48 protein-coding genes (2 of these 48 running past the window's edge) are annotated in these 57,671 nt (G+C 62.2%); 14 read left to right on the top strand and 34 right to left on the bottom strand.

Annotated features, from left to right (window positions below; genetic code table 11):
- From mdtD to BN1120_RS05810, 4 genes are all read right to left on the bottom strand, one after another.
- Positions 1-955, bottom strand: partial view of a multidrug transporter subunit MdtD gene (gene mdtD, locus BN1120_RS05825; RefSeq protein ID WP_042015123.1) — the 5' portion only. It extends 434 nt beyond the left edge of the window; only the first 955 of its 1,389 coding nucleotides appear in the window; its start codon is at positions 953-955; its stop codon lies off the left edge, out of view.
- Positions 956-1,016: 61 nt separating this feature from the next.
- Positions 1,017-2,144: a CobW family GTP-binding protein gene (locus tag BN1120_RS05820; RefSeq protein ID WP_029314837.1), complete on the bottom strand. Its 1,128-nt coding sequence runs from the start codon at positions 2,142-2,144 to the stop codon at positions 1,017-1,019.
- A gap of 71 nt (positions 2,145-2,215) precedes the next feature.
- Positions 2,216-3,622: a D-arabinono-1,4-lactone oxidase gene (locus BN1120_RS05815; RefSeq protein ID WP_042015122.1), complete on the bottom strand. Its 1,407-nt coding sequence runs from the start codon at positions 3,620-3,622 to the stop codon at positions 2,216-2,218.
- Positions 3,623-3,737: 115 nt separating this feature from the next.
- Positions 3,738-4,355, bottom strand: coding sequence for a LysE family transporter (locus BN1120_RS05810; protein ID WP_042015120.1), 618 nt, complete (start codon positions 4,353-4,355; stop codon positions 3,738-3,740).
- Positions 4,356-4,431: 76 nt separating this feature from the next.
- On the opposite strand from BN1120_RS05810, the gene BN1120_RS05805 reads away from it, so the two are divergent.
- Positions 4,432-5,349 (top strand): LysR family transcriptional regulator, encoded by a 918-nt coding sequence (locus BN1120_RS05805; protein ID WP_042015118.1) that lies wholly within the window; start codon positions 4,432-4,434, stop codon positions 5,347-5,349.
- Here BN1120_RS05805 and BN1120_RS05800 read toward each other — a convergent pair.
- From BN1120_RS05800 to BN1120_RS05790, 3 genes are all read right to left on the bottom strand, one after another.
- A complete protein-coding gene (locus tag BN1120_RS05800) occupies positions 5,346-6,917 on the bottom strand; it encodes an EAL domain-containing protein (protein ID WP_042015117.1) in 1,572 nt (523 codons plus the stop codon). The two genes, BN1120_RS05805 and BN1120_RS05800, sit on opposite strands and share 4 nt — an antisense overlap.
- A 231-nt stretch (positions 6,918-7,148) precedes the next feature.
- Entirely contained in the window at positions 7,149-9,746 is a 2,598-nt protein-coding gene (acnB, locus tag BN1120_RS05795; RefSeq protein WP_042015115.1) for a bifunctional aconitate hydratase 2/2-methylisocitrate dehydratase, read from the bottom strand.
- Between the two features lie 229 nt (positions 9,747-9,975).
- Positions 9,976-12,279, bottom strand: a complete 2,304-nt coding sequence (locus tag BN1120_RS05790) for a patatin-like phospholipase family protein (protein WP_042015113.1) — start codon at positions 12,277-12,279, stop codon at positions 9,976-9,978.
- 273 nt (positions 12,280-12,552) lie between these two features.
- Here BN1120_RS05790 and BN1120_RS05785 point away from each other — a divergent pair, with 273 nt between their 5' ends.
- The 3 genes from BN1120_RS05785 to BN1120_RS05775 all read left to right on the top strand — a co-directional run bounded on the left by BN1120_RS05785 (position 12,553) and on the right by BN1120_RS05775 (position 16,560).
- Positions 12,553-14,463, top strand: a complete 1,911-nt coding sequence (locus BN1120_RS05785; RefSeq protein ID WP_042015111.1) for a methyl-accepting chemotaxis protein — start codon at positions 12,553-12,555, stop codon at positions 14,461-14,463.
- Positions 14,464-14,587: 124 nt separating this feature from the next.
- Complete coding sequence (locus BN1120_RS05780) at positions 14,588-16,234, top strand: methyl-accepting chemotaxis protein (RefSeq protein WP_042015110.1); 1,647 nt, start codon at positions 14,588-14,590, stop codon at positions 16,232-16,234.
- Between the two features lie 143 nt (positions 16,235-16,377).
- Positions 16,378-16,560: a hypothetical protein gene (locus tag BN1120_RS05775; RefSeq protein WP_042015109.1), complete on the top strand. Its 183-nt coding sequence runs from the start codon at positions 16,378-16,380 to the stop codon at positions 16,558-16,560.
- Positions 16,561-16,633: 73 nt separating this feature from the next.
- Here the strand turns inward: BN1120_RS05775 and lpdA are convergent, their stop codons facing one another.
- The 5 genes from lpdA to ampD all read right to left on the bottom strand — a co-directional run bounded on the left by lpdA (position 16,634) and on the right by ampD (position 24,583).
- Positions 16,634-18,061, bottom strand: coding sequence for a dihydrolipoyl dehydrogenase (lpdA, locus tag BN1120_RS05770; protein WP_010675812.1), 1,428 nt, complete (start codon positions 18,059-18,061; stop codon positions 16,634-16,636).
- A 148-nt stretch (positions 18,062-18,209) separates the two neighbouring features.
- On the bottom strand, positions 18,210-20,105 hold the full coding sequence (gene aceF, locus BN1120_RS05765) for a pyruvate dehydrogenase complex dihydrolipoyllysine-residue acetyltransferase (RefSeq protein ID WP_042015108.1): 1,896 nt from the start codon (positions 20,103-20,105) through the stop codon (positions 18,210-18,212).
- A 120-nt stretch (positions 20,106-20,225) separates the two neighbouring features.
- Positions 20,226-22,886, bottom strand: a complete 2,661-nt coding sequence (gene aceE / locus BN1120_RS05760) for a pyruvate dehydrogenase (acetyl-transferring), homodimeric type (RefSeq protein WP_039040509.1) — start codon at positions 22,884-22,886, stop codon at positions 20,226-20,228.
- Positions 22,887-22,969: 83 nt separating this feature from the next.
- Positions 22,970-23,734 carry a pyruvate dehydrogenase complex transcriptional repressor PdhR gene (gene pdhR / locus BN1120_RS05755; protein ID WP_010675815.1) on the bottom strand — a complete coding sequence of 255 codons (765 nt, stop codon included), beginning with the start codon at positions 23,732-23,734 and terminating at the stop codon, positions 22,970-22,972.
- A gap of 276 nt (positions 23,735-24,010) precedes the next feature.
- The gene (gene ampD / locus BN1120_RS05745) at positions 24,011-24,583 is read right to left on the bottom strand and encodes a 1,6-anhydro-N-acetylmuramyl-L-alanine amidase AmpD (RefSeq protein WP_042015103.1); all 573 of its coding nucleotides are present in this window, start codon (positions 24,581-24,583) and stop codon (positions 24,011-24,013) included.
- A gap of 128 nt (positions 24,584-24,711) precedes the next feature.
- On the opposite strand from ampD, the gene BN1120_RS05740 reads away from it, so the two are divergent.
- The 9 genes from BN1120_RS05740 to yacG all read left to right on the top strand — a co-directional run bounded on the left by BN1120_RS05740 (position 24,712) and on the right by yacG (position 32,424).
- Positions 24,712-25,182, top strand: a complete 471-nt coding sequence (locus BN1120_RS05740) for a retropepsin-like aspartic protease family protein (RefSeq protein ID WP_042015101.1) — start codon at positions 24,712-24,714, stop codon at positions 25,180-25,182.
- A 3-nt stretch (positions 25,183-25,185) separates the two neighbouring features.
- A complete protein-coding gene (gene nadC / locus BN1120_RS05735; RefSeq protein ID WP_041213995.1) occupies positions 25,186-26,049 on the top strand; it encodes a carboxylating nicotinate-nucleotide diphosphorylase in 864 nt (287 codons plus the stop codon).
- Between the two features lie 310 nt (positions 26,050-26,359).
- The gene (locus tag BN1120_RS05730; protein WP_042015100.1) at positions 26,360-26,794 is read left to right on the top strand and encodes a pilin; all 435 of its coding nucleotides are present in this window, start codon (positions 26,360-26,362) and stop codon (positions 26,792-26,794) included.
- A 3-nt stretch (positions 26,795-26,797) separates the two neighbouring features.
- Positions 26,798-28,504 (top strand): PilB family type IVa pilus assembly ATPase TapB, encoded by a 1,707-nt coding sequence (tapB, locus tag BN1120_RS05725; RefSeq protein WP_041213997.1) that lies wholly within the window; start codon positions 26,798-26,800, stop codon positions 28,502-28,504.
- A gap of 127 nt (positions 28,505-28,631) precedes the next feature.
- On the top strand, positions 28,632-29,873 hold the full coding sequence (locus BN1120_RS05720; RefSeq protein ID WP_010675822.1) for a type II secretion system F family protein: 1,242 nt from the start codon (positions 28,632-28,634) through the stop codon (positions 29,871-29,873).
- A 77-nt stretch (positions 29,874-29,950) separates the two neighbouring features.
- Entirely contained in the window at positions 29,951-30,826 is an 876-nt protein-coding gene (locus tag BN1120_RS05715; protein WP_042015098.1) for a prepilin peptidase, read from the top strand.
- Positions 30,827-30,844: 18 nt separating this feature from the next.
- Positions 30,845-31,459 (top strand): dephospho-CoA kinase, encoded by a 615-nt coding sequence (coaE, locus tag BN1120_RS05710; protein ID WP_042015097.1) that lies wholly within the window; start codon positions 30,845-30,847, stop codon positions 31,457-31,459.
- A gap of 37 nt (positions 31,460-31,496) precedes the next feature.
- Positions 31,497-32,219, top strand: coding sequence for a cell division protein ZapD (zapD, locus tag BN1120_RS05705; RefSeq protein ID WP_010675825.1), 723 nt, complete (start codon positions 31,497-31,499; stop codon positions 32,217-32,219).
- Positions 32,220-32,229: 10 nt separating this feature from the next.
- The gene (gene yacG / locus BN1120_RS05700; RefSeq protein WP_039040499.1) at positions 32,230-32,424 is read left to right on the top strand and encodes a DNA gyrase inhibitor YacG; all 195 of its coding nucleotides are present in this window, start codon (positions 32,230-32,232) and stop codon (positions 32,422-32,424) included.
- Between the two features lie 57 nt (positions 32,425-32,481).
- On the opposite strand, the gene mutT is transcribed toward yacG, so the two are convergent.
- The 20 genes from mutT to BN1120_RS05600 form a co-directional block, all read right to left on the bottom strand.
- Positions 32,482-32,886, bottom strand: a complete 405-nt coding sequence (gene mutT, locus BN1120_RS05695) for an 8-oxo-dGTP diphosphatase MutT (protein ID WP_171864957.1) — start codon at positions 32,884-32,886, stop codon at positions 32,482-32,484.
- A gap of 8 nt (positions 32,887-32,894) precedes the next feature.
- The gene (locus BN1120_RS05690; protein WP_042015096.1) at positions 32,895-34,079 is read right to left on the bottom strand and encodes a tetratricopeptide repeat protein; all 1,185 of its coding nucleotides are present in this window, start codon (positions 34,077-34,079) and stop codon (positions 32,895-32,897) included.
- A gap of 65 nt (positions 34,080-34,144) precedes the next feature.
- The gene (gene secA, locus BN1120_RS05685) at positions 34,145-36,865 is read right to left on the bottom strand and encodes a preprotein translocase subunit SecA (protein ID WP_041211791.1); all 2,721 of its coding nucleotides are present in this window, start codon (positions 36,863-36,865) and stop codon (positions 34,145-34,147) included.
- A 57-nt stretch (positions 36,866-36,922) separates the two neighbouring features.
- On the bottom strand, positions 36,923-37,828 hold the full coding sequence (locus BN1120_RS05680; protein WP_039040495.1) for a M23 family metallopeptidase: 906 nt from the start codon (positions 37,826-37,828) through the stop codon (positions 36,923-36,925).
- A 140-nt stretch (positions 37,829-37,968) separates the two neighbouring features.
- Positions 37,969-38,892 carry a UDP-3-O-acyl-N-acetylglucosamine deacetylase gene (gene lpxC / locus BN1120_RS05675; protein WP_010675831.1) on the bottom strand — a complete coding sequence of 308 codons (924 nt, stop codon included), beginning with the start codon at positions 38,890-38,892 and terminating at the stop codon, positions 37,969-37,971.
- Positions 38,893-38,994: 102 nt separating this feature from the next.
- Entirely contained in the window at positions 38,995-40,146 is a 1,152-nt protein-coding gene (gene ftsZ, locus BN1120_RS05670; RefSeq protein WP_005305686.1) for a cell division protein FtsZ, read from the bottom strand.
- 39 nt (positions 40,147-40,185) lie between these two features.
- Positions 40,186-41,445 carry a cell division protein FtsA gene (gene ftsA, locus BN1120_RS05665; protein ID WP_010675832.1) on the bottom strand — a complete coding sequence of 420 codons (1,260 nt, stop codon included), beginning with the start codon at positions 41,443-41,445 and terminating at the stop codon, positions 40,186-40,188.
- A complete protein-coding gene (locus BN1120_RS05660; protein ID WP_042015185.1) occupies positions 41,426-42,178 on the bottom strand; it encodes a cell division protein FtsQ/DivIB in 753 nt (250 codons plus the stop codon). The genes ftsA and BN1120_RS05660 overlap by 20 nt, the downstream gene beginning before the upstream one ends.
- Positions 42,179-42,275: 97 nt before the next feature.
- The gene (murC, locus tag BN1120_RS05655) at positions 42,276-43,730 is read right to left on the bottom strand and encodes a UDP-N-acetylmuramate--L-alanine ligase (RefSeq protein ID WP_042015095.1); all 1,455 of its coding nucleotides are present in this window, start codon (positions 43,728-43,730) and stop codon (positions 42,276-42,278) included.
- Between the two features lie 110 nt (positions 43,731-43,840).
- Positions 43,841-44,908 carry an undecaprenyldiphospho-muramoylpentapeptide beta-N-acetylglucosaminyltransferase gene (gene murG / locus BN1120_RS05650; protein WP_010675835.1) on the bottom strand — a complete coding sequence of 356 codons (1,068 nt, stop codon included), beginning with the start codon at positions 44,906-44,908 and terminating at the stop codon, positions 43,841-43,843.
- Positions 44,905-46,089 (bottom strand): cell division protein FtsW, encoded by a 1,185-nt coding sequence (gene ftsW / locus BN1120_RS05645; RefSeq protein WP_042015093.1) that lies wholly within the window; start codon positions 46,087-46,089, stop codon positions 44,905-44,907. Before ftsW ends, murG begins: the two co-directional genes overlap by 4 nt.
- A complete protein-coding gene (gene murD / locus BN1120_RS05640; protein WP_042015091.1) occupies positions 46,086-47,369 on the bottom strand; it encodes a UDP-N-acetylmuramoyl-L-alanine--D-glutamate ligase in 1,284 nt (427 codons plus the stop codon). Before murD ends, ftsW begins: the two co-directional genes overlap by 4 nt.
- A 3-nt stretch (positions 47,370-47,372) precedes the next feature.
- Positions 47,373-48,455, bottom strand: a complete 1,083-nt coding sequence (gene mraY, locus BN1120_RS05635; RefSeq protein WP_010675838.1) for a phospho-N-acetylmuramoyl-pentapeptide-transferase — start codon at positions 48,453-48,455, stop codon at positions 47,373-47,375.
- Positions 48,449-49,804, bottom strand: a complete 1,356-nt coding sequence (locus BN1120_RS05630) for a UDP-N-acetylmuramoyl-tripeptide--D-alanyl-D-alanine ligase (protein WP_042015090.1) — start codon at positions 49,802-49,804, stop codon at positions 48,449-48,451. Before BN1120_RS05630 ends, mraY begins: the two co-directional genes overlap by 7 nt.
- Positions 49,801-51,285, bottom strand: coding sequence for a UDP-N-acetylmuramoyl-L-alanyl-D-glutamate--2,6-diaminopimelate ligase (gene murE / locus BN1120_RS05625; protein ID WP_039040490.1), 1,485 nt, complete (start codon positions 51,283-51,285; stop codon positions 49,801-49,803). The genes BN1120_RS05630 and murE overlap by 4 nt, the downstream gene beginning before the upstream one ends.
- A 95-nt stretch (positions 51,286-51,380) precedes the next feature.
- Positions 51,381-53,147, bottom strand: a complete 1,767-nt coding sequence (locus tag BN1120_RS05620) for a peptidoglycan glycosyltransferase FtsI (RefSeq protein ID WP_010675841.1) — start codon at positions 53,145-53,147, stop codon at positions 51,381-51,383.
- Complete coding sequence (ftsL, locus tag BN1120_RS05615) at positions 53,144-53,458, bottom strand: cell division protein FtsL (protein WP_010675842.1); 315 nt, start codon at positions 53,456-53,458, stop codon at positions 53,144-53,146. The genes BN1120_RS05620 and ftsL overlap by 4 nt, the downstream gene beginning before the upstream one ends.
- Positions 53,459-53,461: 3 nt before the next feature.
- Positions 53,462-54,400 (bottom strand): 16S rRNA (cytosine(1402)-N(4))-methyltransferase RsmH, encoded by a 939-nt coding sequence (rsmH, locus tag BN1120_RS05610; RefSeq protein WP_042015088.1) that lies wholly within the window; start codon positions 54,398-54,400, stop codon positions 53,462-53,464.
- The gene (mraZ, locus tag BN1120_RS05605; RefSeq protein ID WP_039040489.1) at positions 54,401-54,859 is read right to left on the bottom strand and encodes a division/cell wall cluster transcriptional repressor MraZ; all 459 of its coding nucleotides are present in this window, start codon (positions 54,857-54,859) and stop codon (positions 54,401-54,403) included. It lies immediately after the preceding gene.
- 238 nt (positions 54,860-55,097) lie between these two features.
- A complete protein-coding gene (locus tag BN1120_RS05600; protein ID WP_041211797.1) occupies positions 55,098-55,394 on the bottom strand; it encodes a hypothetical protein in 297 nt (98 codons plus the stop codon).
- 255 nt (positions 55,395-55,649) lie between these two features.
- Here BN1120_RS05600 and BN1120_RS05595 point away from each other — a divergent pair, with 255 nt between their 5' ends.
- Positions 55,650-56,507 (top strand): lytic transglycosylase domain-containing protein, encoded by an 858-nt coding sequence (locus tag BN1120_RS05595; RefSeq protein WP_042015182.1) that lies wholly within the window; start codon positions 55,650-55,652, stop codon positions 56,505-56,507.
- Here BN1120_RS05595 and BN1120_RS05590 read toward each other — a convergent pair.
- A complete protein-coding gene (locus tag BN1120_RS05590) occupies positions 56,443-56,901 on the bottom strand; it encodes a PilZ domain-containing protein (RefSeq protein WP_042015087.1) in 459 nt (152 codons plus the stop codon). The two genes, BN1120_RS05595 and BN1120_RS05590, sit on opposite strands and share 65 nt — an antisense overlap.
- A protein-coding gene (gene lafU, locus BN1120_RS05585; RefSeq protein ID WP_041211798.1) for a lateral flagellar motor protein LafU crosses the window boundary here: on the bottom strand, positions 56,888-57,671 show its 3' portion. Its footprint extends 164 nt past the window's final position; only the last 784 of its 948 coding nucleotides appear in the window; its start codon lies off the right edge, out of view; it ends in the stop codon at positions 56,888-56,890. The genes BN1120_RS05590 and lafU overlap by 14 nt, the downstream gene beginning before the upstream one ends.

Raw genomic sequence — 57,671 nt, 5'->3', positions numbered from 1 at the left:
TGGTCAGCATGGCGCCGATCACCGTGGGGATCATGGTCATCCCCGCCTTGCTCGGGGAGAAGCCGAGCCCCAGTTGCAGGAAGAGCGGGGTGAGAAACGGCATGGCGCCGCTGCCGAGGCGGGCAAACAGATTGCCCCAGATACCGATGGCGAAGGTGGACGTCTTGAACAGCGCCAGACTGAACAGGGGCTGCTCCGCCGTGGCGGCATAGAGCCAGTAGCTCGCCATGGCGGCCAGACCGAACAATACCGCAAACAGGGCCCAGCCGGTTGAGATGCTGTGCTCCCCCAGGCCTTGCAGACCGACGGATACCAGCACCATGCCGGCACTGAACAGCACAAACCCCTGCCAGTCAAACCTGGCGGTGTGCTGGCGCAGGTCGGGCATGAAGTGCCAGCTCGCCACGAAGCCGAGCAAGCCCACCGGCAGGTTGATGAGGAAGACCCAGTGCCAGCTCGCCACCTCCACCAGCCAGCCCCCCAGGGCCGGGCCGATGAGGGGGCCGAGCAGACCGGGGATGGTGACGAACGACATCACCCTCAGCAGCTCATGCTTGCTGTAGACCCGCAGCACCGCCAGACGCCCGATAGGCATCAGCAAGGCCCCCCCGACCCCTTGCAACACCCGGGCTATCACCAGCATGGGCAGGGTGTTGGCGATGGCACAGGCCAGGGAACCCAGGGTAAACAGCAGGATGGCGACCAGATAGACCCGGCGGGTGCCGAATCTGTCCGCCAGCCAGCCGGAGGCGGGAATGAGCAGGGCCACCGTCAGCATGTAGGCGATGATGACGGACTGCATCTGCAGCGGACTCTCGCCCAGGGCCTCGGCCATGCTGGGCAGGGCGGTGTTGAGGATGGTGCCATCCAGGGTCTGCATGAAAAAACCGACCGCCGTCAGCCAGGGCAGCCATTTGCGCTGGGCGGGCGTCACCATCGGGGAGCTGTCAGGCATGATTCTGTCTCTCCTCATCACATAAGAAAAGACCCGCACGAGCGCGGGTCATATCAGCATATCAGGCATCCGGCTGGCCGAGCATGGCCTTGAGGTGCTCTTCCAGGCTGGGTTCGGGGGCCTTGAGGGTCGAGAGGAACAACTGCTCTATACCTACCCTGTCCTGGCTCTTCACGATGAACACCAGCCGGGACTGGGCCTTGCCTTCGGGCCACTCCCCCAGCGCCTGCAACGGATAGAGCTGGCCGTGCACGCCGTGGATCACCACTGGCTGGCTCTCCCCTTCCAGTTGCAATATCCCCTTGAGGCGCAGCAGGGCATCGCCGTATTGTGCCTGCACCGCGTCGATGGCGGCCAGCAGGCGGGAAGGCTTGAGCGGCTCGCCGATGCGCAGGGAGAAACTTTCGATATTGCCGTGCTCGAAGCGGGTGGGCGCTGCCGTCCCCACCTTGGCGGCAAACGGCGTCATCTTCGGCTGCATGGGCGAAGCCAGCCCCTGTTTCGGGGATTCGGTACGCAGCCAGGCCAGCAACTGGCGCACGTCGCGCCCCGCCGCCTCGTTGTAGGCGCCGAGCTTCTCCAGCACCGCGGGCGAGAGCACCCCATTGCTGACCCGCTGGATGGGGGCTGCCGGATTGAGGGCCGCCAGTTGGGCTTCCACCCGCGCAAGGGTCTCTTCATCCACCAGATCGCCCTTGCTCACCACCAGCAGATCCGCCAGCGCCACCTGTTTGACCGCCTCATATTGAGCCGCAAGCTGCTGCTCGATATGGCCGGCATCCACCACGGTGACGGTGCCATCGAAGCGGTAGCGCTGGGCGATAAAGCCCTCTTCCCTCAACGTGAACAGCACAGGGGCCGGATCGGCCAGACCCGTGGTCTCGATGATCAGCCGTTTGAAGGGTTTGATTTTGCGCTGGATGGCCTTCATGAAGAGCCCCTGCAGCGCCTCCACCAGGGAGCCCTGCACCGAGCAGCAGATGCAGCCGGAATCGAGCAGCACCACCTGCTCGTCCACCTGCTGTACCAGATGGTGATCCAGCCCCACGGAGCCGAACTCGTTGATGAGCACGGCGCACTCCCCGAGCTCGGGCTGCTTGACCCAGTGGTTGAGCAAGGTGGTCTTGCCGCTGCCGAGAAAACCGGTCAGCAGGGTCACGGGGATGCGGGTGTCTTGCATGTCTGTCATCGGGTTGCCCCCCCTCTGATCGGCAGGAGGATGAGTAAGCGAGTGTCTTGCATATCGGTCATGTCAGATCCTTACCGGTTGGCGAACAGGTCGCCGAGCCAGCGGTTTTCGAAACGGCCATGGGGGTCAAGCTCCCGCTTCAGTGCCAGGAAGTCGTGCCAGCGCGGCAACAGGGCCGGGAAGTCATAGAGGTCCATCGCCAGGTGCTTGCCGAAATGGGGAATGCCGCCAAGCGGCACCAGCAGTTGCTGCAACTCGCGCATCTGCTCCATGGAGCCCCCGACAAAGGTCCCGTCCGCCGCCAGATAGACCAGAAAACCTATCCAGCACACCGACTTGTCATGGGCGGCACTGAGCCAGGCCACGGAGGGACCGGTGCAGCGCAGGATGAAGGGGTAGTGCAGCACGCCGGGGTTCGCCTCCTGCCATGCCTGCAGGATTTCAAGGGCCTCCCCCATGCGTTCGAGGGGCACGGCCACCTCGCAGTTGATCTGGGGTGCAGGGATCCCCTTGCAGAGGATCTGGTAGACGTTGCCCACCAGATCCGAGGCGTCCTTGAAGCGGCGTACCGTCTCGAAGTGCTCGCCTGCCCTGGCCTCGTCCTTGGTGTCTCTGGCCATCTTCTGCAGGGTTGCGTCTATGGTGGCATTGAGCGCCAGGTTCATGCGCTCGTCCATGTCTCCCTCCAGCACCAGCGGCTCGCTGCCCCCGGCCCGGTAGCGGGCCACCTCGTCATCGGAGGCGGGATCCACCAGCCAGATGTGGCTCTCGCCGGTCCAGGCGAACCACCAGCTCTTCACGAAGGCGTGCTCCCGGTTGAGGCGCTCGTTGTGTTCCAGCAGGAAGGGGTAGTCGGTGGTGAACTTGGTGCAGCGCATGATGCGGTTGGGCACGGTGTTGAGGGTCACATCCAGCAGGATGCCGAGCATCCCCATGCCCATCACGAAGGCGCCGAAGCGCGGGTCGGATCGATCAACCCGGATGATCTCGCCATTGGCCAGCATCACCGTCATCGCCTCTACCGCATCGCACAGGGCGGACTGGTGCAATCCCTGCCCATGGGTGCCGGTGCTGAGCGCACCGCCCAGGGTCTGGATGCCGATGACGCCGGGGGATGCCGGCAGCATGCGATCCATGGCGATGAGATCGGCATAGACGGTATCAAGCGGCGTCCCCGCCAGGTAGGTCACCGTATCGGCAGTCTTGTCCAGCTGGCCGCGCAGGTGGTGCAGGTCCACCAGCAGCGCCTGGCTGCCTTCGGCGTAGACGCTGTGGATGGGTTCGAAAGAGAGGCCGGAGCCGATGAGCCGCAGCTTGCGCTCGGGATATTCCCGCAGCAGTTGCTGCAGCTCGTCACGGGTCGTCGGGCGCCACACCTGATCAAGGGCGCCGAGGGGGTTGGTTCTGGACCAGTTGAACAGCACCTCCCGATTGCCAATCGCCTTGATGCTGTGAAATGCCTGGAACCTGACCGTCATACCGCGCCTCATCTGACTTCAAAATGAGCGCCAATTCTACCGAAAAGTGGCTGCCAAGGCATGAAAAACAAGACCCTACAGTCGGGGGTGGATAGGGGGAGCGCCCCTCCCCGCCTCAGCGCGTTTGCTGGGTCAATGCCAGCAACATGCCGAATCCCACCAGCAGGCCCCCGAACACCCGATCGAGCCAGTGGCGTACCGCCAGCAGTCGGTCCCGCACCGCAGGGGTGGAGAAGAAGAGCGCCACCGCACCAAACCAGAGGGCGTGCGCCAGCGCGATGAAGGCGCCATAGCCGATCTGGACCGCCAGCGGCGTCTGCGGCTGCACCACCTGCATGAAGAGGCTGACGATGAAGATGGTCGTCTTGGGATTGAGCACATTGGTCAGAAATCCGGTGCGCAGCGCCCCCAGGCTGGAGAGGGCAGGCTGACAGATGCTCTCTTCATCGGCAGCCGGTTTGGCCCGCAGCATCTTGATGCCGAGGAAGATGAGATAGGCGGCCCCTGCCAGCTTGATGAGGTTGAACAGCCAGAGGGATTGCTGGATCAGCAAGCCCACCCCCAGCAGGGTGTAGGTCACGTGCACGCAGACCCCGGCCGCGATGCCGATCGCCGTCAGCACGCCGGTGCGGCGCGAGAGCAGCAGGCTGTTGCGCGACACCATGGCAAAGTCGGGCCCGGGGCTGATGACGGCAAAGAGAGTAATGGCGACAACGGCTAACAGTTCGGTCATGAAAAGAGTCCTGATTAGAGGGGGTATCGGCTATTTTATTTGCCAATAACACCAATAACTAACGATGATTTCTGACATGAATGGTGAAAAAAACTCACAAAAAACCCTCTCGCTTCCCTCCCTCACCGCCCTGCGCTGTTTCGAGGTGGCGGCCCGCACCGAGCATTTCGGCCGCGCCGCCGACGAACTGCATCTCACCCATGGCGCCATCAGCCGGGCGGTACGACTGCTCGAGGAGGATCTGGGGGTCATGCTGTTCGAGCGGCGCCAGCGCCGGGTCTTTCTGACCGACGCGGGTGAACGGTTCTATCAGGCGGTCAGAGAGGGGCTGGGCAGCATCCGCCAGACGGCGCAAGCCCTGCGCCAGCAGAGCCGTCCCCAGTCGCTGGTGCTCTCCTGCGAACCCACCCTGCTGATGCGCTGGCTGATCCCGCGCTGGCCCGCCTTTCAGGCCCTGCACCCCGAGCTGGACGTTCACCTGATGGCGGGGGGCGGCGCCCTCAGCTTTGGCAGCGGCATCGATCTCGCCATCCGGCGCAACGACTTCGACTGGCCCGAGGATCTGCACAGCCAGCTGCTGTTCGAGGAGCTGACCGGACCTGTCTGTCAGCCGGGCAAGGTGGCGCAGTTTTTTGAACCCAGGGGGGATGTGCAGGCCCTCAGACCAACGGCCCCCCGCCTGCACACCAAGACCCGTCCGGGCGCCTGGTTGGAGTGGCAGCAGCACGCAGGCATGCCCGCCGACGAGGAGGTGCCGGGTCAGACCTTCGAGCACTTCTATTTCAGCCTGCAGGCGGCAGTCGCCGGGCTGGGAGTCGCCATCGGCCCTTACCGGCAGGTGTGCGACGATATCGAGGCCGGTCTGCTGGTGGCACCGCTCGGCTTCGTCCCCGACGGCACCGGCTATCACCTGCTCGCCCCCGCCCCTCCCGAACCCGGCAGCCCCCACGACATCCTGGTGAACTGGCTGCACAGCCTGGTGGGCGCGGCCTAGCCCTGGGCGGTGCGCCCGGCGGCGACCTGTATCTCTCCCGCCGTCAGCTCCCGGCAGAACTGGCGTATCGGCATGGGGCGGGCAAACAGGTATCCCTGCAGATACTGGACCCCCTTGCCTCTCAGATAGGCGGCCTGCTGCTCCGTCTCCACCCCTTCGGCCACCAGGGACAACCCCAGCCGTCCCCCGAGGTCGATGACGTTGTCCACGATGTGCTCGGAGAGGGACTCCGTCCCGATACGGCCGATGAAGGAGCGGTCGATCTTGAGATAGTCCACGTGGAATTGCTGCAGATAGATGAGGCTGGAGTGGCCGGTGCCAAAGTCATCGATGGCGAGCTGCACCCCCATCTCGTCGAGCTGGCGAAACAGGGAGAGGGTCTGCGGGCTGGTCACCAGCAGCTCCCGCTCCGTGAGCTCCAGCACCAGCACCACCCGTCCCGGCACGAAGTGGCCGAGGAAGTCGCGGCACTCCGCCACCAGGGAGAGGTCCCGGCAGTGGATGGCACTGATGTTGAAGCTGATGTGAAATGCCTCGGGCAGCTGCTCCTGTACCGGGTGGAGTGTCTTGGCCACCGTCTTCATCAGGTTGACCGTCATGGGCACGATCAGGCCAGACTCTTCCGCCTGGGGGATGAAGAGATCGGGGCGGATCAGCCCCTCGGTGGCATGTTGCCAGCGCATCAGTACCTCGGCCCCCACCATCTTGCCGCCCTTGCTGGCGATCAGCGGTTGCAGATAGGGGACAAATTCCCTGGCTCGCAGCCCGCGCCTCAGCTCGTCCGCCAGGGCCCCAGGCCGCCCAAGCAGCCACCACACCAGCAGTGAGAGCACCAGCGAACTGGCTCCCAGCCAGATCAGTTGCAGATGGCGAGCCTCCCACAGGGCACGCCAGTAGATCGGCATGGCATAACCGGCGTGGATGGTGAAGGGGTAACGCTGGGAGGCGAGTATCAGGGCAAACTTGCTGTGCAGTTTCGGCGGATCGCTTTGGAAGTGGCCGGACTCATCGAGCCAGGCGGACCCCACCTGCAAGAACAGCTCGCTGGGATCGCTGCTCAGGGTGAGCATGAAACTGAGCTGGCTGCTGTCAATGGCGCTCAGTGCCGCATCACGCCCCCGCTCCTGACGCACCACCAGCAAGGGGTGATTCTTGCGCACCAGGTTGCCGCTCATCAGCAGCAACTTGCGATCCGTGTAGCGGGAGCCGTCATCCACTTCCCTGGCAGGCCCGAACAGCGAGGTGCAGTTGATGATCCCCTGTCGCACCAGATTGATGGAGCGCAGGAACGGCTCCAGCGCCACCCGCTTGCGCAGCAGCAACAGGTTGTCGCTGCAAGGTCGACCGGCCAGCGGCAATACCTCGAGGTTGGCCCGCTCGGCCTGATCCAGCATGCGCTCCAGCAAGGTTCTGGCCTTGCTGGCTGACGCACTGGCATCGTTCTTCAGCTCCTGCTCGTAGCTGTCGTGCACCATCCACCCTCCCACCACCAGGGGCAGGGCCAACACCAGCAGGGCACAACCAAGGCGCCACTTCATGCGGGCCAGATCAATCCGGAACAGAAACATAGCAACCACGCCGCAATGCGCGGGCCCGCTTCGCAGGTACCGCGGTATAAAAGTGCCCACCAGGAAACGGTGGGGCCATCATGGCCAGACAACGAAAGCGCAACGCGCATACCAGGCAAATCGACGACGCCGTTGCTGGGCATGGCGGGTCATTATCGCGCAGCCCCCTGAAATGGAAAATGCCGCGTCGAGACGCGGCATTGTTATTTTCAGTGGTCAGACCGGCGAGTCTCAGACCGCTTGCTGCAGGATCACCGCATCGGCCTTCTTGGTGTAGGAGGCGATCTCGTTGAAGTTCAGGTAGCGGTAGGTGTCGGCCGCAGTGGCGTCCAGCGCCTTGGCATACTGCAGATACTCTTCCACGGTCGGGATCTTGCCGATGATGGCGGCAACCGCGGCCAGCTCGGCAGAAGCCAGATAGACGTTGGCACCCTTGCCCAGACGGTTCGGGAAGTTGCGGGTGGAGGTGGAGACCACGGAGGCCCCTTCCGCTACCCGCGCCTGGTTGCCCATGCAGAGGGAACAACCGGGTATTTCGATGCGAGCACCGACGCGACCAAAGATGCCGTAGTAGCCCTCTTCGGTCAGCTGATCCTTGTCCATCTTGGTGGGCGGGGCGATCCACATGCGGGTCGGCAGCTCGCCCTGATACTTCTCGAGCAGTTTGCCGGCGGCGCGGAAGTGGCCGATGTTGGTCATGCAAGAACCGATGAACACCTCGTCAATCTTGTCACCTGCCACGTCGCTCAGCAGACGGGCATCGTCCGGATCGTTCGGCGCGCACAGGATCGGCTCCTTGATGGTGGCCAGATCGATCTCGATGATTTCGGCGTACTCGGCATCCTTGTCCGCTTCCATCAGTACCGGGTTGGCCAGCCACTCTTCCATCCCCTTGATGCGGCGGGTGATGGTGCGCACGTCGCCGTAGCCTTCGGAGAGCATCCACTTCAGCATCACGATGTTGGACTTCAGATACTCGATGATCGGCTCTTTATCCAGCTTGATGGTGCAACCGGCGGCGGAGCGCTCGGCGCTGGCGTCCGCCAGCTCGAATGCCTGCTCCACTTTGAGGGTCGGCAGACCTTCGATCTCGAGGATGCGGCCGGAGAAGATGTTCTTCTTGCCCGCTTTCTCGACGGTCAGCAGCCCTTTCTGGATGGCGGCATACGGGATGGCATGGACCAGGTCACGCAGGGTGATACCCGGTTGCAGCTTGCCCTTGAAGCGCACCAGCACGGATTCCGGCATGTCCAGCGGCATCACGCCGGTGGCGGCGGCGAAGGCCACGAGGCCGGAGCCCGCCGGGAAGGAGATGCCGATGGGGAAACGGGTGTGGGAGTCACCACCGGTACCCACGGTATCCGGCAGCAGCATGCGGTTCAGCCAGGAGTGGATGACGCCGTCGCCTGGACGCAAGCTCACACCGCCGCGGTTCATGATGAAGTCCGGCAGGGTGTGGTGGGTCTGCACGTCGATGGGCTTGGGATAAGCGGCGGTGTGGCAGAAGGACTGCATGGTCAGATCGGCGGAGAAGCCGAGGCAGGCCAGGTCTTTCAGCTCGTCGCGTGTCATGGGGCCCGTGGTGTCCTGGGAGCCGACCGTGGTCATCTTGGGTTCGCAGTAGGTGCCCGGGCGAATGCCCTTCACGCCGCACGCCTTGCCCACCATCTTCTGGGCCAGGGTGAAGCCTTTGCCGGTGTCGGCGACAGGCTGCGGACGGCGGAACACGGTGGAGAACGGCAGGCCCAGCGCTTCGCGGGCCTTGTCGGTCAGACCGCGGCCGATGATCAGCGGAATGCGGCCACCGGCGCGCACTTCGTCGATCAGCACCTCGGTCTTCAGTTCGAACCGGGCCAGCACCTCGTCGGTGCCGTGGCGGGTGATCTTGCCCTCATAGGGGAAGATGTCGATGACATCGCCCATCTCCAGTTTGGAGACGTCCACTTCGATGGGCAGGGCGCCGGCATCTTCCATGGTGTTGAAGAAGATCGGGGCAATCTTGCCACCGAGGCAGACGCCGCCGGCACGCTTGTTCGGCACGAACGGAATGTCGTCGCCCATGAACCAGAGCACGGAGTTGGTGGCGGATTTACGGGAAGAGCCGGTACCAACCACGTCACCCACGTAAGCCAGCGGGAAACCTTTCTCTTTCAGGGCATCGATGGTCTTGATGGGGCCGATGACGCCATCCTTGTCCGGGGTGATGCCGGGGCGGGCGTTCTTCAGCATCGCCAGGGCGTGCAGCGGAATGTCCGGGCGGGACCAGGCGTCCGGCGCCGGCGACAGATCGTCGGTATTGGTTTCGCCGGTCACCTTGAAGACGGTGACGGTGATCTTCTCGGCCAGGGCCGGGCGGTTCAGGAACCACTCGGCGTCGGCCCAGGATTGCAGCACCTGCTTGGCGTGAGCATTGCCCGCCTTGGCCTTCTCTTCCACGTCGTGGAAGGAGTCGAACATCAGCAGGGTGTGGGAGAGGCCCTTGGCGGCAAGAGGAGCCAGGGTCGCATCGTCCAGCAGGTCGATCAGCGGCTGGATGTTGTAACCACCCTGCATGGTACCGAGCAGCTCGACGGCTTCGGCGGCAGTCAGGATGGGGGAATGGGCCTCGCCCTTGGCGACGGCGGTGAGGAAGCCGGCTTTCACATAGGCCGCTTCATCAACACCCGGGGGAATGCGGGAGGACAACAGTTCTTTCAGAAAGTCCTGTTCGCCGGCGGGCGGATTCTTGATCAGCTCAACCAGGGCGGCGACCTGCTCTGCGTCCAGAGGTTTGGCAACCACGCCTTCGGCGGCACGTTCTGCGACGTGTTTACGGTATGTTTCAAGCACGACTAATTCCTCTTTGGTCTTTTTTTTGGGGTTCGCCCAAGCTCGCGGCGATCGTCCTTGCGGGACACCCGTAGGGTGCCCCCCACTATATAAGTTTTAACGACTAATTAAAATCCAAACCCTGTGCAGTTATTCATCAAACCAGCATAACCATATAAACCCATTAGGTTTTTTTAGAGTGACAAGCCGCCCACCCAAGGTGAGTTAACAAAAAGGCAGCATTTCGCCCTTATTGGAACGTAGTGCCCAATTGCAGATAGAACATGTCGTGTCCCCCCTCCGCCACGCCATAGCCGAGGAAGATGGGACCGAGGAAACTCTCCACCCCCATATAGAGGGAACCCGAGGTATAGGAGGATTCGATGCTGATGTCCTCTCCCTTGTCCCAGACCCCCCCTTGCTCGAGGGAGCCCCCGAGGAACAGGGGGGCCTTGAAGGCACCGAAGTCGTTGTCCGCCACCCGGTAGATGTAGCGCAATCCGCCGAACAGGCTGTAGCGACCGCTCAACTGGTAATGCTGGAAGCCGGACATGCGGAACAGCCCCCCCAGATCCTGCACGAACAGCGGTACCGTCTCCTGGGAACTTGAGCCGCCCCCTTCCAGCATCAGGTTGAGGCTGTGCCTGTCCCAGGACCAGGGCTTGATCATCACCAGCCGGTAATTCACCCCCTCGGCCTGCTCGGAGGGGCCGTCCGAGGGGTCGAGATCGACGTAGGAGTAGCCCCCCTTGATGTCCCAGTAGACCCCCTGATAGGGGAAGTAGCGGCTGTCGAGGGTATCGTGCTCGAAGCGGATGTAGGGTCCCCAGGCGGAGGCATCGGCATCCGCATTGGTGAGGTTCTGGATCTCCACGCTGCCGATCTTGCCCTCCAGTCCAAGGGAGAAGCGACTCCAGGGCTGGCGATTCCAGCCGACGGCAAGATCCACGCTGGTGAAGCTGTATTCGGAGTCCAGATAGCTGACCCCGGACGACGACCTGCTCTCTTCCGGGAAGAAGACCCGTCGCTGGGTCTTGTCGTAGGCCAGGCTCGTCTCGCCGAAGTAGGTCTGGGAGGGCTCCAGCGGGGTGTAGAAGTCGGTCTTGAGGTGCTTGGCGGTCCCGAGGGACGCCTCGGTCAGCCACTCGCCTCCCCAGTCGTTGACGTTGGTCAGGGTGTAGGACATGCCGACGTTGTAGTTGGAGCTGCTCTCGAAGTCATCGGAGAAACCGAGCTGGAAGTTGAGATAACCCGGCCCCCAGTTCTTCTCGCTGGCGTCCACCACCAGCACGTTCTCCCCGTCCCGCTCCTCCACCTCGTAGGTGATGCGATCGAACGACTCCAGAGCGTAGAGGCGACGGATCCCCGCCTCCAGGCTCTCGTAGGTCTGCACCTTGTCCGGACGCACGTTCAGCATGGCCCGCACCGTGTCGTCGGAGAGGCGCGACTTGTTGATGATCTCCACCTTGTCGATGTAGTAGGCGGGCTGGCCGCTGCGCTCGGCGCGCCGGCTCAGCTTGCCGTTGCGATAGTCGGCGTAGGCGGCGGGCGAGAGAGAGAGCGCATCGAGCCGGGTCGCTGCACTGTTGGCGACCGCCTCCCCGATCTTGATCCCCTCCGGCATCAGGGCGAAGTCGGCGATCCCCATGTTGCCGAACTCGGGGGTCAGCAGGATGTCCCTGGGGCCGAGCAGCGCCTTCTGCTTTTCGGTCCCCACCTGGGTCATGTAGGTGGTGAGCTGATCGATCATGGCCAATCCCGACTTGAGGGACTCCCGGGTACGCAGCTTGGCGCTGATGTCCACCGCGATCACCACGTCGGCCCCCATGGCCTTGGCCACGTCCACCGGCATGTTGTTGACCGTGCCACCGTCGGCCAGGATGCGGCCGTCCCAGTCCACCGGCTTGAGGGCACCGGGAATGGACATGGAGGCCTGCATCGCCTTGGCGAGGCTGCCGTGATCCAGCACGAAGGGGGTCACCGTCTCCATGTCGGTCGCCACCGCGCGATAGGGGATAGGCAGGTTGTCGAAGCTCTTTTGCGCCGGCAGGTTGGAGGTGGCGTGGCGCAGCAGGCTGGCCATGGACTGCCCCTGGAAGAAGCCGTCCGGCAACTGGGTCTGGTCACCGTTGACCCCGATGTCGGTGCGCAGCTGGTACTTCTCGGTCTGCTGCTTCTTGCGCAAGGAGAGCTCGTCGCGCCCCACCTTGTCCTGATAGCCCTTGTTCCAGTCGATGGCCAGCGTCGTGCGCTCCACCTCCTCGGCGCTGAGCCCCATGGCATACATGCCCGCCACATAGGAGCCCATGCTGGTCCCGACGATGATGTCCACCGGGATGTGCTTTGCCTCCAGCACCTTGAGCACCCCGATATGGGCCGACCCCTTGGCCCCGCCGCCGCTCAGTACCAGGGCGATCTTCGGACGATCCATCTTGGTTGCCCCCGGGTTTCTGGCCGAAGGCGCGGGATCATTGGCTCCGGCCGCCGCCATGAACGGCAGGGTCGCCAGCAGGAGCACGAGCAGGTGGGTCCATCCCCGATGAAAGATGCGCATATGAGAGTCCATAAATCCGGTGCGGGTCGAGCGGGCAGGCCGCCAGTCAGGTGCAGCCTACTATAAGTGCAAGCACTTTAACCGCAAGCCGGGGTGCTGGCGAGGGGTCGCCCCGCTTGCGACGATGTCTTGGCAAAATCGGGCGCCAATCCAGTCCAATCCGGGTGTGAGCGCAAACGTTAATCGACAATAAACGCCCCCGCCGCCTCAAGAGCGCGCCAAATCAGCCGCTATTATGAGTTCAACCCTGGTTCACACTTCCGAGTCACCCTTATGTTCGCAAGCCTGACACTGAAACAGAAAATTCTGGCCACCGTCATCCTCGCTGTGGCCCTCTCCTGCCTGCTGGTGGGCTATTTCAGCCAGCGTTCTGCCCAGCAACTGATCGAGAACCGCATGTTCGAGCAGGAGCTGCCCAACCTGACCCAGCGCATCGGCAAGGAGATCGAAAAGGATCTCACCTCGGTCGCCAATGCCGCCAGACAGCTTGCCAACGACCGCTTCGTGCTGGACTGGGTCGAGCGCGGCATGCCAAAAGAGCAGGAGTCCATCCTCATCAACCAGCTCAAGGACATGACGAGCCAGTATGGTCTGGTCACCGCCTCCTTCGCCGATCGCCAGAGTGCCGCCTACTACAACCAGGACGGTTTTCTGCGCATCCTGAACCACGAGCAGGACAACTGGTTCTATGACTACACCAAGAGCCGCCAGGATCTGATGCTCAGCATCTTTCGGGAGAGCAATGGCGAGGTAAAACTGTTCGTCAACTTCCAGCAGCTCGACGGACGCGGCCTCGCCGGCCTCGCCAAATCCCTCGACAGCATGGTCAGCATGCTCGCCAACTTCCGTATCGGCGACAGCGGCTTCGTCTTCATGACAGATGGCAGCGGCAAGGTGAAGCTGCACCCCGACGCCGCCCGCATCGATCGGGACAACCTGACCCAGCTGGCCAGCGGCAGCAGCACCAACCTGCTCAACAAGCAGCCCTTTGCCGCCACCCGTGCCGAGGTCGACGGCCAGCCCGTGATCCTGGCCAGCAGCTACATCCCCCTGCTCGACTGGTATCTGGTGGCCCAGGTGCCGGAGGCCGAAATTTATGCCGAACTGGACAGAGCGCGCCTGCACATAGTGCTGGTCAGCCTGGCCATCGCCGTCGGCATGGGGCTGCTCGGCGTTCTCCTGGCGGGCTCCGTGAGCCGCCCCCTCAACGAACTGGCCCGCCTGTTCCGCGAACTCGGCAGCGGTGATGGCGACCTCACCCATCGCCTCAAGGTCGATGGCCGTGACGAACTGGCCCAGGTGGCGACCGGCTTCAACAACTTTGTCGCCAAGATCCACGGCTCCATCGAACAGGTGGCGAGCAACTCCCGCCAGCTCGCCGCCACCGCCAACGAGGTGGCCGCCAAGGCCCAGCTCACCCAGCACAACTGCACCGCCCAGCGGGATCGCACCGTCCAGGTCGCTACCGCCATCCACGAGATGGGAGCCACCGTCAGCGAGATCGCCGGCAATGCATCCCTGGCAGCCGACGTCGCCAAGCAGGCCAACGAGCAGGCCGATGCTGGGGCCCAGGTCGTCGCCCAGGCCCGTCATGGCATCGTCGGCCTCTCCGGTGAAATCGAACAGGTGGCCGGGGTCATCGAGTCTCTGGCGAGCCAGACCGACTCCATCGGCAGCATCCTCGACACCATCCGCAGCATCTCGGAGCAGACCAACCTGCTGGCTCTCAACGCCGCCATCGAGGCCGCCCGCGCCGGCGAGCAGGGCCGTGGCTTCGCCGTGGTGGCCGACGAGGTGCGCAACCTCGCCAGCCGCTCCGCCGCCTCCACCGCCGAGATCCAGGGCATGATCAACAGCCTCCAGGAGCAGAGCGCCCGCGCCGTCAGCGCCATGGCCCAGGGGCGCAACCAGAGCCTGCGGGTGGTGACCCAGGCCGACGAGGCCAACGGCGCCCTCGACCAGATCACCGGGCACATCACTCAGATCAGCGACATGAACATCCAGGTCGCCACCGCCACCGAAGAGCAGTCCAGCGTGGTCGGGGAGATCAACCGCAACGTGGAGGACATCAACCAGCTCACCATGGAGACCGCCGACATCGCCCACCAGTTGACCGAGTCCAGCCGCAGCCTGCAACAGCTCTCCGGCGAGCTCGACAAGCTGGTCGGCAACTTCCGGTTATAAGATGAAAGGGCGCTGCGGCGCCCTTTTTTCACCGGGTCGACAGGGAATATACCGACCCCCATGACGGCGAACCGTCATGACAAGCCGCTACAGTAGCGACACAGCAACACACCAAGGAGTCAACATGCTGGCAGGCAACCTCACCCTCAAAACCCAACTGATCCTGGCCGTCACCGTGCCCTGTCTCGCCCTGCTGCTGGTTGGCGCCGCCAGTCTGCGCAGCATGGACAACATCAGGCAGCAGGCCGAAGAGCTGTTCCAGAATACCGCCACCCCCATGCGGGCCATGGCGGAAGTGGCCTCCCGCATCCCGCGCATGCGAGTCGGCATCGACATGATGCTGCTGCAGGACACCTCCCTGCGCGACGAAAAGGGGGTGCTGACCCGGGTCAAGGAGACCCGCGAGGAAGACATTCCCGAGATGCGCCAGGCCATGGAGCAGGCCGTCAAGGCCCAGGTCGATCCGGACGCCCGGGCCAGGGCCCAGACCCTGCTCGATCAATTCACCCGGGTGGAGCGGGAGGAGCTGACCCCCATGTTGCAGGCGCTCTCTGACAACAAGATGGACGAGGCACGCGCCATCTACCGGGATCGCTACAGCCAGAGCTACGGGGTCATGCGCAAGGGCGCCAATGAGCTGCTCGACGGGTTGATAGGTCAGGCCCAGCATCGCAACGACCTGAGCGAAAACAGCTATGACAGCGGTCGTACCCAGATGATCGCCATCATCGTCATCGCCATCGCCATCTCGCTGCTCGTCTCGACCCTCATCCTCATCGGGCTGCGCCGCCGGGTATCCTTCCTGCAATCCCATATTGGCGAAGTGGCCCGCCACCTCGCCCTCGACAGCCGCGCCAGTCTCAAAGGCAAGGACGAGCTGGCCGAGATTGCCCACAGCTTCAACCAGTTCGTGACCCGGATCCACGGGGCCATCGTGCAGGTGGCGAGCAACTCGCGCCAGGTGGCCGCCACCGCCAGCGAAGTGGCCGCCAAGGCCCAGCTCACCCAGCACAACTGCACCGCCCAGCGGGATCGCACCGTCCAGGTCGCCACCGCCATCCACGAGATGGGGGCCACCGTCACCGAGATCGCCGGCAATGCGTCTCTCGCCGCCGACGTCGCCAAGCAGGCCAACGAGCAGGCCGATGCGGGGGCCCAGGTCGTCGCCCAGGCTCGTCACGGCATCGTCGGCCTCTCCGGTGAAATCGAACAGGTGGCCGGGGTCATCGAGTCCCTGGCGAGCCAGACCGACTCCATCGGCAGCATCCTCGACACCATCCGCAGCATCTCGGAGCAGACCAACCTGCTGGCCCTCAACGCCGCCATCGAGGCCGCCCGCGCCGGCGAGCAGGGCCGTGGCTTCGCCGTGGTGGCCGACGAGGTGCGCAACCTCGCCAGCCGCTCCGCCGCCTCCACCGCCGAGATCCAGGGCATGATCAACAGCCTCCAGGAGCAGAGCGCCCGCGCCGTCAGCGCCATGGCCCAGGGCCGCAACCAGAGCCTGCGGGTGGTGACCCAGGCCGACGAGGCCAACGGCGCCCTCGACCAGATCACCGGACACATCACCCAGATCAGCGACATGAACATCCAGGTCGCCACCGCCACCGAAGAGCAGTCGAGCGTGGTGGGCGAACTCAACCGCAACGTGGAGGACATCAACCAGCTCACCATGGAGACCGCCGATATCGCCCATCACCTGACCGAGTCAAGCCGCAACCTGCAGCACCTCTCCGGTGAGCTCGACAAGCTGGTCGGCAACTTCCGCCTCTGAGCGTCCGGCACCTCTTCCTGACCCGCACCAGGGCGCTTCGGCGCCCTTCTTCATGACCACGGCAAGCCGTGACGCACGGGGGATACACCGCCTCCCACCGCCCTGCCACATGCCTCATAATCAGGAAAACGCGAGGAGGTATGATGGGCAAGCTGGTCGTGATGATAGTGCTGGGGGGGCTGCTCAGTGCCTGCAGCAGCGGGCCCGTGCGGGTGCACGGGGCCGATGTGAGCGTGGACGATACCCGGATCCGGGTCAGCGACGGGGATCGCGGAGGCGACGGTACCTTCTGCCCACCGGGACAGGCCAAGAAGGGGCGCTGCTGACCGCTGGGTGCCGAAAGACAGACAACAAAAAGCCGCTCCATGGAGCGGCTTTTCTTATGAAACGGGCAGAAGATTATTTTTTCTTCTTGGCCTTGGCGTTCGGCAGGTCGGTGATGGAGCCTTCGAACACTTCGGCAGCCAGACCCACGGACTCGTGCAGAGTCGGGTGAGCATGGATGGTCAGCGCGATATCCTCGGCGTCGGCACCCATCTCGATGGCCAGACCGATTTCACCCAGCAGTTCACCGCCGTTGGTGCCCACGATGGCACCACCGATGACGCGGCCGCTCTCCTTGTCGAAGATCAGTTTGGTCATGCCGTCGGAGCAGTCGGACGCGATGGCGCGACCGGAAGCAGCCCACGGGAAGGTGGCGACTTCGAAGTTCAGCCCTTGTTGCTTGGCTTCCTTCTCGGTCAGACCCACCCAGGCCATCTCAGGCTCGGTATAGGCGATGGACGGGATCACTTTCGGGTCGAAGTAGTGCTTCTTGCCGGCGATGACTTCGGCCGCCACGTGGCCTTCGTGTACACCCTTGTGGGCCAGCATGGGCTGACCGACGATGTCGCCGATGGCGTGGATGTGGGCCACGTTGGTACGCAGCTGCTTGTCGACTTCGATGAAACCGCGCTCGTTGACGGCAACACCGGCCTTCTCGGCATCCAGCATCTTGCCGTTCGGCACACGACCTACGGCAACCAGCACGTTGTCGTAGCGAACCGGCTCGGCCGGGGCGTGCTTGCCTTCGTAGGAGACGTACAGACCGTCTTCACGGGCTTCAACGGCGGTGACCTTGGTCTCCAGCATGATGTTGAATTTCTTGGCGACGCGCTTGGTGTAGATCTTGACGATGTCTTTGTCGGCAGCCGGTACCAGCTGGTCGGCAAATTCCACCACGTCGATCTCGGAACCCAGGGAGGAGTACACGGTACCCATCTCCAGGCCGATGATGCCGCCACCGATGACCAGCAGCTTGCCAGGAACGGTCGTCAGCTCCAGCGCATCGGTAGAGTCCCATACGCGGGGGTCGTCATGGGGGATGAACGGCAGCTTCACCGGACGGGAACCGGCGGCGATGATGGCGTTGTCGAAGGTGACGGTGGTCTTGCCGTCGGCGCCTTCCACTTCCAGGGTGTTCGGGCCGGTGAACTTGCCGAAACCGTTAACAACCTGGACTTTACGCATCTTGGCCATGCCAGCCAGACCGCCGGTCAGCTGGTTGATGACCTTCTCTTTCCACAGGCGCACCTTGTCGATGTCGGTCTGCGGGGCACCGAAGACGATGCCGTGCTCGGCCAGCGCCTTGGCTTCTTCAATGACTTTGGCGACGTGCAGCAGTGCCTTGGACGGGATGCAACCCACGTTCAGGCAGACGCCACCCAGGGTGGAGTAACGCTCGACGATAATGGTATCCAGACCCAAGTCAGCCGCACGGAAGGCAGCGGAATAACCGGCAGGGCCAGCACCCAGTACTACGACCTGGGTTTTGATTTCTTTACTCATCATGACCTCTTTGTCGTTCTTATATCCCCGGACAGCACAGTCTTATGCCAAACAAGGCCGCTGCAGCCGTGAAAAAAACGGGGCAAGTTTACAATCCTGTTAACGAAATGAGAAGCAAAAAGGGCGGGCTCTGGGCCCGCCCTCTCACTTACAGGACCAGTCGACGAATGTCGGACAACACACCACTCAGGGTGGTGATGAAGCGGGCACCGTCGGCGCCATCGATGACGCGGTGGTCGTAGCTCAGAGCCAGCGGCAGCATCAGGCGCGGCACGAACTCTTTACCGTTCCACTTCGGCTTCATCTCGGACTTGGAGACGCCCAGGATGGCCACTTCCGGCGCGTTGACGATCGGGGTAAAGCTGGTACCGCCGATGCCACCCAGGCTGGAGATGGTGAAGCAACCGCCCTGCATGTCGGCAGCGGTCAGCTTGCCGGCACGGGCCTTCTTGGAGATCTCGGCCAGATCGCGGGACAACTCGTGGATGCCCTTCTTGTTGACGTCGCGAACCACCGGAACCACCAGGCCGTTGGGGGTATCCACCGCCACACCGATGTGGATGTACTTCTTCATGATCAGCTTGCTGCCGTCTTCGGACAGGGCGCTGCAGAAGCGCGGATGGGCTTCCAGGGCCTTGGCGGCCGCCTTCAGGATGAACACCAGCGGGGTGATCTTCACGTCCAGCTTCTGCTTCTCGGCCAGGATGTTCTGCTCTTTGCGGAACGCTTCCAGATCCGTGGTATCGGCTTCGTCGAACTGGGTGACGTGGGGGATCATGGCCCAGTTGCGGTGCAGGGCAGGACCGGAGATCTTCTGGATACGGGTCAGTTCCAGCTCTTCGACCGGGCCGAACTTGCTGAAATCAACCTTCGGCCAGGCCACGACGCTCATGCCGTTGCCAGTACCGGTGCCGGCAGCCGGAGCGGACTCGGCGCGCTTGACCGCATCCTTCACGTAAGCCTGCACGTCTTCTTTGACGATGCGACCCTTGCGACCGGAGGCTTTCACCTTGGCCAGGTTGACACCGAACTCGCGCGCCAGACGGCGTACTGCCGGGGAGGCGTGGACGTAGGCGTCGTTGGCGACGAAATCGGAAGCGGCAGCAGCCTGGGCAACCGGTGCAGGAGCGGCGGCAGCCGGCGCGGCAGCAACGGGCGCTGCGGCAGGAGCCGGAGCAGCCACGGCAGCCGGAGCGGCACCCGCCACTTCGAATACCATGATCAGGGAACCGGTGGAGACCTTGTCACCCGCCTTCACCTTGATCTCCTTGACCACACCGGCGAACGGCGCAGGCACTTCCATGGAGGCCTTGTCGCCTTCCACGGTGATCAGGGACTGGTCGGCTTCAACCTTGTCACCCACGGCGACCATGATTTCGGTCACTTCCACTTCGTCACCGCCGATGTCCGGCACGTTGACGTCCTTGGCACCGGCGGCAACCGGAGCAGCGGCAGCCACGGGGGCAGCAGCAGGAGCCGGCGCGGCAACAGCGGCCGGGGCAGCGCCCGCCACTTCGAAGACCATCACCAGGGAGCCGGTGGAAACCTTGGCGCCGGCGGCGACCTTGATCTCGACCACGCGGCCGGCGAACGGTGCCGGTACTTCCATGGAGGCCTTGTCACCTTCCACGGCGATGATGGACTGGTCGGCTTCAACCATGTCGCCCACGGCAACCATGATCTCAGTCACTTCGACTTCGTCACCACCGATGTCCGGCACGTTGACGTCCTGGCGAGCGGCAGCAGCAGGAGCGGCGGCCGGCGCGGCAGCAACCGGGGCAGCAGCCTGGACCGGAGCCGGTGCGGCAGCGCCCTCGGCTTCGAAGACCATGATCTGGGAACCGGTGGCAACCTTGTCGCCCACCTTGATCAGGATCTCTTTGACGATACCGGCGGCCGGAGCCGGGACTTCCATGGAGGCCTTGTCACCTTCCACGGCGATCAGGGACTGGTCCAGCTCGACCTTGTCACCCACGGCCACCATGATCTCGGTGACTTCAACTTCATCGGCACCGATATCCGGCACCATAATCTGTTTGGACATTGCGCTTTATCCTCTTGCGTGCATCCGCGTGGCAGCCTGAGCATCACCACGCGCATCCCGCGTTATCCGTTTAAACCCAGGCAAGGTCGCGCCGGATACCCGGCGCGACACTCAATCCTCTTACGCGTACAGCGGGTTGACCTTGTCGGCATCGATGCCGTACTTGGCGATGGCTTCGGCCACAACCTGCTTGTCTACCTCGCCGCGCTTGGCCAGTTCGGTCAGGGCAGCAACCACTACGTAGAACTCGTTCACTTCGAAGTGACGACGCAGGTTGGCACGGCTGTCGGAGCGGCCGTAACCGTCGGTACCCAGTACACGGTAGTTCTCGGTCGGAACGAAGGCACGCACCTGATCGGCGAAGGACTTCATGTAGTCAGTCGCAGCGATGGTGGCTTCGGAACCCAGTACCTGAGCGATGTAGGGCACACGCGCTTCGGCGGTCGGGTGCAGCATGTTCCAGCGATCCGCGTCCTGACCGTCACGAGCCAGTTCGTTGAAGGAGGTGACGCTGAACACGTCGGAACCCACGCCGTACTCGCTGGCCAGGATCTGGGCGGCAGTGCGCACGTGACCCAGGATGGAACCACAACCCAGCAGCTGTACCTTGGCCTTGGTGCCGGCCACGGTTTCCAGCTTGTAGATACCCTTGCGGATGCCTTCCTCGGCGCCTTCCGGCATGGCCGGCATGGCATAGTTCTCGTTCAGGGTAGTGATGTAGTAGAACACGTTTTCCGGGTTCTCACCGTACATGCGGCGCAGGCCGTCCTGTACGATCACCGCCACTTCATAGGCGTAGGACGGGTCGTAGGAGATGCAGTTCGGGATGGTGTTGGCCAGGATGTGGCTGTGACCATCTTCGTGCTGCAAGCCCTCTCCGTTAAGAGTGGTACGACCGGAGGTCGCGCCCAGCAGGAAGCCACGGGCTTGCTGGTCGCCGGCTGCCCACGCCATGTCGCCGATCCGCTGGAAGCCGAACATGGAGTAGTAGATGTAGAACGGGATCATCGGGCAGTCGTTGGTGCTGTAAGAGGTGGCAGCAGCCAGCCAGGAGGACATGGCGCCCAGCTCGTTGATACCGTCTTGCAGAACCTGACCCTGCTTGTCTTCCTTGTAGTAGGAGACGATGTCGCGGTCTTGCGGGGTGTACTGCTGACCGTGCGGGCTGTAGATACCGATCTGGCGGAACAGGCCTTCCATACCGAAGGTACGGGCTTCGTCAGCCAGGATCGGGACGATGCGCTTGCCGATGGACTTGTCTTTCAGCATCACGTTCAGGGAACGCACGAACGCCATGGTGGTGGAGATTTCGCGCGCCTGTTCACCCAGCAGCGGACCGAAGGCATCCAGCGCCGGGATTTCCAGCTTGGTGGTGCTCTCGCGCAGACGGGTCGGTACATAGCCCTTCAGTGCGGCACGGCGGGCGTGCAGGTACTTGTGCTCTTCGGTACCCTCTTCGATCTTCAGGTACGGCAGGTTTTCCAGCTGCTCGTCGGTGACCGGCAGGTTGAAACGATCGCGCAGGTGGCGCACGGAGCCCAGATCCATCTTCTTGACCTGGTGAGCGATGTTCTTGCCTTCGGCCGCTTCGCCCATGCCATAACCCTTGATGGTCTTGGCCAGGATCACGGTCGGCTTGCCCTTGGTCTGTGCAGCCTTGGAGAAGGCGGCGAACAGTTTGCGGGGGTCGTGACCACCACGGTTCAGGGCGAAGATCTCCTCGTCGGTCATGTCTTTGACCAGCGCGGCGGTTTCCGGGTAACGGTTGAAGAAGTGCTCACGCACGTAGGCACCGTCGCGGGACTTCATGGTCTGGTAGTCACCGTCCACGGTCTCGTTCATCAGCTGGATCAGCTTGCCGGAAGTGTCTTTCTTCAGCAGCTCATCCCACTTGCGACCCCAGATGACCTTGGTCACGTCCCAGCCAGCGCCGGCGAACAGACCTTCCAGCTCGTTGATGACCTTGCCGTTGCCGACAACAGGACCGTCCAGACGCTGCAGGTTGCAGTTGACCACGAACACCAGGTTGTCGAGCTTTTCACGCACGGCAACGGTCAGGGCACCCTTGGCTTCCGGCTCGTCCATCTCGCCGTCACCCAGGAAGGCGTAAACGGTCTGCTCGGAGCAATCCTTGATGCCACGGTCGGTCAGGTACTTCAGGAAACGCGCCTGATAGATGGCGGCGATGGGGCCCAGCCCCATGGAAACGGTCGGGAACTGCCAGAATTCCGGCATCAGTTTCGGGTGCGGGTAGGAAGGGATACCCTTGCCATCCACTTCCTGACGGAAGTTGTCCAGCTGCTCTTCGGTCAGGCGACCTTCGGCGAATGCACGGGCGTAGATGCCCGGGGAGATGTGACCCTGGAAGTAGACCAGATCGCCACCGTCCTTCTCGTTGCGGGCACGGAAGAAGTGGTTGTAGCAGACTTCGTAGATGGTCGCGGAAGAGGCGAAGGAAGACATGTGACCACCCAGGTCCAGGTCCTTCTTGGAAGCGCGCAGCACGATCATCATGGCGTTCCAGCGGATGATGGCGCGAATGCGGCGTTCCATTTCCAGGTCGCCCGGGTAAGCCGGCTCGTCGCTGGACGGGATGGTGTTGATGTAGTCGCGGTTTGCCTTGGCAGCCACGTCCACACCGCTTGCGCGGGCTTTCTCGGCCAACTGTTCAAGGATGAACTGAGCGCGTTGCGGACCCTCTTCACGCAGCAGGGATTCCAGAGAGGCAAGCCACTCCAGCGTTTCTATCGGGTCCACATCGTTCTTCAGGATATCAGACATGGCTGGTTCCTATGTTGTTGTGATTGCACGGCATTGCACGGCGAAGGGCGCAAGCATTCGACAATTAAGAAAGCCTTGTGGGATTAGTTTTCCTGCTGACGGATCCGACGCATGGATCGCTGGATCCGGCTGTCTTCCCTCTGCATATCCAACAAGGTGTCCTCGATAAAGGCCAGGTGCTCATGACAAGCAGCCCTGGCCCGCTCCGGAGCCCCCGACAGGATAGCCTCGATCAGGCTCGCACGATGGCGACGGATCTTGGCGACCACTCCCGGACGGCGATTCAAAATTTCGTTATTGCGTAAAATGTTCTGCTCGAGCATGGGGCCCATGGCCCGCAACAGGTGCAGCAGCACCACGTTGTGGGAGGCCTCGGCCACGGCCAGATAGAACTGGGTCACGGCGGCCGATTCGACCACCAGCGACCCTTGCTGACCGGCTTCTTCGATGGCGGCTTGCGCCAGGCGAATCCGTTCGAAATCAGCCTCGGTGCCCCGCAGCGCCGCATAGTAGGCACAGATGCCTTCCAGCGCGTGACGAAACTCCAGCAGGTCGTACTGGGCTTCCGGGTGAGTGCTGAGCAGTTCGAACAGGGGGTCGGCGATCCCCTTGCTCAGGGCATTTTGTACGTAAGTGCCACCGCCCTGACGACGATACAAGAGTCCTCTCGCTTCCAGGCGCTGGATGGCCTCGCGCAAGGAAGGGCGCGACACCTGAAACTGGATGGCGAGTTCCCGCTCGGGCGGCAACTTCTGGCCCGGCTGCAGGCTGCCTTCCAGAATCATGCTTTCCAGCTCGGCGACAATGGCGTCGGCCAGCTTGGGCTGAGTTATCTTGATATAGGGCATGAGGCTACTTTGTTAAATTGGTATTACCAATTTTATGGTTGGGGCGAAAATTAGCAGAGGGCTTGAAAAAAGTCCACCCAAAAGATGATCTGAATCAAGAAGCTCGGTTTCCACTTTGGGGGTAAAAACGCGGAATCATGATATAGCTCATAGAAAATGGTCTGACCAATATTTGTGAGCTTGCTCACCGATAACATTTGTTCAACAGCATGAAAAATGGCTTGCCAGACAAGGCAAGCCATTGATTCTAAAAACACAAAATAATTTTTAGATTTTTCACTCAAAGTGAAGATTTTCCCGATAGCGAGGCCATTCGAAACTGTCACCCGGATCCGTCTTGCGGCCCGGCGCGATGTCGCAGTGCCCGACAATACGGTCCGCCGTGATGGCGGGATAACGGTGAACAATCGCCCGGCTGAGGTCCGACAGTACCTCGTATTGCTTGTCGCTGTAGGGAAGCTCGTCGGTCCCTTCCAGTTCGATCCCGATGGAAAAATCGTTGCACGCCTCCCTCCCCTCCCAGCTCGAGACTCCCGCATGCCATGCCCTGGCGCCAAAAGGCACGTACTGTACCAGTTCCCCATCGCGGCGGATCAGGCAGTGGGCCGAGACCCTCAGTTGATGAATACCGGCGAAATAGGGGTGAGCACCGGGATCGAGCCGCCCCAGAAACAGATCGTCGATAAAGGGGCCACCAAACTGCCCGGGGGGCAGGCTGATGCCGTGTATCACCAGCAAGGAGACATCCTCCGGGCTGAGCCTCTCATTGTGATAGGGGGAAGGCACCTTGCGGGCCTGCTCGCACCATCCTTCTCGATCGATGGAAAACAGGGTTGTGGGTTGTGTCATCGTCTGCTCGACTCACAAATGGAAGCGATGTGCCTCTGGCGGGATGGGAAAACTGGGAACAAGTCTCTGAATTCATGGATAACGCTATGTTAGGCTGAGCCATTCACTCGCGCGATATGGGACACACTATGCACCCGATGGCACGCCGTCTCTGGCTGCTCGCCTGGCTCTCGCTGCTGGGTCTGCTGACCCTCTACTTCCATGGTCGTGAACAACCGTCGGTGACCGCCAGCGGCGATCTGCTGCTCAGGGCCGATGCCAGCGGCCATTATCGTCTGGAGGGTGCCATCAACGACCAGCCGGTGCAACTGCTGCTGGACACAGGAGCAACCCGGGTGACCATACCGAGCCAGGTGGCCGCCCGGCTCGGCCTCGTCGCCACGGGCCGCAGCCGTGTCAACACGGCAGCCGGAGAGATCCAGGTCGAAACCGGCCGGATCGAAAGTCTGGCGATGGGTCCGCTGACCCTGTACGATTTGTCCGTCTTTATCAATCCGGCTGCCGACGGGGAGGAGATCCTGGTGGGCATGAATGCCCTGGGCAGGCTGGAATTGCGCCAGAAAGACAGGCAATTGCTTCTCAGACCCTTGCAGGAATAAGGCATGTTACAACAGGACATCCGCCGCGCCGTGCGCGCCGCACTTCTCGAAGACTTGGGCGATGCCCTCACCGCGCTGGATCAACCGGATGCCAGCGCCGACATCACGGCACAGCTGATCCCGGCCGATCGCATCTCGACCGCGCGAGTCATCACCCGCGAGGCGGGCGTCTTCTGCGGCCAGCCCTGGGTCGACGAGGTGTTTGCCCAGCTCGGTGGCGAAGTGAAGGTCGAGTGGAAAGTGCAAGATGGTGAACGCCTTGCCCCCAATCAGGAGCTGTTCCGCCTCCATGGCCCCGCCCGCGTGCTGCTGACCGGCGAGCGCAATGCGCTGAACTTCGTGCAGACCCTTTCCGGGGTCGCCACCCTGACCGCCCGTTATGTGGCCGAGCTGGAAGGCACTGACTGCCGCCTGCTCGATACCCGCAAGACCCTGCCAGGCCTTCGCAGCGCCCAGAAGTATGCGGTCACCTGCGGCGGCGGCAAAAACCACCGTATCGGTCTGTTTGATGCCTACCTCATCAAGGAGAACCACATTCTCGCCTGCGGCGGCATCGCTGAAGCAATCAGCGAAGCGCGCCGTCTCAATCCGGACAAACCGGTGGAAGTTGAGGTCGAATCCCTGGCCGAGCTGGAGCAGGCCCTGGCCGCACGGGCCGACATCGTGATGCTGGACAACTTCGACATCCCCATGATGCAGGAAGCCGTTCGCCTCAATCAGGGCAGAGCCAAGCTGGAAGTCTCCGGCAACGTCACCCTCGATACCCTTGCCGGATACGCCGCGACCGGGATCGACTTCATCTCGGTGGGAGCGCTGACCAAGCATGTGCGGGCACTGGATCTCTCCATGCGCTTTGTCGCGGCTTGAGCAAGCCCCATCCGTTGCTCGTGCCCAAAAATATTACAGGGCTCGAAACTTGCAAAAGGCGCCATCGGCGCCTTTTCTTTATGCAGGATCCCACGACATAAGGAGTGTGAAGATGGGCCCTCCCGCCTCATGACAAGTGCCAATGGAAGCCATTTAATCTTTGATTTTTCTACACATTTCACTAAATGACATAAAAGTGGCTAACAAGGTCCCCGCCTCTGTTGCCAACCCGAAGCGCTCGGATAAGATACCAGCGTGGATAGCATTCCACCGGTGCTTATCAGGAAACATGGAAAAAAGGATATTTCACATGAAAAGACAGTCAGGGTTTACGCTAATCGAATTGATGATCGTCGTTGCGATCGTCGCCATCCTCGCCGCCATCGCCTTGCCGGCGTATCAGAGCTATACCAAACGCGCCAAATTCTCCGAGGTCATTGCCGCTGTAGGTCCGGCCAAGACCGCCGTAGAAGTCTGCGTTCAAGGGTGGGCTGGCACATCTGCAGCCCTTGGTAACAGTTGTGCAACTGCAGGTCAGAATGCCCTCTCGGGCGCTAGTGCTGTCACACAGAATTTTGCCAGCGCTGCAGTTACTAATGCTGCCGGAGTTATCACTGTTACAGGTACTGCCGCCGCAGCCTTGGATGGCTCGACTTATTCACTCGTCACTTCTGGAGCAGTCCAAGCCGGACGGCAAGTTTTGTGGAAAATTTCTGGCTCTTGCGTCACCGACGGCAAATGCTAACGCATGACCTCTAGCCTCAATAGCGGCCTGGCCACCAGCCTGGCCGCTTCTTCCCTCCTCAGTGAGCCGGACTCACAGCGCTATCTGAGCCAGGCCAAGGCGCAGCGCAAGCCTTTTGTCACCTTCCTGATTGAAAATGACATCCTCGACAGCAAAGCCCTCGCCGATTTCTGCGAGCTGGAATATGGGGTACCTCTGCTGGATCTGGCGGCCTTTGATCTCGCCGAGATCCCGCAGAAATACCTCAATCAAAAGCTGATTGAAAAGCACCATGTCCTGCCCATCTACACTCAGGGGCATACCCTCTATATCGCCATGTCCGATCCGACCAATGTGTCGGCTCTGGAAGATTTTGGCTTCAGCTTCGGCCTGCATACGGAAGCCCTGCTGGTTGAAGAGAGCAAGCTGACCGCCGCCATCGGCAAGCTGATGGAGAGCGAGCAGGATACCCTGGGCATGGATCATATCGACGAGGCCGAGATCTCCGAACTCGAGGTCTCCGACGAGAGTTCCCGCCTCGACGAGAGCGTCAACACCGCGGACGATGACGCCCCCATCGTCAAATACATCCACAAGATCATGATGGATGCCATCAAGCGCGGGGCCTCCGACCTGCATTTCGAACCCTACGAGACCAAGTACCGGATCCGCTTTCGGGTAGACGGCATACTGCACGAAGTCGCCACGCCGCCGGTCAACCTGGCCAACCGCTTCGCGGCTCGCCTCAAGGTGATGGCGCGGCTCGACATTGCCGAACGGCGCCTGCCCCAGGATGGCCGCATCAAGCTCAAGATTTCGCGCAACAGATCCATGGACATGCGGGTCAACACCCTGCCCACCATGTGGGGCGAAAAGATCGTGATCCGGCTGCTGGACTCCTCGGCCGCCCGGCTCAATATCGATCAGCTCGGCTTTGACGACCGGCAGAAGACGCAATACCTGCACGCCCTCTCCAAACCTCAGGGCATGATCCTGGTCACCGGTCCCACGGGGTCTGGCAAGACGGTCTCACTCTATACCGGCCTCAACATCCTGAACACCAGCGAGGTCAATATCTCCACCGCCGAAGATCCGGTCGAGATCAACCTGCCCGGTGTCAACCAGGTGCAGATCAATCCCAAAGCGGGGCTCACCTTCGCCAGCGCCCTGCGCTCCTTCCTGCGCCAGGATCCCGACATCGTCATGGTGGGGGAGATACGGGATCTGGAAACCGCCGAGATCGCCATCAAGGCCGCCCAGACCGGTCACCTGGTGCTCTCCACCCTGCACACCAACTCGGCGGCAGAAACGCTCACCCGGATGATGAACATGGGGGTGCCGGCCTTCAACATCGCCTCTTCGGTCACCCTCATCATGGCCCAGCGCCTTGCCCGCAAACTCTGCGATCACTGCAAGGCGCCGGAAGTGGTGCCGGAAGCCGAGTTGCTGGAGCTGGGCTTCACCCAGCAGCAACTGGCCGCCGGGTTGCGGCTGTTCAAGCCCGTGGGATGCAAGGAGTGCTCGGGAGGCTACAGAGGCCGGGTCGGCATCTATGAGATCATGCTGATGTCCGACAACATCGCCAAACTCATCATGCAGGGAGCCAACTCGCTGCAGATTGCCGCGATAGCCCAGAAGGAAGGGATGCGCACCCTGCGTACATCCGGCCTCGAGAAAGCGCGTCTTGGCGTCACCAGCCTGGCCGAAATCAACAGGATCACCACCAACTGAGTTCGCAGTGCCCGAGTCATCTCGCCGGGTGAAGCCGCTGCCATCACCCCGATGACCTTCTTCAAGCCAAGATGAGCCGGACAGGCAGCAGCATCCGGCCACCGTCGCCCAATTGCAGGATGCAGTGATGGCCACATTAGCTCAAAAACGCAACGCACCGAAAAAAGTCTTCTCCTACCGCTGGCACGGCGTCAACCGCAAGGGACAGAAGGTCTCCGGCGAGCTGCAAGCCGACAGCATCACCACCGTCAAGGCCGAGCTGCGCAAGCAGGGCGTCAACGTCACCAGGGTCAGCAAGCAGAGCCAGGGGCTCTTCTCCAAGGGCGGCGCCAAGATCAAGCCGATGGACATCGCCGTTATCTCCCGCCAGATCACCACTATGCTCTCCGCCGGCGTGCCTCTGGTGCAGAGTCTTCAGATCATTGCCCGCGGCCACGAGAAAGCGGCGGTGCGCGAGCTCATCGGCCAGATCGCCGCCGATGTGGAAACGGGCACCCCGCTCTCGGAGGCGTTGCGCCGCCATCCCCGCCACTTCGACGACCTCTATTGCGATCTGGTCGAGGCCGGGGAGCAATCCGGTGCCCTGGAGACCATCTACGACCGTATCGCCATCTACCGCGAGAAGAACGAAGCCCTCAAATCCAAGATCAAGAAGGCCATGTTCTATCCGTCCATGGTCATTCTGGTGGCCATCGTCGTCACCTCCATCCTGCTGCTCTTCGTCATTCCCCAGTTCGAGGATATCTTCAAGAGCTTCGGTGCCGAGCTGCCTGCCTTCACCCGGTTCGTCATCGCCATCTCCCGCTTTATGCAGGAGTGGTGGTACGCCATCTTTGGCGGCGCTGCTCTCGCCGTCTTCCTCTATGTGCGGGCCTGGCGAAAATCCCAGAAGGTCAGGGACAACACGGACAAGTTCATCCTCACCATTCCCGTGGTGGGCAACATACTGCACAAGGCGGCCATGGCCCGTTTTGCCCGCACCCTCTCTACCACCTTCTCCGCCGGTATCCCGCTGGTGGATGCCCTGGTCTCGGCGGCCGGAGCATCCGGCAACTATGTCTATCGCACTGCGACCATGGCCATTCGCAACGAGGTGGTGGCCGGCATGCAGATCAACGTCGCCATGCGCACCGTGGATCTTTTCCCCGACATGGTGACCCAGATGGTGATGATCGGTGAGGAATCCGGCGCCATCGACGACATGCTCTCCAAGGTCGCCGCCATTTTCGAACAGGAGGTGGACGACATGGTCGACGGCCTCACCAGCCTGCTCGAACCCATCATCATGGTGGTGCTCGGGGTGCTGGTCGGCGGCATGGTCGTGGCCATGTACCTCCCCATCTTCAAGCTGGGCTCTGTGATACACTGACCCCCTCGACAGAGGGCCGGGCGGTGCATTTCCCCCGGCCATCTGCCATCCCCGTTCCCGACACAAGCGATTGATCTATGGTGCCTTTGATCGAACTGGCCCAGGGCTTGCCCTGGCTCTATCTCTCCTTGATTTTCCTTTTCTCCCTGATGGTGGGCAGCTTCCTGAACGTGGTGATCCATCGTCTGCCCATCATGATGGAGCAGGCCTGGCATGCCGAATACAGCGACTATTTCGGTGACGGTGAAGAGACTCCTCCTGCAACCGGACGATACAACCTCATGGTGCCTCGCTCCCGCTGCCCCCACTGCGACCACCCCATAGGGGCGCTGGAGAACATTCCCCTGCTGAGCTGGCTATGGCTCAGAGGGCGCTGCCGCAACTGCCACGCTCCCATTTCGGCTCGCTATCCCCTGGTCGAGCTGCTCACCGCCCTGCTGTCGGTCTCGGTGGCAGCCGCGCTTGCCCCTGGCTGGGGCACCCTTGCTGCTCTGCTGCTCACCTGGACATTGGTCGCACTGACCTTCATCGACCTAGACAAGATGCTCTTGCCGGATCAGCTCACCCTGCCCCTGCTCTGGGGTGGCCTGCTGTTCAATCTGGCGGGCGGTTTCGTGCCCCTGGCCGATGGGGTGGTCGGCGCCATGGCTGGCTATCTGGTGCTCTGGAGCCTCTACTGGGCCTTCAAGCTGCTCACCGGCAAAGAGGGGATGGGGTACGGGGATTTCAAACTGCTGGCGGCGCTGGGCGCCTGGCTGGGCTGGCAAGCCTTGCCCATCGTGCTGCTGCTCTCTTCGCTGGCGGGCGCCATCATCGGCATCGGTCTCATCCTGCTGCGCAACCACCACCAGGGCAAACCCATTCCCTTTGGCCCCTATCTCGCCATCGCGGGCTGGATAACGCTGCTGTGGGGCGATAGCATCACCCGCTGGTATCTTGATGTCGTGCTCTAGCAAAAGGATCTCTGACCCATGTATGTAGTCGCAATCACAGGGGGAATCGGCAGCGGCAAGACCACGGTTGCCAACCGCTTTGCCGAGCTGGGCATCGAGGTGGTGGATGCGGACATCATCGCCCGTGAGGTGGTGGAGCCCGGCACCCCTGCTCTGGCTGCCATCGCCGCCCATTTTGGCCCGGATGTCGTTGCCCCCGATGGCCAGCTCGATCGCCGCCGGCTGCGAGAGCGGATCTTCACCGATTCGCAGGCCAAGGAGTGGCTCAATGCCCTGCTCCATCCCCTCATCCGCAGCGAGATGCTGCGCCAGTGTGCGGCAACCCGCTCCCCCTACTGCCTGCTGGTCGTCCCCTTGCTGGTGGAAAACAGGCTCACTTCCCTCGCCGATCGGGTACTGGTGATCGATGTGGACGAATCGACACAAATCGAGCGTACCTGCCGCCGCGATGGCGTCAGTCGGGAACAGGCCCAGGCGATACTGGCGTCCCAGGCGAGCCGCAGCGAGCGCCTGGCGATGGCCGACGACGTCCTGGACAACCAGAGTGGTACGAGTGAGACCATCTGGCAGCGAATTTTCGCCCTGCACCAGACATATCTGGCATTTGCCTCTCAACAAGCCCACCAACTGTGAGTACACTAGGCCGGTTTATGGCTGGCCAGGATTAGGCATGATTTACGATTTTCCCCTCAATGAAAAAAGCCGGACCTATCTTCGTCTGGAGTCCCTGTTTTCCCAGATCCGCGACAATCTGGAGAGTGACCAGTCCTGGGCACATATCGCCTTCTTCAAGGGGTTGTTCGATTTGCAGGAGTTGCTGGAGCGTGGTGACCTGCGTGCCGATCTCATCAAGGATCTGGAACGCCTCGGCCAACGCCTGAGCCACTGGGCCAGTCTACCTGACGTCGATCTCGAGCAGATCCAGCGGATGCAGCAGGAGAGTACCCAGCTCTCCCGCAACTTGCTGAACTCCCCGCGCCCCGGTGCCCGTCTGAAAGAGGATCGCCTGCTCGGCTCCATTCGTCAGCGCTTCTCCATTCCGGGTGGTCTGTGCGCCTTCGATGTGCCGCAACTGCACCACTGGCTGGCGACCCCGGCCGTCACCCGCCACCAGCAGATGCAGCAATGGCTGAGTGACATCACCCTGTTGATGAACGCCATCTCCCTGTTGCTGCGCCTGTGGCGCGAGTCGGGCAACTTCAGCGACCAGGTGGCCACCAACGGCTTCTTCCAGGATACCGCCGAAGGGGCTGAACTGATCCGCATCCGTCTGGCGGGCACCCAGCCCTGCTATCCGACCCTGAGCGGCCACAAGAACCGCTTCGCCCTGCGCTTCCTGCCGACGACGGAACAGCAGATAGGCGACGTCTCCTTCCAGCTCGCCTGTTGTTGAGGAGCGCCCCATGGTGACCAAGGTAAAGTGCCCGACCTGTCAGAGCGAGATCGAATGGGGCCCGCAGAGCCCGTTTCGCCCCTTCTGCAGCAAGCGCTGCCAGCTGATCGACCTCGGCGAGTGGGCGGATGAACAGAAGCGCATCCCGGGCGAGATCAACCCGGATCTGCTGCCCGACCCGGAACAGGGCGATCCCTGGCAATAAACACTTCACGATCAAAAAAGGGCCCTCAGGCCCTTTTTCGTTGGTATCGATTCCCTTTCAGGCAAGCGAGGCCTGCAACCGCGCGACGATGGGGCCGTTGGCATCCGGGAAGCGGTATTCGTGCAGCGAGGCCAGTGGCACCCAGCGACACTCCTGCCCCTCCTTGCCAAAGGGCTCGCCGTGGAAGCGGGTCACCTTCCAGATATCCAGCAAGACCTGCTTGTCGGGGTAGTCGTGGTGCAGCTCCATGAAGGGGGCACAATCCTGCACCCGGATCCCGATCTCTTCCCACAATTCCCTGTCCAGCGCGGTGAGCAGATCCTCCCCCGACTCCACCTTGCCGCCGGGAAACTCCCAGCGATCCCCCTGATGGCGATCGGCTGAGCGTTTGGCGATGAAGATATCGCCCCGTTCGTTCTCGATGACGCCCACCGCCACCCAGATCCGTTTCTTCTGTTCCATCATTGTCCTCAGCGTAAACACGGCAAACGGGCGATCCAGGGGGCAAGCCGAATGGCCTGCTGATCCCCCCGGGCCCTGAAGAGATCCTGCCCGACATGCTCATTGCCCGGCGGCGCAACCTGCGGCCAGGGCACCGCACCGGGCGGAGTGAAACAACGATCGTGTACCCGCGCGCTCTGGCGCAGATAGCGCCATAAACAGTCTCGCAAGAACCACTGGTCGATGTTCGGTGTTTCCATGGTACTGGGCTGATAGCTCGCCATCAGCGGCGCAAGGGGAGGCAGCACACCGGCCACACCGCCCCACATGCCGGCCAGCACCAGATCGGTGTGGCTCCACCAGTCACGCATGATATGGAACCAGCGCCCCGATGCAAGCCAGTCATCGACCGCCAGCCGCTCCCGCAGATTCAGCACGGAGTCCGCATCGCGCACAAGGAAGCGCCCCACTCCGGGATCATTGGCGACCTGGAAGCGCCAGCAGAGGCGCTGACGCTGGGATTGACCATCGGGCTGCACCTTTATCTCGGCGCCATGTTCCTGCAGGCAGGCCAGAAACCCCTGAGGGACACTGCCATCCACATAGAAGCGCACCCGCCAGCCCGGATAGAGGTAAGCTGCGGCCAGCACATTGTCGAGCGCTCCCCGCAAATAGCGAGGCTGTGCTCCCCACAAGGAGAAGGCGATGACTGCCTGCTTGTCCCCCTGCTCCGCGAGCCAGACATCCGGCCCCTCTGCCGGCAGCACCCACCCCGCGACAGGCTGCGAGACGGCCTCATCCTTGAGAGTCAGGGCACGGGTTCCCGCTTGTGCCGCTTCTTCATGGCGTCCTAGCTTGGCAAGGGAAGTGCAAAGCCCGTCATGGACCAGATAATCATCCGGCTCGCGCCGCACCAGTTCGGCCAGGTGCGTCACGGCCCGCTCATGCTGATCGGAGCGCGAGAGGCAGACACAGAGATTGCGCAGCACCTCAGTGTTATCGGGCGCGGACCGGTACGCCAGCGTCAGCACCTGTGCCGCCGAGGCGGGATCGCCGGACAAAAAGAGGTAATAGGCAAACTGCAGTTGCAGGGGAACGGATTTGTTCGTCTCTGCGTTCAGCCTGCTCAGCACACAACGGATCGCCTCCTGGCGTCTCTCCTGCAGCCAGTACCCATGTGACTCCCCATCCCATCCCGCCGGCAATCTGCTCATCGTCCCCTCCTTGGTCCGAAAATGAATACACCGCCCGGAGGCGGTGTATTCATCATGGCAGGGTGTCAGGTCAGCTGACCGTGACAGTGCTTGTATTTTTTACCCGAACCACAGGGGCAGGGATCGTTGCGCCCGATCTTCTGCTCGTCGCGCACGAAGGTGGTATGGCCCTCGGCCCCACCCGTATCCTCGTCAGCCAGCTGGTTTTCGGCCGTGGCATGGGTGTAGGTACGGGGAGCGGCTTCGGCCTGCTGGCGCTGCTGCTCTTCCATCGCCTCCACATCCCGCTCCTGCACCTGTACCCGGCTCAGGATGCTGACCACGTCGCGCTTGAGGGTCTCCAGCATCTGGGTAAACAGATCGAAGGATTCGCGCTTGTACTCCTGTTTGGGGTTCTTCTGTGCGTAGCCGCGCAGATGGATGCCCTGACGCAGGTGATCCATGGCCGCCAGGTGCTCCTTCCACAGACCATCCAGCGTTTGCAGCATCACCGCCTTCTCGAAGTTGCGCAGCACCTCCTTGCCGACCAGCTCTTCCTTGTGGGCATAGAGCTTGGTGGCTTCATCCAGGATGCGTTCACGCAGCTTCTCTTCATACAGCTTGTCGTCTTCCGCCAGCCACTGCTGCAACGGCAGATCCAGGGCGAAATCGGACTTCAGACGCGCTTCCAGACCCGGCACGTCCCACATCTCTTCCAGGGACTGGGGCGGGATGTACTCGTCGATGATGGCGCCGTAGACGTCGTCACGGATGACGTGAATAGTCTCGGAGATGTCGTTGGTGTCCAGCAGTTCGTTGCGCTGCTCGTAGACCACCTTGCGCTGATCGTTAGCCACGTCGTCAAACTCGAGCAGGTTTTTACGGATGTCGAAGTTGCGACCTTCCACCTTGCGCTGGGCATTCTCGATGGCCTTGGTCACCCAGGGATGCTCGATGGCCTCGCCCTCTTCCATGCCCAGCTTCTTCATCATGCCGGTCACGCGGTCGGAGGCGAAGATCCGCATCAGGGTATCTTCCATGGAGAGGTAGAAGCGGGAGGAACCCGGATCACCCTGACGACCGGAACGGCCGCGCAGCTGGTTGTCGATACGGCGGGATTCGTGACGCTCGGTACCGATGATGTGCAGACCACCGGCCGCCAGTACTTCGTCATGACGCACCTGCCAGGCCGCTTTCAGCTCGGCAATCTGCTCGCTTGACGGGTTTTCCAGCTGGGCGATCTCCGCCTGCCAGTTGCCGCCCAGCACGATGTCGGTACCACGACCGGCCATGTTGGTGGCGATGGTGACGGCGCCGGTCTGGCCGGCCTGGGCGACGATCTCCGCTTCCATGGCATGGAACTTGGCGTTCAGTACCTTGTGCGGGATATTTTCCTTGGTCAGGATGCCGGAGAGCAGCTCGGAGTTCTCGATGGAGACGGTACCGACCAGCACGGGCTGGCCGCGCTTCACGCACTCGCGAATGTCCTGCACGATGGCCGCGTATTTCTCCTGGGCGGTCAGGTAGACGAGATCGCCCATGTCCTTGCGCACCATCGGCTTGTTGGTCGGGATGACCACGGTATCCAGGCCATAGATCTGTTGGAATTCAAAGGCTTCGGTATCCGCAGTACCGGTCATGCCTGCCAGCTTGTCGTACAGACGGAAGTAGTTCTGGAAGGTGATGGAGGCCAGGGTCTGGTTCTCGTTCTGGATCTTGACCCCTTCCTTCGCCTCGACCGCCTGGTGCAGACCGTCTGACCAGCGACGACCCGGCATGGTGCGGCCGGTGTGCTCGTCGACGATGACGATCTCGTCCTTCTGGACGATGTAGTCGACGTTGCGCTCGAACAGGGTGTGCGCACGCAGGCCGGCATTGACGTGATGCAGCAGGCTGATGTTGGTGGCGGAGAACAGGGAGTCATCCTCGGCCAGCAGCCCCTCTTTCTTGAGCAGCTCTTCCACGAAGATCTGGCCGTTTTCGGTCAGCAGCGCCTGGCGGTTCTTCTCGTCCACCGTGTAGTGGCCGTCGCCGGTGTACTCCTCGGAGTCTTCCTTGTCCTGCTTGACCAGCAGGGGGATCAACTTGTTGATCTGGGTGTACATGGCGGAGCTGTCTTCCGCCGGCCCGGAGATGATGAGCGGGGTGCGGGCTTCATCGATGAGCACCGAGTCCACCTCATCCACCAGCGCGTAGTTGAGCGGACGCTGTACGCGCTGCTCCGGCGAGAATGCCATGTTGTCGCGCAGGTAGTCGAAACCGAATTCGTTGTTGGTACCGTAGGTGATGTCGGCAGCGTAGGCATCGCGCTTCTGGGATGCATCCATGCCGGGCACGTTGCAGTCCACCGTCATGCCGAGGAAGGCGAACAGCGGGCGGTTGGCTTCCGCATCACGCTTGGCCAGATAGTCGTTCACCGTCACGACATGCACACCGCGGCCGGTCAGGGCGTTCAGGTAGGCCGGCAGCGTGGCCGTCAGGGTTTTACCTTCACCTGTCTTCATTTCGGCGATGCGGTTGGAGTTCAGCACCATGCCGCCGATCAGCTGGACGTCGAAGTGACGCATGCCGAACACACGGCGGGAGGCTTCACGGACGGTGGCGAACGCTTCCGGCAGCAACTGCTCCAGTGTTTCGCCCTGCTCCAGACGCTGACGGTACTCGGCGGTCTTCGCCTGCAGTTCCTGATCGGACAGTGCCTCGAACTGAGGCTCCATCGCATTGATTTGTTTTACAATTTTGCGCAAAGCCTTGAGCGTTCTGTCGTTCCGGCTGCCGATAATCTTGGTGAGCAGTGTGCTAATCATGGGTACCAACTGTTTTGGTTATATAAGCGTTCCGTCACTGGAACCTGAAGAAAAAACCTAACCCCGTCTGGCATTCAGAAAGCGCGCGGGGTTGACCTGACGACCATCTTTCAACACTTCGTAATGCAAATGAACTCCGGTTGCACGACCGGTTCGCCCCATCAGGGCAATCTTCTGGCCCTCATCGACCAGGGTGCCCACATCCACCAGTAACTTGGAATTGTGGGCATAGCGGGTGACCAGACCATTGCCATGGTCAATCTCCACCATGTTGCCAAACTCCGGATGGCGCCCCGCCCAGCTGACAATCCCCTTGCCTGTCGCCAGGATGGGGGTGCCGGGCCTGCCGCGGAAATCCACCCCTTTGTGCATCTTGGCGCGACCGTTGAACGGATCGACCCGCCCACCGAAACCGGAGGAGATCCAGACACGCTCCTGCTTGACCGGTGAGCCGGGGATGAAACCCGCATCGGTGATATGGTGGTTCATGATGAAGGATTCAAGTACCGACAGCTGTTCTTCGCGGCTGCTGAGCTGACGGCTGAGGTGTTCCATGGAATCTTGCAGCTCACCCAGGCTGACTTCCAGGTCTGCATCGTAGGAAGGGCCGCCCATCGGGGGCAGCTCCTTGAAGTTGAACTCCTCGGGATCGAGGTCCGCCTTCTCGGTCAGGCGCTCGCCGAGGGCGTTGAGGCGACCAAGTTGTCCCTGCATGGTGCCCACCTGGGCGGCCAGCATGGCAAGCTGTTCGCGGGCTTCATCGGCCCCTTGCGTGGATTTTTGCTGCTGCGCCAGGGTCAGCGCCACTTCCAGCGCCTCCATTTTCTGCTGCCAGCTCTGCCAGAGCCAGCCGCCCCCCAAGGCCAATACAGTGAAGAGAATACCGCCGACCCAGGCCAGACGTTGTTTGGGTAAGTGCAACCTGCGGCGCTGCTTACCGTGGAGGATCAGGGTAATGCTCATAGAAATCTGTCTTCTCGGTCAGGTGAGGCCAAGGGCCTGCACGGGCAATAAAACCGGGAGATAATCGGTATTAAAGGATGGAATAAACAAATGACAGGACGTCGGTGCGGAGAGATGACCGACGTCCTGTTGCACAGCTATCAGGCCAGAACCAGACCGTTGTCGTAGTAAGCGATAGGCGCTTTGTCGCCCTCACCCTCGAAGGTCACCAGTTCCCAGGCCTCCTGCTGGGCCAGCAGGGCACGCAGCAGCTTGTTGTTCAGGGCATGGCCCGTCTTGTATGCACGGAATTCACCGATGATGCTGCGATTGCACATGTACAGATCGCCGATGGCATCCAGCATCTTGTGCTTCACGAACTCGTCTTCGTAGCGCAGACCATCTTCGTTCAGCACCCGGTAGTCATCCAGCACCACGGCGTTTTCCAGGCTGCCGCCCAGTGCCAGGTTCTGGGAACGCAGGTACTCGATATCACGCATGAAGCCGAAGGTACGGGCGCGGCTGATCTCTTTCACGAAGGAGCTGCCGGAGAAGTCCAGCACGCAACGCTGGTTGCGGCCTTCAAACACCGGATGCTGGAAATCGATCTCGAGATCCATCTTGAAGCCGTTGCGATAGGGGTGGAATTCCGCCCACTTGTCGCCGTCTTCAACCCGGATGCTCTGCTTGATCCGCACGAACTGCTTGGGTGCGTTCTGTTCACGAATACCCACTTCCTGCAGCAGATAGATGAACGGATGCGCACTGCCGTCCATTACCGGGATCTCGGGGGCATCAACCTCGACATAGAGGTTGTCGATGCCCATCCCGGCCAGAGCGGCAGACAGATGTTCGATGGTCGACACGCGAACACCGGCTTCGTTCACCAGAGCGGTACAAAGCACGGTATCACGCACCTGATCGGCGTTGGCTGGCAGCGCGACCACAGGATTCAGATCGGTACGCAAGTAAACGATCCCTGTGTTAACAGGCGCCGGACGGAACGTCATAGTGACTTTCCGGCCCGAATGCAGGCCCACACCGGTGGCCTGGACACTCGTTTTCAAGGTTCTTTGTCTAATCATGGGCGTATCCGCTTTAACAGCTCAAATTCCTGACCAGATGGTCGTTGCCGGGCCATCTTAGCACAATCCTTAAGCAACAAACAAACCAGAGCCATCAGAGGCTTAGTCTGCCTGCTTGCGCAGGAACGCAGGAATATCGAGATAATCAGGTTCGCGACGAGCTTGCGGCTCGGCGTTCACCACCTTGGCCGGGGCCTCTTCCATCACGCGAGACTGCAGGGCTTCGCTGATCAGGGGCTGACGGGCCGGACGCTCTTGAACCATGTTGTTCTTGACCAGAGTGATGTCGGGCTTGCGCTCGGCACCGATACCGGTCGCCACTACGGTAACGCGCAGTTCGTCGTGCATTTCCGGGTCGATTACGGTACCCACCACCACGGTAGCGTTCTCGGACGCGAAGGCCTTGACCGCGTTACCCACGGTCTCGAACTCTTCGATGGTCATGTCCATGCCAGCAGTGATGTTGACCAGGATGCCGCGGGCACCGGCCAGATCCACGTCTTCCAGCAGCGGGCTGGAGATGGCCTTCTCGGCCGCTTCTTCGGCACGATCGTCACCTGAGGCGGAACCGGTACCCATCATGGCGGTACCCATCTCGCGCATCACGGTACGTACGTCCGCGAAGTCGACGTTGATGAGGCCCGGGCGGGTGATCAGCTCGGCGATGCCCTGTACTGCACCCAGCAGCACGTCGTTGGCCGCCTTGAAGGCGTCCAGCAGGGAGATGCCGCGACCCAGCACCTTCAGCAACTTGTCGTTGGGGATGGTGATCAGGGAGTCGACGTTCTTGGAGAGCTCTTCGATGCCGTGAGCGGCGAAGCCCATCCGCTTCTTCCCTTCGAAGGAGAACGGCTTGGTCACGACGGCAACGGTCAGGATACCCATCTCGCGGGCCACTTCGGCCACGATCGGTGCAGCACCTGTACCAGTACCACCACCCATGCCGGCAGCGATGAACACCATATCGGAACCGGTCAGCAGCTCGCGCAGCGCTTCCCTGTCTTCCATGGCGGCGTCACGACCCACTTCCGGGTTGGCCCCGGCACCCAGACCCTTGGTGATGCCACCGCCGATCTGCAAGGTGGTATTGGCACTGGAGTTGCGCAGTGCCTGGGCGTCGGTGTTCACGGTGATGAACTCGACACCTTCGATGTTTTGACGAACCATGTGCTCGACTGCGTTGCCGCCGCCGCCACCCACACCTATCACCTTGATGACGGCTTCGTCAGTGTGGCTATCCATAAATTCAAACATGTTGTCTCTCCGCTTTATTTGCCTGACTCAGCAAAATCTTTAGAACTCGCCACGCAACCAGTTGCTGACCCGTTTGACCAGCCCACCTACGCTTGCCTTGGCGGCATATTCCTTGTTACTGCCGGTGGATTGGTTGGTGCGGCCGTACTGCAACAACCCGACCGCAGTCGAGTACACCGGTGCCTGTACGTAGTCACTCAATCCCCGGATATTCATGGGTTCGCCCACCCGGACCTGGCTCTGGAAGATCTGCTCTGCGCACTCCACAATGCCTTCGATCTGGGCCGCGCCACCGGTCAAGACCACACCGGCGGCCAGCTGATGCTTGACCCCCTGTGCCTTCAATTCGCTCTGCACCCGCACCAGCTCGTCATTCACCATGGAGAGCAACTCGGTGTAACGGGGTTCAATCACTTCCGCCAGTGTCTGCCGTTGCAGGCTGCGCGCCGGGCGACCGCCGACACTGGGCACTTCGATATTGTCTTCCTTGCTGACCAGGCGGCCGAGGGCGCAGCCGTAGCGCACCTTGATCGCCTCCGCATCCAGCGGCGGCGTGCCGAAGGCATAGGCGATGTCGCTGGTCACCGTGCTGCCGGCATAGGGAATCACCTTGGTGTGACGCAGGGCGCCGCCGGTAAAGAGCGACATGTCCATGGTGCCGCCACCGATGTCCACCACGCAGACACCCAGCTCCTTCTCGTCTTCGGTCAGCACGGCGTAGCTGGAGGCCAGGGCGGAGAAGATCAGCTGATCCACCCGCAGACCCACCTTCTCCACACACTTCTCGATGTTGCGCGCCATGTCGTTGTGGCAGGTGATGAGATGCACCTTGGCTGCCATCCGCACGCCGGAGAGGCCGACCGGGTTCTTGATCCCTTCCTGATAGTCGATGGCGAACTCCTGGGGCAGCACGTGCAGCACCCGCAGCTCGTCAGACAACCGCACCGACTTGGCGGTGTGGATGACGTTGTCCACATCCTCCTGGGTCACCTCTTCGTCGGAGATGGGCACCATGCCGGTCTCGTTGCGGCAATCGATGTGCTTGCCGGACAGCCCCAGATAGACGGAACTGATCTGGCAGTCTGCCATCATCTCGGCCTCTTCCACCGCGCGGCGCAGGGACTTGACCACGGAGTCGAGGTCATTGACCCCGCCCTTCTCCATCCCGCGAGAAGCGTGGCTGCCCATGCCGATGACATTGAGTTCGCCATCGGGCAATACTTCGCCAACCAGTACCGCCACCTTGGTCGTGCCGATATCCAGTCCGACAATCAAATTTCTATCTGCGGTGTTGGTCATTCACTTTCTCTTCGCTTTTCTTCCAGCCAACTGCCATCCCGGTGTCGTATCGAAGATCCACGTAAGCAACCCGCTCACGAGGCTCGATGACCGGAAAGGCATCGATAAACCGCTGCAGACGAAGCGCGATATCCGAGCGCCCCACAAACAGCTGAATGTTGCCATCCAGGGTCAGTTCCCAGGCATGGCGGGGGGTCAGATTCACCCCCAGCAACTTGTATCCCTTGGCCGCCAGCAGCGTTTCGTACTGATGGCTGGCTTCCAGCACCTTGGCGGCCTGACCATCGGGCCCGGACAACTGCATCAGGGGCTTCTTCACCCTGTCCGGGGCACTGAATACCTCACCCTTGGTGTTGACGAAGCGGTTGCCGTTCCAGCGAGCCGCCACATCCTGTTCCGTGAGATAGACCTTGATCTTGTTCGGCCACTTCTTTCGCACCGAGACCTGGGCCACCCAGGGCAGGGCGTTCAGACGCGCCTGCAATTCGTTCACATCCAGCTCGAAGAAGTTGCGAAGTTCGGCACCATCCAGCACGGCAGCACGCAACTCATCGGCCTTCAAATATTCGTGTTGCCCCTGCAGCAACAGCTCGCTCATGGGCAACCGACTGGCATCCGTCAGCCAGTCTTTAACATCCAGCGCAGTCTGGTAGAGCCCCCACATGACCAGGATGAAAAATGCCACCCCGGCGATGAAGCCCCCCTTGGTGCGCCCTTGTGCCCTTGCCTCCACCCGATCGATCCCCGTAAAACGCGCCATGCCGGCCACTTGCAGACCGGTTCGCCATTATATAGGCCTCGGCTTGGCGGTCAAAATACTCATTGGGCCCTCAGGCACCGGATTTCATGCTATCCACGCTCAATTTCATCTCGCCGAGACGACGGGCCAGCGCACCGACGTTACCCGCCCCCTGGGTCAATACCAGATCCCCCTCGCCAATCAGGTCGGCCAGCACCGCGGGCACATCATCCGGCGTTGCGACAAAGATGGGCTCCAGGGTGCCGCGGGAGCGGATGGAACGGCACAAGGCACGGCCATCGGCACCGGGAATGGGCTCCTCACCGGCGGCATAGACCTCCAGCATCACCAGCACGTCCACCTTGGAAAGCACATCCGCGAAATCTTCGTAGAGATCCCGGGTGCGGCTGTAACGGTGGGGCTGGAACACCATCACCAGCCGCTTCTCGGGCCAGCCGGCGCGGGCGGCGTTGATGGTTACCTTGACCTCGCTCGGGTGGTGACCGTAGTCGTCCACCAGCATGGCCTTGCCGCGACCCGTCTCGAACTCGCCATATTGCTGGAAGCGGCGACCCACCCCTTCGAACTTGGCGAGCGCCTGGATGATGGCCTCGTCGCCGATGCCGTCTTCGGTTGCCACCGCGATGGCAGCGGCGGCGTTGAGGGCGTTGTGGATGCCCGGCAGATTCAGGGTCACCTCCAGCTCACCCGCCCCTGCCCGGCGCACCCGGAAGCGGCTGCGATTGCTGGTCTGCACGAAGTCCAGCACCTGCACATCGGCATCATCGCTCAGACCGTAGGTGAGGGTAGGACGGGCGATCTCCGGCAGCATGCCGCGGATCACGGGGTCATCCACGCACACCACGGCCAGGCCGTAGAACGGCAGGTTGTGCAGGAAACCGATGAAGGTGGCCTTCAACCTGGAGAAATCGCCACCATAGGTGTCCATGTGATCCGCTTCGATATTGGTCACGATGGAGACCATGGGTTGCAGATGCAGGAAGGAGGCGTCGCTCTCGTCCGCCTCGGCAATCAGATAACGGCTGCTGCCCAGGCGGGCATTGGTGCCGGCGCTGTTGAGCAGACCGCCGATGACGAAGGTGGGGTCGCGATCCGCCTCGGCATAGATGCTCGCCACCAGACTGGTGGTGGTGGTCTTGCCGTGGGTCCCAGCGATGGCGATGCCGTGACGGAAGCGCATCAGTTCCGCCAGCATTTCGGCGCGGCGCACCACGGGAATACGCAGCTCGCGGGCAGCCAGCAGCTCGGGGTTGTCCTGCTTGATGGCGGTGGAAACCACCACCACGCTGGCACCGTCCACATGCTCGGCACTGTGACCGACAAAAATGTGTGCGCCCAAAGAGGCCAGGCGTTCGGTCACCCCGTTGCGGGCCAGATCCGAGCCGGTCACCTGATACCCTTCATTGGCAAGCACTTCCGCAATACCGCCCATACCGGCGCCACCGATGCCGATGAAGTGGATGCGACGCACGCGGCGCATTTCGGGGATAACGGTACGCAGTTTTGCCAGTTCAACCTTGGTCATAGTTCTTTCTCAATTCGCGGCCACAGGCCATTTTCATTCGGCGACATTCATCAGTTCGAAGACAGAAGCGGGGCCTTGGCGGCACATCTTGGCCTTCCATCTCGTTTGGCTCAGCCGGTGGCGAGCCGTTTGCACTCATCGGCAACCCGTTCGGCGGCATCGATGATGGCGACCCGGCGCGCGGCCTGGGCCATGTTCAACAGGGTTTCCCTGCGCCCGGCGAGCCAGGATAGGCGCGACGCCAGAGCCGCCGGCGTCAGCTCGGACTGGGGCAGGAACTCGGCCGCACCGCCGTCGACCAGGGTCAGGGCGTTGCGGGTCTGGTGATCGTCCACCGCATGGGGCAGGGGCACGAAGATGGCGGCCACACCAGCGGCGGCCACTTCGGAGACGGTCAATGCGCCGGCGCGGCACACCACCAGGTCCGCCCAGGCATAGGCATCCGCCATGTCCTTGATAAATTCACTCACCTCGGCCTCGACCCCCAGCCCGGCATAGGAGGCAGCCACGGCCTCCCCGTTGCCCTTGCCGCACTGGTGACGCACCTCGATGGGCACACCGGCAGCTGCAACCGCAGGAGGCACCTGCTCGTTGAGGACCCGGGCCCCCAGGCTGCCACCGACCACAAGCAGGCGCAGAGGATCGCTGCTGCTGCGCAGTTGGGGATCCGGCAGCGCCACCACCTCGGGGCGCACCGGGTTGCCCACCACGGCGGTGCGGGCATTGGGTGCGAAGGCACCGGGGAAGGCCATCAGTACCCGCCTGGCGATACGGGCCAGCAGCTTGTTGGTCAGGCCGGCGGCGGCATTCTGCTCGTGCAGCAGCAGCGGAATGCCGGACAGCCAGGCGGCCACGCCACCCGGGCCGGAGGCGAAGCCCCCCATGCCCAGCACCACATCGGGCTGGATGGTCTTGAGCACCTGGCGGGCCTGCAGCACGGATTTGATGACACGGTAGGGCGCCGCGAGCAGACGCTTGATGCCGTTGCCACGCACCCCTTGGATGTCGATGAAGGAGATGGGATAACCATGGGCAGGCACCAGCTCCGCCTCCATCCGGTCGGCAGTGCCGAGCCAGTGGATGGTCCAGCCCTGGGCCTTGAGGCGATCGGCGACGGCCAGGCCGGGGAACACATGGCCCCCGGTACCACCCGCCATCACCAGTAACGTCTTGCTCACACAACCTCCCGCACGCGCGCCTGGGCACTCGCCTGGCGTAACTCGAAATCGATACGAATCAACATGCTCACCGCCACCATCATGATGATGAGACTGGAGCCGCCATAACTGACCAGCGGCAGGGTCAGCCCCTTGGTAGGCATCATGCCGCTGGCGGCACCGACGTTGACGAAAGTCTGGAAGCTGAACCAGATGCCGATGCCGATGGCCAGATAACCTTCATAGAGCCGCTCGGCCACCAGCGCCTGGTGACCCAGCTTGAGCGCCTTCACCGCCAGCGCAAAAATCAGGAAGAGTGCGCCAAGCACCCCCACGTAGCCCAGCTCTTCGCCCAGAATGGCGAACACGAAGTCGGTGTGGGCCTCCGGCAGGTACTCCATCTTCTGGATGGAGTTGCCGAGCCCCTCGCCAAACCAGCTCCCCCGACCAAAGGCCATCAGGGACTGGGTCAGCTGATAGCCGCTGCCGAAGGGATCGGCCCAGGGGTCGAGGAAGGAGGTCACCCGCCGCATCCGGTAGGGCTCCGCGATGATCAGGGTCACTACGGCGCTCACCCCCACCAGGATGAGACCGATGAACTGCACCAGCCGGGCACCGGCCAGGAACAGCATCCCGAGGGAGGTGACGAACATCACCACCACTGACCCGAGATCCGGTTGGGCCAGCAGCAGGATGGCCACCACGAACAGCACCGCCATGGGTTTCATGAAGCCGATGAAGCGCTCGCGCACCTCGCTTTGACGGCGCACCAGATAACCCGCCAGATAGACGAACAGCGCCAGCTTGCCGAACTCGGCCGGCTGCAGGTTGAAGGGGCCCAGCGGCAGCCAGCGTACCGAGCCGTTGACGCTGCGCCCCACCAGCAACACCATCACCAGCAGCACGATGGCCAGCAACAACATGGGGCCGTTGTAGTGCTGCCAGCGTGCCATGGGTACCTGCAACACGAACCAGGAGATACCCAGCGCCATCACCAGGAACATGCCGTGGCGCTTCACGAACATGAAGGGATCGTTGTTGATGGCGATCCCCTCAGGAATGGAAGCGGACGCCACTATCACCAGCCCGACGCCCATCAGGGCGAGAGCCAGTACCACCAGTTGCCGATCGTAAAGACCAGCGGGGCGTGCCGGTAGCAACCAGCGCTGCAAGAATCCCGCAACCACGCGCAGGGCGTTCATAAGCCCATCACCAGTTCGGTGAAGCGATCGCCGCGCGCTTCAAAGGATTTGAACTGATCCAGGCTCGCGCAGGCCGGCGCCAGCAGCACCCAGTCTCCGGGCCTGGCGTCGGCCGCCGCCTTGGCGACAGCAGCGTCAAGATCGGCAACCCGCTCGGTCTGTTCGCCCAGGGCCAGCAGCACCTCGGCATCCTGGCCAAAGCAGTACATGTGATCGATCTGGCTGCCGAGCAGGGCCTGCACCGGGCCGAAGTCCTGGCCCTTGCCCTGGCCACCGGCCAGCAGCAGCAGGCGGCCCTTGACCGCTTCACGCACCCCGGCCACGGCGGCCAGGGTCGCCCCCACGTTGGTGGCCTTGGAGTCGTTGATCCAGCGCACCCCATTTACCTCCCGCACGAAGCGGGCACGGTGAGGCAGGCCTTCAAAGCGGCGCAGCACGGCAAGTTGTGCCTCGCGGGGAATGCCCACCGCATCGCACAGGGCCATGGCCGCCAGGGCATTGGCCTGGTTGTGGGCACCCACTATCTTCATCTCGTCCACCGCCAGGAGCGGCTCACCGTGCAAAGTCAGCCAGTGACGGCCCTCCAGCTCGCAGCGACCGTAGCCGTTGCAGTCGAGGCCGAAACTCTGCCACACCTGACCCACATCGGGCAGGGTCTGGGGATCGTCGCGATTGATCAGGATGTGCTGGGAGTGCTGATGGATCTCCATCTTGGCGGCGCGGTAATCCGCCATGCCGGCATAGCGATCCATATGATCTTCACTGAGGTTCAGGACCACGGAGGCGGCGGCCCGCAGGCTGTAGGTGGTCTCGAGCTGGAAGCTGGAGAGCTCCAGCACGCAGAGATCCATGGGCTGCTTGAGGAGCGACAGCGCCGGGGTGCCGATATTGCCCCCCACACCGACCTTGAGCCCCGCCTCGGCGATCATCTCACCCACTAGCGTGGTGACCGTGCTCTTGCCGTTGGAACCGGTGATGGCGATGACGGGTGTCTGGGTTTCACGCACGAACAGTTCGATGTCACCGACGATGCGCACCCCGAACTCGGCGGCGGCCTTCAACTCCGGAGTCGCCAGGGCGATGCCCGGGCTCGCCACTATCATGTGCGCCTGCTTGAGCCGCTCCGCGTCCAGCCCGTGGATGAGCTCTACCTCAGGGGGAAGCTCGTCCTTGCCCGGCGGATTGGCACGGGTGTCCATCACCAGCGGCGTGACGCCGCGGTCGAGGAAGTAATCGACGCAGGAGAGTCCGGTTTTGCCGAGTCCGATGATGATGACCATGGCTTACCTCACCTTCAGGGTGGCGAGGCCAAGCAGCACCAGCATGAGGGTGATGATCCAGAAGCGCACGATGACGCGCGGCTCCGGCCAGCCCTTCTTCTCATAGTGGTGATGGATGGGGGCCATGCGGAAGATCCGCACGCCGCGCAGTTTGTAGGATCCGACCTGCAGGATCACCGAGACGGTCTCCATCACGAAGACGCCCCCCATGATCACCAGCAGGAACTCCTGGCGCACCAGCACGGCTATGGTACCGAGCGCGCCGCCCAGGGCCAGGGAACCCACGTCCCCCATGAAGACCTGGGCCGGGTAGGTGTTGAACCAGAGGAAGCCCAGCCCCGCGCCCACGATGGCAGTACAGACGATCACCAGCTCGGAGGTGTAGGGCACGTAGGGAATGTGCAGGTAGTTCGCGAAGTTGACGTTGCCGGTCGCCCAGGCGATCAGGGCGAAGCCCCCCGCTACCATCACGGTCGGCATGATGGCGAGGCCATCCAGGCCATCGGTCAGGTTGACCGCGTTGGAAGTACCGACGATGACGAAGTAGGTCAGCAGGATGAACATCAGGCCGAGCTGGGGCATCACATCCTTGAGGAAGGGCACCACCAGCTGGGTCTGGCCATCGTGGGTGGCCGTGGCGTAGAGGAAGACTGCCACACCCAGCGCGACCGCAGACTGCCAGAAGTACTTCCAGCGGGCGATGAGGCCGTCGGTGTTCTTGCGCACCACCTTGAGATAGTCATCGGCAAAGCCGATGGCACCATAGGCCCCCAGCACGAACAGCACCAGCCAGACATAGGGGTTGTCGAGGCGGCACCAGAGCAGCACAGAAGTGAAGATGGCGGCAATGATCATCAGGCCGCCCATGGTCGGGGTGCCCTTCTTGCTGAGGTGGGATTCGGGACCGTCGTTGCGGATCACCTGGCCGAACTTCATGATCTGCAGGCGACGGATGAGGCGCGGCCCCATCCAGAGCGCCACCACCAGACCGGTGATGATCGACAGGATGGCGCGAAACGTCAGGTAGGAGAAGACGTTGAAGAAGGTGAAGTGCGGGGTGAGCAGTTCCGCCAGCCAGACTAGCATGTGGCTGACTCCTGATGGCCCTTGACCATCTCGACGATATCTTCCATGCGGGAGCCACGGGCGCCCTTGACCAGAATCGAAATTTCCTGATGTGTCTTTATCATTTGCGCAAGCACTTCAAACAACGACGCCTTGTTATCGAAATGTCGGCCAGCCGCGGCATCTGCGGTGTGGCGACTCTGTTCCCCTACGGTCAGCACGGCATCGAGGCCCTGCTCACGGGCGTGGTGTCCGACCCGGGCATGCTGCGCGGCGGACTCCTCACCCAACTCCTTCATGTCACCGAATACCAGCACCTTGTAGCCGTTCATGGCGGTCAGGGCATCGATACCCGCCAGTACGGACTCCACGCTGGCGTTGTAGGTGTCGTCCACCAGGGTGAGGCCACCCCAGCGTTGCACGCAGAAACGGCCCTTGACCGGCGCCATCTGCTCCAGCCCCGCCTTGACGGACGCAAGCGATGCGCCCAGCGCCAGGGTCCCGGCGGCAGCAGCCAGGGCGTTGGCCACGTTGTGGCGACCCGGAATGGCCAGGGTCAGGTTCACCTCTCCCTGGGGCGTCACCATCACGAACCCAGCACAACCCTGCTCGTTGAGCACGATGTCGCGGGCGTGGAACGGCTGACGCTGATCCTCGAGGGAGAAGGCGCAGTGGATGCCCTTTTCACGCCACTTCGGCCAGAACTCGTTGTCGGCATTGACGATGGCGGTGCCGCCCTCGCCTAACCCTTCGAAGATTTCGCTCTTGGCATGGAACACCCCTTCCAGGGAGCCAAAGCCTTCCAGGTGCGCGGCAGCGACGTTGTTGATGATGGCGGCGTCGGGTCTGGCGAGCGACGTGGTCCAGGCGATCTCGCCCGGGTGGTTGGCTCCCAGCTCCATCACCGCGAACTGGTGTTGCGGCTCGAGGCGCAGCAGGGTCAGCGGCACCCCCACCTCGTTGTTGAAGTTGCCGGCGGTAGCCAGCACCCCCCCTTCACAACGCAGGATGGCCGTCGCCATCTCCTTCACCGTGGTTTTGCCACAGCTGCCGGTGATGGCGAGCACTTTCGGATTGATGCGCTCGCGCACCAGCCTGCCCAGACGCCCAAGCCCCTTGAGGGTGTCGCCCACCACCAGTTGTGGAATGGCCAGCGGCAATTCGCGCTCCACCAGCAGGGCACTGGCGCCGGCGGCAACCGCCTGGTCGCAGAAATCGTGGGCGTCGAAACGCTCGCCGCGCAGGGCCACGAACAGCGCCCCCGCGCCCAGGGTACGGGTGTCGGTGCTGACCGCCGTGATCTCATGGTCGCCCCCGATCAGACGGGCATCGAGCACCTGCGCCAGGTCGGCAAGCCTGAGGGTCATCATTTGAATGACTCCATTAATGTGTGCAAGGCGGCTGCGACGGTTTCCCGATCGCTGTAGTGCCGCTTGTCGGTTCCAATGATCTGATAATCCTCGTGGCCTTTGCCGGCCACCAGGATGATGTCCTCTTTGCTCGCTTGACTCAGTGCCAGCTGGATTGCCTTGGTCCTGTCGTGCTCGATCTGCACGGCGCCGGGATCGCGAAGACCCGCCACCATGTCGGCCATGATCCGGGCCGGCTCCTCGGTACGGGGATTGTCGTCGGTCAGGATCACGCAGTCCGCATGCTGCTCCGCCATGGCAGCCATCATGGGACGCTTGCCGCGATCCCTGTCGCCACCACAACCCACCAGGCACCAGAGCCGGCCGTGACAGTGCACCCGCAGGGCCTGCAATGCCTTCTCCAGCGCATCCGGGGTGTGGGCGTAATCGACCACGGCGAGCGGCGCATCGCCACCGCCGAAGCACTCCATGCGACCGGTCACCGGTTGCAGTCTGGGGGCCGTCGCCAGCAGGTCATCGAAGTCGTAGCCGAGCACCAGCATGGCGCCCATGGCGCCCAGCACGTTGCTGACGTTGAAGCGGCCGAGCAAGGGGGCGGATAATACACCATTCCCCCAGCTGGAGTTAATGCGCGTATCAAAACCTTGTTGGTGGAAATGGGGATCCTGCGCCGTCAGTTGTCGTCCGGCATGGTTTTCAATCGGACCATGAACCCCGAAGGCCACCGCACCGGGATAGGTCGCCAGCCATTGCCGTCCCAGATGGTCATCGGCGTTGATGACGGCGCAAGGCTCATCCACCAGCTTCAGCAGCTCCTCCTTGGCGGCGGCATAGGCCTCCATGGTGCCGTGATAGTCCAGATGATCCCGGCTCAGGTTGGTGAAGACTGCCGCGGCAAACGGCAGGGCCGCCACGCGATGCTGCACCAGACCGTGGCTGGAGACCTCCATCGCCACCAGATCGGCCCCCTGCTGCTGCAAGGCGGCCAGATTGGCCTGCACCTGGACCGCGCTGCCCGTGGTGTTCTCTGCTTCGATGAGCTCGCCAAACAGACCGTTGCCTATGGTGCCCATGACCCCGGCCTTGCCCCCCAGCAGGGTGCGCCAGTTGGCCACCAGCAGGGCCGTGGTGCTCTTGCCGTTGGTGCCCGTGATGCCCACCAGTTGCAGCTTTTGCGCAGGGTGACCGTAGAAATGACCGGCCAGCTCGGAGAGACGAGCGGGAAGATCCCTCATGCCGATGCAGGGGATCTGGGTCGCCGGAGGGACGAATTCTCCGTCCTCCTCAAACAGCACGGCGGTCGCTCCCTGAGCCACCGCCTGTTCGATGAAGCGCCTGCCATCCACCTGATGGCCACGAATCGCCACGAAGAGCGAGCCGGGACCGACCCGCCGGCTGTCGAGCTGGAGATCGGTGAGGGAAAGCGCCGGGGCATCGATGCCGAAGCGGCTCATCAGTTGATCAAGTGTGCGGGGCGGCATGGGAAGCCTCCGAAAATGCGGGAATGCGGGCGCTCTTACACGCCATGGAAAACGCCCCGACAGCAGCGGGGCCGATGGAGAAAGCCGGATGCCCGTCAAGTACGCGGTGCGCCATTGTTGGCCTCCGTGCGGGCAAGCTTGGCGGGTACCTCGGGCGGGATCGCATCGGGACGGATGTTGAAGAGCTGCAACACGCCTCCCATGGCCTCCGCAAAGGGCGGGGTCGCCACGGCACCGCCGTAGTAGGCATCCCCCTTGGGCTCGTTGATCACCACCACCATGACGAAACGGGGATTGCTGGCTGGCGCGAAACCGGCAAACCAGGCCATGTAGTCCTTGCCATAGCCCCCAGCCACGGCCACCTTGGCGGTACCACTCTTGCCACCGACCCGATAACCGGGGATCTGGGCCTTGGGAATGGCATTGCTGACCACGTACTCCAGCGCCTGCAACATGGCAGCGGCGTTGTTGTGATCGATGACCTGCTCACCCTTGGGCGGCTTGGTCACCTTGATGATGGAGAGCGGTACCCGCTTGCCCTTGTTGGCCAGGGTGGCGTAGGCGGAGGCCAGCTGCAGCGGGGTCACTCGCAGACCATAACCGAACGACAGGGTGGCTCGCTCGATGTCGGACCAGCGGCGACGCTGGGGCAGCATGCCGCTGCTCTCCCCCATCAGGCCGCTGCCGGTGTCCATGCCGAAGCCCACCATGCTCAGGGTGTTGATCATCTCCTGGGCCGGCATCCGCAGCGCGATGCGCGACATGCCGATGTTGGAGGAGTAGCGCAGGATGTCGTACAGGTTGGTCGCCTTGTGGATACTCACGTCACGGATCTGCTTGGCCCCGATGAAGAGGGGGCCGCCCGGGATGAAGTCCTTCCAGCTGGTGACACCGGCTTGCAAGGCACTAAGCAAAATCAATGGCTTGACCGTGGAGCCCGGCTCATAGGTATCGGTCACCACCCGGTTTCGCACCCGGAAACTCTGGTACTGGCCGCGGTTGTTCGGGTTGTAGGAGGGGGTGTTCACCATGGCGAGCACCTCGCCGGTCTTCACATCCAGCATCACCATGGAGCCGGAGGTGGCCTTGTTCTCGTCGGTAGCCCGTTTGAGGGCGCGATAGGCCAGCGCCTGCACCCGCTGATCGATGCTCAGTTGCAGATCGTTGGCGTGCTTGCCCTCTTTCACCAGGCCCAGGCGCTCGATGACGCGGCCCTGCCTGTCCTTGCGCACCCTCATCTCGCCAGGGGTTGCGGTCAGCCACTCGTTGTAGCTGCGCTCAATCCCCTCGATGCCGCTGCCATCGATGTTGGTCACCCCCACCAGGTGGGAGCTTATCTCGCCGGTCGGGTAGAAACGGCGCGCCTCGGGGCGCAGATAGATGCCCCCCAGCTTCAACCCCTTGATGTACTCGGCCACCGCAGGCGTCACCTGACGCTGCAGATAGACAAAGCGCTTGCTCGGGTTGGCGATGCGATGCTTGAGGGTGTTGATGTCGAGCTTGAGCACGGCGGAGAGTGCCAGCCAGGCACGCTCGTTGTGGATGGCACCGGACTCATGCACCGTCTTGGGATCGGCCCAGACCGCTTCGACCGGCACGGATACCGCAAGCTGCTCGCCATTGCGGTCCGTGATCATGCCGCGCACCGCCTGGGTGGAGGTGGTGCGCAGGGAGCGCATGTCCCCCTCCTGGCGCAGTCTGTCCGGATCGATCACCTGGATCCAGGCCAGCCGCAGGATCAGCCCCGCAAACGCGATGCCGATGAAGAAAACCAGGGTACGAAAGCGCCACGGGTAGAGTGAGGGTGCTTTCGCCTTGGCTTTGTCCTTTGCCGGAGCCTTGGTGGCGGCCTTGCGTGTCATGGTTGTGTAATTACCTTTTCAGTGGTCACCAGGGGACGAGCCATCTGCAACTTGTCCATGGCCAGACTCGCCACCCGGGAGTGCTCAGCCAGTGTGCCCTGTTCCAGCAAGAGGTGGCGCCACTCGATGTTGAGCCTGTCCTCCTCCGCCATCAGATCGTTCTGCTTGGCCGTCAGACCCCGGGTCATGTTGGTCACCAGGATCACCGCAAAGGCGGTGACCAGCACGGCGACGGTCAACAGGACCTGCAACTTGTGGCGCCAGAGATCCGCAACGATCTCCCTGGCGAGGTGAACGCGCACGTCGCTCATCGCTTACTCCGCAAGACGCTCTGCGACCCGCAGCACCGAGCTGCGGGACCGGGTGTTTTCATTGACCTCGTGGTCGGAAGGCTTGAGTGCCTTGCCGATCGACTTCAGCTTGCGACCACCGGCCAGCTGGGCTTCGGTCAGAGGGATCCCGTGGGGTACTTCCGGACCTTTCTCATGCTTGCGAATAAAATGCTTTACCAGCCGATCTTCCAGAGAGTGGAAGCTGATGACGGAGAGACGACCGTGAGGAGCCAGCACGTCCAGCGCGCCGTTGAGGGCGGTTTCAATTTCGTCCAGCTCGCTGTTGATATAGATGCGGATGGCCTGGAAGCTGCGGGTCGCCGCGTGCTTGCCCTTCTCCTTGCTCGGGTTGACCCGGGCAATCATCTCCGCCAGCTGGCGGGTGCGCACATAGGGCTCTGTCACCCGATCGTGCACGATGGCGCGAGCAATCTTCTTGGCGAAGCGCTCCTCACCGAAGGTTTTCAGCACCCAGGCGATGTCGTCCACATCGGCACGGGCCAGCCACTCGGCGGCGCTCTGACCGGAGGTGGGATCCATCCTCATGTCGAGCGGGCCGTCCTTCATGAAGCTGAAGCCACGTTCGGCATCGTCAAGCTGGGGGGAGGAGACACCGAGATCCAGCAGGAAGCCATCGACCTTGCCCAGCAGGCCGCGCTCGGTCAGATAGCGGGTGATGCCGGAGAAGGGACCGTGCACGATCTCGAAACGGGGATCCTGGATCTTGGCCGCCTCGGCAATGGCCTGGGGATCCCGGTCGATGGCGATCAGACGGCCGTTCGGGCCCAGATGCTGGAGAATGAGACGAGAGTGACCCCCCCGGCCAAAGGTACCGTCGACGTAGATACCGTCCGGCTTGATGGCCAGCCCTTCGACGGCTTCGTGCAACAGCACTGTGATGTGTTCAGCGGCTTGGGTCATTTATAAAGAAAAATCCTGTAGTCGTGGTGAACTTGCCCAGTCGTCCTCGGGCAGGCCCAGGATGTCGTCGTTGATCTGTTGTTGCCAGCGGGCTTCATCCCACAGCTCGAATTTGTTGAGCTGGCCCACCAGCATGACTTTCTTGTCCAGCCCGGCATGGCTGCGCAGCGGTTGGCTGAGCAGCAGACGGCCATTGCCATCCAGTTCGCATTCGGCCGCGTGGCCGAGCAGCAGACGCTGCAGGCGGCGTTCCGCCGGGTTGGTGCTGGAAAGGGTCTTCAGCTTGCGCTCCACCTCTTCCCATTCATTCAGGGGATAAAGCAGCAGACAGGGATGGGCGATGTCGATGGTGCAGACCAGCTGACCGTCGCATTCGTCGCGCAGCCAATCACGAAATTTGGTCGGAATCGCCAACCGCCCCTTGCTGTCCAGGCTGATGGCGTGAGCGCCACGCAACAAATTGCAGTCCCCGAAGGTGAGTTATGGAGGCTAGATGCCCAATAAAACCACTTTGATCCACTTTTCTCCACCATGAAGTTTAAGGACGAGCAGGGGGCTTTTCAAGCAAGGATCTCGGGCATGGGGAACATATTGACGCAGCGTGATGGGACTACCGATTAAATGAATTGATTTTCCACAAGTTATTCATGGGGGAATTAAATCATCCCGGCGAAGTGTGCCTCGTAATTAATCGATTTCACGGGGAAATGATGAAACGGAACAGCACGACGGCGCACAGGATAATGCTGACGCCCACCACGGGATAGATGATGTATCCATCCCCTACCCGACGGGCTCGCAGCACCACCAGCTGGCAGAGCAGCAGGTTATAGACGATGAGAAGAAAAGTCAGCAGTAGATTGGCGCCCAATGTCAGCTCGTCGGCATACATGATATAGAGCCACATCAAACCAAAATTAACGAGGATCAGATAAAGCAGAAATTTCTGAATCGCCCTGCCCGCCTTTGGGGTCTTTTTTACTCGTGTTATCATGCTTATCACGTCCTGGATACCACATGAACAGTCGACAGATATTGTCAAAAACTGTTGAGATACATCGTGTTTTTATCATTTTCCCGCCAGGCTCTGTCCGCTGTTGCCAAAATATCCCTGCGCCTTCTCCCCGGGCTCTCGCTACTGAGCAGTGCCGTTTGTTACTCCTATGATCATTATCACTGGCAGGCGGGTTTTCCTACCCCCGTTGTCGGCCCGGGTGCCGAGCTGGTCAACGAGCAGACCCGCTTTCTGCTGCGCCAGCGCAGCCACCTGCAGACGAGGCTCGCCGAGTCCCAGCCCATGATCCGCTGGGTCACGGAGCAGGTTCAGACGCGCAATCTCCCACCCATGCTGGCACTGCTGCCCCTGATCGAGAGCAGCTACCGGCTTGACGTGATCTCCTCGGCGGGCGCCGCCGGGCCCTGGCAGTTGATGCCGGATACCGCAGCCCGCTTCTCCGTCCCCATGACGAACGGCTTCGATGGCCGCTATTCCCTGCCATTGGCGACGGAGGCGGCGCTCTCCTACCTCGGGTGGCTGCATCAATTCTTCGGGCAGGACTGGTTGCTGGCACTGGCGGCCTACAACGCGGGAGAGGGAAGAGTACTGAAGGCGGTGCTCAACGGCGGGACACGCAATGTGTGGGAGTTGCAGTTGCCTACCGAAACGCGCCTCTATGTGGCGCGCTTCCTCGCGCTCTCCCAATTGCTGGACAGAGCGGCGCAGCACGGGTTTGTCCTGCCGCCCTGGCAGGCGGGAGAAAATATCCGGGTCTGGCGGCAGCCAGGGGGCTGCTCATTGCTGGAGTGGGCCATGGAACGGGGGGTTGCCATGAACGAGGCAAGCCGGTGGAATCCCGCCTGGCGATTGCCCGATCCCCGGGAGGTGAGTGACTGCCCCATCATTTATGGCGGAGGCAAGGCCCCTCCAGCCCCGCGTCATCAAGAGACACGCCCGCAGCTGGTGCGGGCCGTGTCCCTGGAAAGCCTGCACGATCCCCTGCTGTTGCTGCCTGCACGGGGACTGGACATGGGGCGGGGAGGCCTCACTCTTGAGCGGTTGCCGGATCCACTGGGATTGGAGCAGGCTCGCCCTCTGCTGGCGCCATGAAACAGTGGCGCCAGTGGCTCAGAACAGGCGCGAGATCCACCGAGTCAGGATCGACCCATCGCGCGCCGTAGAAGCTGAGGTACTGGCCTATGGCCCTGCGATGGGTGATATGACACGCCAGCACGATCCGCGGTGACAACGACAGGCTGACGTTATCGGGCAAGGTAAAACGGGCGGGGGCGAGGAAACCGACCCCACCCGGTCCGATATCCTTGATGACCGCCCGTCCGATGCGCTTGTCGAACAGCAGGCCGGAGACCATGAGCCGGGCCGCGATGCCGCAACTCTGGGATTCCAGGGGCGTGGTCCCGTCATGGAGATACCAGCGCGGCAGCTTGCGCCTGGGATCCTTGAACGGTGTCACGGGGGGGAGATCGGCGTCAGGGGTTTCCATGGGCAACGGCGTCCTTGGCTGTCCGGGTGGCGGCTTGGGTTTGGGCACTGAACAGCTGCTCCAGGCTCTTTTCCGCCTGGGTCGTCATCACCAGCAACTCGATGCGGCGGTTCTCGCTGCCTTTGGGATCGGCGGTGTTGTCCAGCATGGTATCCGACATGGCGACCACCTGACCCACTCGCTCGGGGGGCATGCCGCCAGCAAGCAGGACACGCCTCGCCATCATGGCACGATCGGAGGAGAGCTCCCAGTTGCTGTAGTTGTCACCGGCAAAGGGGGTGCTGTCGGTGTGGCCCGAGATCATGACCCGGTTCTCCACTCGCTGGAAGACAGGGGCCAGTGCCATCAGCAGGTGGCGGAAATAGGGGCTGATGCGGGCGCTGCCACGGCTGTACATCTCGCGCTCGTCATCGTCGCGGATCAGGATCCGCAGACCCTGGGGCACCAGTTGCAGCTCCAGGTTGTTTCTGGCCTGCATCTGATCCGCCATGGACCCGATGAAACCGGCCAACTGCGCCATCTGCTTTTCTCCCTCAATCTTGCCCACCAGCAGGCTCTCATAGCCTCCCTTGGCACCATCGGTAAAGATGCTGCGATCCCGCTCCATGTGTCTGGGCATGCGCTGCCCCTCCTCCACGAACTGGGGACTCAACTCCTCCAGTACCGAGGGGTTGCCGCCAAGATCCACCGGATAGGGGCTGTTGCTGATGTCGAACGGGTTTGCCTCGCTGTCCATGATGCTGTAGTCGCGCAGACGGCTGGCCACCACA

The organism is Aeromonas caviae (genome assembly GCF_000819785.1).
GTDB lineage: Bacteria > Pseudomonadota > Gammaproteobacteria > Enterobacterales > Aeromonadaceae > Aeromonas > Aeromonas caviae.
The sequence above is the reverse complement of the archived record's forward strand: the minus strand, read 5'-3'. Positions and strand labels throughout refer to the sequence as shown.

Bases quoted from the DNA above. Each gene is read 5' to 3' on its own strand.
- aceF (WP_042015108.1), bottom strand. From the start codon at position 20,105: ATGTCCAAACAGATTATGGTGCCGGATATCGGTGCCGATGAAGTTGAA.
- BN1120_RS05690 (WP_042015096.1), bottom strand. From the start codon at position 34,079: ATGAGCAGATTGCCGGCGGGATGGGATGGGGAGTCACATGGGTACTGG.
- aceE (WP_039040509.1), bottom strand. From the start codon at position 22,886: ATGTCTGATATCCTGAAGAACGATGTGGACCCGATAGAAACGCTGGAG.
- BN1120_RS05630 (WP_042015090.1), bottom strand. From the start codon at position 49,804: ATGATGACCCTCAGGCTTGCCGACCTGGCGCAGGTGCTCGATGCCCGT.
- BN1120_RS05620 (WP_010675841.1), bottom strand. From the start codon at position 53,147: ATGACACGCAAGGCCGCCACCAAGGCTCCGGCAAAGGACAAAGCCAAG.
- BN1120_RS05590 (WP_042015087.1), bottom strand. From the start codon at position 56,901: ATGGAAACCCCTGACGCCGATCTCCCCCCCGTGACACCGTTCAAGGAT.
- BN1120_RS05775 (WP_042015109.1), top strand. From the start codon at position 16,378: ATGGGCAAGCTGGTCGTGATGATAGTGCTGGGGGGGCTGCTCAGTGCC.
- murE (WP_039040490.1), bottom strand. From the start codon at position 51,285: ATGCCGCCCCGCACACTTGATCAACTGATGAGCCGCTTCGGCATCGAT.
- BN1120_RS05810 (WP_042015120.1), bottom strand. From the start codon at position 4,355: ATGACCGAACTGTTAGCCGTTGTCGCCATTACTCTCTTTGCCGTCATC.
- ftsZ (WP_005305686.1), bottom strand. From the start codon at position 40,146: ATGTTTGAATTTATGGATAGCCACACTGACGAAGCCGTCATCAAGGTG.
- mutT (WP_171864957.1), bottom strand. From the start codon at position 32,886: ATGGAACAGAAGAAACGGATCTGGGTGGCGGTGGGCGTCATCGAGAAC.
- rsmH (WP_042015088.1), bottom strand. From the start codon at position 54,400: ATGACCCAAGCCGCTGAACACATCACAGTGCTGTTGCACGAAGCCGTC.
- ftsA (WP_010675832.1), bottom strand. From the start codon at position 41,445: ATGACCAACACCGCAGATAGAAATTTGATTGTCGGACTGGATATCGGC.
- BN1120_RS05785 (WP_042015111.1), top strand. From the start codon at position 12,553: ATGTTCGCAAGCCTGACACTGAAACAGAAAATTCTGGCCACCGTCATC.
- coaE (WP_042015097.1), top strand. From the start codon at position 30,845: ATGTATGTAGTCGCAATCACAGGGGGAATCGGCAGCGGCAAGACCACG.
- mraY (WP_010675838.1), bottom strand. From the start codon at position 48,455: ATGCTAGTCTGGCTGGCGGAACTGCTCACCCCGCACTTCACCTTCTTC.
- murC (WP_042015095.1), bottom strand. From the start codon at position 43,730: ATGACCAAGGTTGAACTGGCAAAACTGCGTACCGTTATCCCCGAAATG.
- tapB (WP_041213997.1), top strand. From the start codon at position 26,798: ATGACCTCTAGCCTCAATAGCGGCCTGGCCACCAGCCTGGCCGCTTCT.
- nadC (WP_041213995.1), top strand. From the start codon at position 25,186: ATGTTACAACAGGACATCCGCCGCGCCGTGCGCGCCGCACTTCTCGAA.
- BN1120_RS05730 (WP_042015100.1), top strand. From the start codon at position 26,360: ATGAAAAGACAGTCAGGGTTTACGCTAATCGAATTGATGATCGTCGTT.
- lpdA (WP_010675812.1), bottom strand. From the start codon at position 18,061: ATGAGTAAAGAAATCAAAACCCAGGTCGTAGTACTGGGTGCTGGCCCT.
- pdhR (WP_010675815.1), bottom strand. From the start codon at position 23,734: ATGCCCTATATCAAGATAACTCAGCCCAAGCTGGCCGACGCCATTGTC.
- BN1120_RS05820 (WP_029314837.1), bottom strand. From the start codon at position 2,144: ATGACAGACATGCAAGACACCCGCATCCCCGTGACCCTGCTGACCGGT.
- murD (WP_042015091.1), bottom strand. From the start codon at position 47,369: ATGGTCATCATCATCGGACTCGGCAAAACCGGACTCTCCTGCGTCGAT.
- zapD (WP_010675825.1), top strand. From the start codon at position 31,497: ATGATTTACGATTTTCCCCTCAATGAAAAAAGCCGGACCTATCTTCGT.
- BN1120_RS05740 (WP_042015101.1), top strand. From the start codon at position 24,712: ATGCACCCGATGGCACGCCGTCTCTGGCTGCTCGCCTGGCTCTCGCTG.
- BN1120_RS05780 (WP_042015110.1), top strand. From the start codon at position 14,588: ATGCTGGCAGGCAACCTCACCCTCAAAACCCAACTGATCCTGGCCGTC.
- BN1120_RS05600 (WP_041211797.1), bottom strand. From the start codon at position 55,394: ATGATAACACGAGTAAAAAAGACCCCAAAGGCGGGCAGGGCGATTCAG.
- yacG (WP_039040499.1), top strand. From the start codon at position 32,230: ATGGTGACCAAGGTAAAGTGCCCGACCTGTCAGAGCGAGATCGAATGG.
- BN1120_RS05720 (WP_010675822.1), top strand. From the start codon at position 28,632: ATGGCCACATTAGCTCAAAAACGCAACGCACCGAAAAAAGTCTTCTCC.
- BN1120_RS05815 (WP_042015122.1), bottom strand. From the start codon at position 3,622: ATGACGGTCAGGTTCCAGGCATTTCACAGCATCAAGGCGATTGGCAAT.
- lpxC (WP_010675831.1), bottom strand. From the start codon at position 38,892: ATGATTAGACAAAGAACCTTGAAAACGAGTGTCCAGGCCACCGGTGTG.
- ftsL (WP_010675842.1), bottom strand. From the start codon at position 53,458: ATGAGCGACGTGCGCGTTCACCTCGCCAGGGAGATCGTTGCGGATCTC.
- ftsW (WP_042015093.1), bottom strand. From the start codon at position 46,089: ATGAACGCCCTGCGCGTGGTTGCGGGATTCTTGCAGCGCTGGTTGCTA.
- BN1120_RS05805 (WP_042015118.1), top strand. From the start codon at position 4,432: ATGAATGGTGAAAAAAACTCACAAAAAACCCTCTCGCTTCCCTCCCTC.
- ampD (WP_042015103.1), bottom strand. From the start codon at position 24,583: ATGACACAACCCACAACCCTGTTTTCCATCGATCGAGAAGGATGGTGC.
- secA (WP_041211791.1), bottom strand. From the start codon at position 36,865: ATGATTAGCACACTGCTCACCAAGATTATCGGCAGCCGGAACGACAGA.
- BN1120_RS05715 (WP_042015098.1), top strand. From the start codon at position 29,951: ATGGTGCCTTTGATCGAACTGGCCCAGGGCTTGCCCTGGCTCTATCTC.
- BN1120_RS05790 (WP_042015113.1), bottom strand. From the start codon at position 12,279: ATGCGCATCTTTCATCGGGGATGGACCCACCTGCTCGTGCTCCTGCTG.
- BN1120_RS05800 (WP_042015117.1), bottom strand. From the start codon at position 6,917: ATGTTTCTGTTCCGGATTGATCTGGCCCGCATGAAGTGGCGCCTTGGT.
- BN1120_RS05680 (WP_039040495.1), bottom strand. From the start codon at position 37,828: ATGAGCATTACCCTGATCCTCCACGGTAAGCAGCGCCGCAGGTTGCAC.